53 protein-coding genes and 1 tRNA gene (2 of these 54 only partly in view) are annotated in these 56232 nt (G+C 63.0%); 25 read left to right on the forward strand and 29 right to left on the reverse strand.

The window, feature by feature from the left end:
• On the forward strand, positions 1–257 hold the 3' end of the coding sequence (locus tag RH950_RS02555; RefSeq protein ID WP_350053390.1) for a hypothetical protein. The gene continues 577 nt to the left of window position 1, outside the view; the window shows 257 of its 834 coding nt (coding positions 578–834); its start codon lies beyond the left edge, outside the window; its stop codon occupies positions 255–257.
• Positions 258–286: 29 nt separating this feature from the next.
• A complete protein-coding gene (locus RH950_RS02560; RefSeq protein ID WP_350053392.1) occupies positions 287–1078 on the forward strand; it encodes a hypothetical protein in 792 nt (263 codons plus the stop codon).
• Positions 1079–1305: 227 nt separating this feature from the next.
• Here the strand turns inward: RH950_RS02560 and RH950_RS02565 are convergent, their stop codons facing one another.
• The 4 genes from RH950_RS02565 to RH950_RS02580 form a co-directional block, all read right to left on the reverse strand.
• A complete protein-coding gene (locus RH950_RS02565) occupies positions 1306–2586 on the reverse strand; it encodes an aspartate aminotransferase family protein (protein ID WP_350053394.1) in 1281 nt (426 codons plus the stop codon).
• Between the two features lie 82 nt (positions 2587–2668).
• Positions 2669–3250 (reverse strand): c-type cytochrome, encoded by a 582-nt coding sequence (locus RH950_RS02570; RefSeq protein WP_350053395.1) that lies wholly within the window; start codon positions 3248–3250, stop codon positions 2669–2671.
• Positions 3247–4503 carry a PQQ-dependent sugar dehydrogenase gene (locus RH950_RS02575; protein WP_350053397.1) on the reverse strand — a complete coding sequence of 419 codons (1257 nt, stop codon included), beginning with the start codon at positions 4501–4503 and terminating at the stop codon, positions 3247–3249. Before RH950_RS02575 ends, RH950_RS02570 begins: the two co-directional genes overlap by 4 nt.
• A gap of 174 nt (positions 4504–4677) precedes the next feature.
• Complete coding sequence (locus RH950_RS02580) at positions 4678–5916, reverse strand: MFS transporter (RefSeq protein ID WP_350053399.1); 1239 nt, start codon at positions 5914–5916, stop codon at positions 4678–4680.
• A gap of 219 nt (positions 5917–6135) precedes the next feature.
• Between RH950_RS02580 and RH950_RS02585 the strand changes: the two genes are divergently transcribed.
• Genes RH950_RS02585 through RH950_RS02595 form a run of 3 tightly spaced genes read left to right on the forward strand, consistent with a single transcriptional unit; the run spans position 6136 to position 8592 of the window.
• Positions 6136–7413 (forward strand): flavin-containing monooxygenase, encoded by a 1278-nt coding sequence (locus tag RH950_RS02585; RefSeq protein ID WP_350053401.1) that lies wholly within the window; start codon positions 6136–6138, stop codon positions 7411–7413.
• A gap of 58 nt (positions 7414–7471) precedes the next feature.
• A complete protein-coding gene (locus tag RH950_RS02590; RefSeq protein WP_350053403.1) occupies positions 7472–7891 on the forward strand; it encodes a RidA family protein in 420 nt (139 codons plus the stop codon).
• Positions 7892–7917: 26 nt separating this feature from the next.
• Positions 7918–8592, forward strand: a complete 675-nt coding sequence (locus RH950_RS02595) for a DUF1028 domain-containing protein (RefSeq protein ID WP_350053405.1) — start codon at positions 7918–7920, stop codon at positions 8590–8592.
• Between the two features lie 3 nt (positions 8593–8595).
• On the opposite strand, the gene RH950_RS02600 is transcribed toward RH950_RS02595, so the two are convergent.
• The 3 genes from RH950_RS02600 to RH950_RS02610 form a co-directional block, all read right to left on the reverse strand.
• On the reverse strand, positions 8596–10194 hold the full coding sequence (locus RH950_RS02600) for a Rieske (2Fe-2S) protein (protein WP_350053407.1): 1599 nt from the start codon (positions 10192–10194) through the stop codon (positions 8596–8598).
• A gap of 27 nt (positions 10195–10221) precedes the next feature.
• Positions 10222–10713: a VOC family protein gene (locus RH950_RS02605; protein ID WP_350053409.1), complete on the reverse strand. Its 492-nt coding sequence runs from the start codon at positions 10711–10713 to the stop codon at positions 10222–10224.
• Positions 10714–10808: 95 nt separating this feature from the next.
• A complete protein-coding gene (locus RH950_RS02610; protein ID WP_350053411.1) occupies positions 10809–11126 on the reverse strand; it encodes a hypothetical protein in 318 nt (105 codons plus the stop codon).
• Between the two features lie 227 nt (positions 11127–11353).
• On the opposite strand from RH950_RS02610, the gene RH950_RS02615 reads away from it, so the two are divergent.
• Both RH950_RS02615 and RH950_RS02620 read left to right on the forward strand, forming a co-directional pair.
• Positions 11354–11443, forward strand: a tRNA-Ser gene (locus RH950_RS02615).
• Between the two features lie 268 nt (positions 11444–11711).
• A complete protein-coding gene (locus RH950_RS02620; RefSeq protein WP_350053413.1) occupies positions 11712–13427 on the forward strand; it encodes a pre-peptidase C-terminal domain-containing protein in 1716 nt (571 codons plus the stop codon).
• Between the two features lie 7 nt (positions 13428–13434).
• Here the strand turns inward: RH950_RS02620 and RH950_RS02625 are convergent, their stop codons facing one another.
• The gene (locus RH950_RS02625; protein ID WP_350053415.1) at positions 13435–15162 is read right to left on the reverse strand and encodes an N-acyl-D-amino-acid deacylase family protein; all 1728 of its coding nucleotides are present in this window, start codon (positions 15160–15162) and stop codon (positions 13435–13437) included.
• 363 nt (positions 15163–15525) lie between these two features.
• Here RH950_RS02625 and RH950_RS02630 point away from each other — a divergent pair, with 363 nt between their 5' ends.
• Positions 15526–16839, forward strand: coding sequence for a glycosyltransferase (locus tag RH950_RS02630; RefSeq protein ID WP_350053417.1), 1314 nt, complete (start codon positions 15526–15528; stop codon positions 16837–16839).
• Between the two features lie 5 nt (positions 16840–16844).
• Here RH950_RS02630 and RH950_RS02635 read toward each other — a convergent pair whose 3' ends face one another.
• The 4 genes from RH950_RS02635 to RH950_RS02650 all read right to left on the reverse strand — a co-directional run bounded on the left by RH950_RS02635 (position 16845) and on the right by RH950_RS02650 (position 21015).
• Positions 16845–17951 (reverse strand): glycoside hydrolase family 99-like domain-containing protein, encoded by a 1107-nt coding sequence (locus RH950_RS02635; RefSeq protein WP_350053419.1) that lies wholly within the window; start codon positions 17949–17951, stop codon positions 16845–16847.
• Positions 17948–18781 (reverse strand): phytanoyl-CoA dioxygenase family protein, encoded by an 834-nt coding sequence (locus RH950_RS02640; protein ID WP_350053421.1) that lies wholly within the window; start codon positions 18779–18781, stop codon positions 17948–17950. Before RH950_RS02640 ends, RH950_RS02635 begins: the two co-directional genes overlap by 4 nt.
• Positions 18782–18959: 178 nt before the next feature.
• The gene (locus RH950_RS02645) at positions 18960–19607 is read right to left on the reverse strand and encodes a hypothetical protein (protein WP_350053423.1); all 648 of its coding nucleotides are present in this window, start codon (positions 19605–19607) and stop codon (positions 18960–18962) included.
• A 7-nt stretch (positions 19608–19614) separates the two neighbouring features.
• Positions 19615–21015 (reverse strand): selenium-binding protein SBP56-related protein, encoded by a 1401-nt coding sequence (locus RH950_RS02650; RefSeq protein ID WP_350053425.1) that lies wholly within the window; start codon positions 21013–21015, stop codon positions 19615–19617.
• 315 nt (positions 21016–21330) lie between these two features.
• Here RH950_RS02650 and RH950_RS02655 point away from each other — a divergent pair, with 315 nt between their 5' ends.
• The 3 genes from RH950_RS02655 (at position 21331) to RH950_RS02665 (ending at position 25471) form a co-directional block, all read left to right on the forward strand.
• A complete protein-coding gene (locus tag RH950_RS02655; protein WP_350053427.1) occupies positions 21331–22299 on the forward strand; it encodes a 3-hydroxyacyl-CoA dehydrogenase family protein in 969 nt (322 codons plus the stop codon).
• 148 nt (positions 22300–22447) lie between these two features.
• The gene (locus RH950_RS02660; protein WP_350053429.1) at positions 22448–23797 is read left to right on the forward strand and encodes an aspartate aminotransferase family protein; all 1350 of its coding nucleotides are present in this window, start codon (positions 22448–22450) and stop codon (positions 23795–23797) included.
• A gap of 75 nt (positions 23798–23872) precedes the next feature.
• Positions 23873–25471, forward strand: coding sequence for a GMC family oxidoreductase (locus RH950_RS02665; protein ID WP_350053431.1), 1599 nt, complete (start codon positions 23873–23875; stop codon positions 25469–25471).
• 48 nt (positions 25472–25519) lie between these two features.
• Here the strand turns inward: RH950_RS02665 and RH950_RS02670 are convergent, their stop codons facing one another.
• The 7 genes from RH950_RS02670 to RH950_RS02700 all read right to left on the reverse strand — a co-directional run bounded on the left by RH950_RS02670 (position 25520) and on the right by RH950_RS02700 (position 30861).
• The gene (locus RH950_RS02670; protein ID WP_350053433.1) at positions 25520–26056 is read right to left on the reverse strand and encodes a hypothetical protein; all 537 of its coding nucleotides are present in this window, start codon (positions 26054–26056) and stop codon (positions 25520–25522) included.
• 609 nt (positions 26057–26665) lie between these two features.
• Positions 26666–27160, reverse strand: coding sequence for a CinA family protein (locus RH950_RS02675; protein WP_350053435.1), 495 nt, complete (start codon positions 27158–27160; stop codon positions 26666–26668).
• A 121-nt stretch (positions 27161–27281) separates the two neighbouring features.
• Positions 27282–27653 carry a YchJ family protein gene (locus tag RH950_RS02680; protein ID WP_350053437.1) on the reverse strand — a complete coding sequence of 124 codons (372 nt, stop codon included), beginning with the start codon at positions 27651–27653 and terminating at the stop codon, positions 27282–27284.
• A 27-nt stretch (positions 27654–27680) separates the two neighbouring features.
• Positions 27681–28037, reverse strand: coding sequence for a YigZ family protein (locus tag RH950_RS02685; protein WP_350053439.1), 357 nt, complete (start codon positions 28035–28037; stop codon positions 27681–27683).
• Positions 28038–28087: 50 nt separating this feature from the next.
• Positions 28088–29422 carry a DUF2254 domain-containing protein gene (locus RH950_RS02690; RefSeq protein WP_350053441.1) on the reverse strand — a complete coding sequence of 445 codons (1335 nt, stop codon included), beginning with the start codon at positions 29420–29422 and terminating at the stop codon, positions 28088–28090.
• Positions 29423–29727: 305 nt separating this feature from the next.
• Positions 29728–30168, reverse strand: a complete 441-nt coding sequence (locus RH950_RS02695; RefSeq protein ID WP_350053442.1) for a hypothetical protein — start codon at positions 30166–30168, stop codon at positions 29728–29730.
• Positions 30169–30183: 15 nt separating this feature from the next.
• Positions 30184–30861, reverse strand: a complete 678-nt coding sequence (locus tag RH950_RS02700) for a DUF2306 domain-containing protein (protein ID WP_350053444.1) — start codon at positions 30859–30861, stop codon at positions 30184–30186.
• A gap of 77 nt (positions 30862–30938) precedes the next feature.
• On the opposite strand from RH950_RS02700, the gene RH950_RS02705 reads away from it, so the two are divergent.
• The 7 genes from RH950_RS02705 (at position 30939) to RH950_RS02735 (ending at position 39272) form a co-directional block, all read left to right on the forward strand.
• Positions 30939–31979, forward strand: coding sequence for a LysR family transcriptional regulator (locus RH950_RS02705; RefSeq protein WP_350053446.1), 1041 nt, complete (start codon positions 30939–30941; stop codon positions 31977–31979).
• A gap of 214 nt (positions 31980–32193) precedes the next feature.
• Complete coding sequence (locus RH950_RS02710; protein ID WP_350053448.1) at positions 32194–33516, forward strand: ferredoxin reductase family protein; 1323 nt, start codon at positions 32194–32196, stop codon at positions 33514–33516.
• Positions 33517–33774: 258 nt separating this feature from the next.
• Positions 33775–34164, forward strand: a complete 390-nt coding sequence (locus tag RH950_RS02715; RefSeq protein ID WP_350053450.1) for a hypothetical protein — start codon at positions 33775–33777, stop codon at positions 34162–34164.
• A gap of 58 nt (positions 34165–34222) precedes the next feature.
• A complete protein-coding gene (locus RH950_RS02720) occupies positions 34223–34942 on the forward strand; it encodes a HupE/UreJ family protein (protein ID WP_350053452.1) in 720 nt (239 codons plus the stop codon).
• Between the two features lie 16 nt (positions 34943–34958).
• Positions 34959–35576 (forward strand): transmembrane anchor protein, encoded by a 618-nt coding sequence (locus RH950_RS02725; protein WP_350053454.1) that lies wholly within the window; start codon positions 34959–34961, stop codon positions 35574–35576.
• Between the two features lie 420 nt (positions 35577–35996).
• Entirely contained in the window at positions 35997–37241 is a 1245-nt protein-coding gene (locus tag RH950_RS02730) for an ATP-grasp domain-containing protein (protein WP_350053456.1), read from the forward strand.
• A gap of 36 nt (positions 37242–37277) precedes the next feature.
• Positions 37278–39272 (forward strand): hypothetical protein, encoded by a 1995-nt coding sequence (locus RH950_RS02735; RefSeq protein ID WP_350053458.1) that lies wholly within the window; start codon positions 37278–37280, stop codon positions 39270–39272.
• Between the two features lie 9 nt (positions 39273–39281).
• On the opposite strand, the gene glxR is transcribed toward RH950_RS02735, so the two are convergent.
• The 3 genes from glxR to RH950_RS02750 form a co-directional block, all read right to left on the reverse strand.
• A complete protein-coding gene (gene glxR, locus RH950_RS02740) occupies positions 39282–40163 on the reverse strand; it encodes a 2-hydroxy-3-oxopropionate reductase (RefSeq protein ID WP_350053460.1) in 882 nt (293 codons plus the stop codon).
• 62 nt (positions 40164–40225) lie between these two features.
• Positions 40226–41236: an LLM class flavin-dependent oxidoreductase gene (locus RH950_RS02745; RefSeq protein WP_350053462.1), complete on the reverse strand. Its 1011-nt coding sequence runs from the start codon at positions 41234–41236 to the stop codon at positions 40226–40228.
• 325 nt (positions 41237–41561) lie between these two features.
• A complete protein-coding gene (locus RH950_RS02750; RefSeq protein WP_350053464.1) occupies positions 41562–42629 on the reverse strand; it encodes a putative sugar O-methyltransferase in 1068 nt (355 codons plus the stop codon).
• A gap of 590 nt (positions 42630–43219) precedes the next feature.
• Here RH950_RS02750 and RH950_RS02755 point away from each other — a divergent pair.
• Positions 43220–44344: an HlyD family secretion protein gene (locus RH950_RS02755; RefSeq protein WP_350053466.1), complete on the forward strand. Its 1125-nt coding sequence runs from the start codon at positions 43220–43222 to the stop codon at positions 44342–44344.
• On the opposite strand, the gene RH950_RS02760 is transcribed toward RH950_RS02755, so the two are convergent.
• Both RH950_RS02760 and RH950_RS02765 read right to left on the reverse strand, forming a co-directional pair.
• Positions 44341–45858 carry a DHA2 family efflux MFS transporter permease subunit gene (locus RH950_RS02760; RefSeq protein ID WP_350053468.1) on the reverse strand — a complete coding sequence of 506 codons (1518 nt, stop codon included), beginning with the start codon at positions 45856–45858 and terminating at the stop codon, positions 44341–44343. The genes RH950_RS02755 and RH950_RS02760 overlap by 4 nt on opposite strands.
• Before the next feature lie 228 nt (positions 45859–46086).
• Positions 46087–46941, reverse strand: a complete 855-nt coding sequence (locus RH950_RS02765) for a D-amino-acid transaminase (RefSeq protein WP_350053470.1) — start codon at positions 46939–46941, stop codon at positions 46087–46089.
• A 476-nt stretch (positions 46942–47417) separates the two neighbouring features.
• Here RH950_RS02765 and RH950_RS02770 point away from each other — a divergent pair, with 476 nt between their 5' ends.
• A complete protein-coding gene (locus RH950_RS02770) occupies positions 47418–50024 on the forward strand; it encodes a hybrid sensor histidine kinase/response regulator (RefSeq protein ID WP_350053472.1) in 2607 nt (868 codons plus the stop codon).
• Here the strand turns inward: RH950_RS02770 and RH950_RS02775 are convergent.
• Together RH950_RS02775 and RH950_RS02780 are read right to left on the reverse strand one after the other, a co-directional pair.
• Positions 50013–50399 (reverse strand): response regulator, encoded by a 387-nt coding sequence (locus tag RH950_RS02775; RefSeq protein ID WP_350053474.1) that lies wholly within the window; start codon positions 50397–50399, stop codon positions 50013–50015. The two genes, RH950_RS02770 and RH950_RS02775, sit on opposite strands and share 12 nt — an antisense overlap.
• A gap of 312 nt (positions 50400–50711) precedes the next feature.
• Entirely contained in the window at positions 50712–51134 is a 423-nt protein-coding gene (locus RH950_RS02780; RefSeq protein ID WP_350053476.1) for a hypothetical protein, read from the reverse strand.
• Between the two features lie 267 nt (positions 51135–51401).
• Between RH950_RS02780 and RH950_RS02785 the strand changes: the two genes are divergently transcribed.
• Together RH950_RS02785 and RH950_RS02790 are read left to right on the forward strand one after the other, a co-directional pair.
• On the forward strand, positions 51402–51587 hold the full coding sequence (locus tag RH950_RS02785) for a hypothetical protein (RefSeq protein WP_350053477.1): 186 nt from the start codon (positions 51402–51404) through the stop codon (positions 51585–51587).
• 156 nt (positions 51588–51743) lie between these two features.
• On the forward strand, positions 51744–52700 hold the full coding sequence (locus RH950_RS02790) for an OmpA family protein (protein ID WP_350053479.1): 957 nt from the start codon (positions 51744–51746) through the stop codon (positions 52698–52700).
• 158 nt (positions 52701–52858) lie between these two features.
• Here RH950_RS02790 and RH950_RS02795 read toward each other — a convergent pair whose 3' ends face one another.
• The 3 genes from RH950_RS02795 to RH950_RS02805 all read right to left on the reverse strand — a co-directional run bounded on the left by RH950_RS02795 (position 52859) and on the right by RH950_RS02805 (position 54228).
• A complete protein-coding gene (locus RH950_RS02795) occupies positions 52859–53356 on the reverse strand; it encodes a diacylglycerol/lipid kinase family protein (protein WP_350053480.1) in 498 nt (165 codons plus the stop codon).
• A gap of 141 nt (positions 53357–53497) precedes the next feature.
• On the reverse strand, positions 53498–54076 hold the full coding sequence (locus tag RH950_RS02800) for an RNA polymerase sigma factor (RefSeq protein WP_350053482.1): 579 nt from the start codon (positions 54074–54076) through the stop codon (positions 53498–53500).
• Positions 54073–54228 carry a NepR family anti-sigma factor gene (locus RH950_RS02805; RefSeq protein ID WP_350053484.1) on the reverse strand — a complete coding sequence of 52 codons (156 nt, stop codon included), beginning with the start codon at positions 54226–54228 and terminating at the stop codon, positions 54073–54075. Before RH950_RS02805 ends, RH950_RS02800 begins: the two co-directional genes overlap by 4 nt.
• 189 nt (positions 54229–54417) lie before the next feature.
• Here RH950_RS02805 and RH950_RS02810 point away from each other — a divergent pair, with 189 nt between their 5' ends.
• The 3 genes from RH950_RS02810 to RH950_RS02820 form a co-directional block, all read left to right on the forward strand.
• Positions 54418–55215 (forward strand): response regulator, encoded by a 798-nt coding sequence (locus tag RH950_RS02810; RefSeq protein WP_350053486.1) that lies wholly within the window; start codon positions 54418–54420, stop codon positions 55213–55215.
• A 78-nt stretch (positions 55216–55293) separates the two neighbouring features.
• Positions 55294–55458, forward strand: coding sequence for a DUF1328 domain-containing protein (locus tag RH950_RS02815; RefSeq protein WP_350053488.1), 165 nt, complete (start codon positions 55294–55296; stop codon positions 55456–55458).
• Between the two features lie 90 nt (positions 55459–55548).
• Positions 55549–56232 carry the 5' portion of a sensor histidine kinase gene (locus tag RH950_RS02820; protein WP_350053490.1) on the forward strand. Its footprint extends 327 nt past the window's final position, so the window shows 684 of its 1011 coding nt (coding positions 1–684); the start codon lies at positions 55549–55551; its stop codon lies beyond the right edge, outside the window.

Here is a 56232-nt window from a genome sequence, read left to right on the forward strand (position 1 = left end):
TCTCGACTTACCCGTTGCTGCCGCAGCCGCTGGAGGTCTTCAAGACACGTCGTTTCGTCCTCGAAGACTATGGCGACCAGGAAGCAATTCAACGCTCGGTACAGCGCAAGCAGATCACGGCTGAAATCAATGCACCCGCGCCCCCGGTGCCGGGCACGCTGAATGGCAAGAGCCGGTCGGAGCTTCAGCGCCTCTATCTCGACGGCGCTCTCTCCGCAAGCCAGTACGAGTCCGCGCTGAAAGCGGCAAATCAGTAGCACTGCGAAAAACACGACAAGGAAGCCTAATGCAACGGACCATTCTGATGACTGCCCTCGGGCTGCTTGTTTCCGCCTGCCAGACGACCTACACACCGCCGCCGCCGATCCAGATCGCCCCGGGCAAGGGCTTGGCCGCGCTCAATCTCTGCGTTGAGCCGACGGTCAAGGACTATTCCTTCTCCGTTTCGCTCGCGCCCTTGGCGGCGGACGGACGACATATCGCCGACGCACCTGCCTCCGGGAGACAAACAGAGACGATCAGTTTCGAGAGCGAGTTCCGCCGCCAGTCAAAGCAGCGCTTCGAACGGGTCTGCCGACTCTGGGATGTAGAACTCGAGCCAGGACGCTACACGGTGTCGGAATTCAGCGGTCAGTACGCCGTTTCCGGTACCGACGTCGCTGTCGATCCGCTGTTCATGCTGATCATAAAGCTCGGCGCGGCCGCCGTCTCCGGGGCGAATAAGACCGTCGTCACCTTCACCGGAAGCGACGGCGCTCTCGCGCCCGATGCCCCGGTTTTCGAGGTGAGCGAGTCCGGCGTTGCCTATCTCGGCGAGATGGTCTTCAAGGCCAATACGCGTGTGCGGGACGTCCCCGTGCGAGAGGCGAACGGTTATTGGGACGGCCAGTCAACGGACAGGATCACCGAGCTTCAGATCGTCGCGGACTATGCCGAACCGGGCAGCGAGATCAAGCAGCACGCGGAGCGGCTCAGCCTCGGAACCTACAGCAGCGATCCGATTGCACTCTCCGGAATGACCGGAAAGACCTTCCTGCTGGAGGACTTTCCCGAGATCAAGCCGGAGGACCAGCAGTAGCCGACCGGCGCTCGACTGAGCGGGCCGAAAAGACCTGATAGGAGAAGAGCACTTCGGTGCTCTTTTTCCCGTTCTATGTCAGAGGGCTTATTTTCCGTCCGTAGCCTTCAATGGCCCGGCCATTTTCCGCCACAATATCACTATCCACCGCCCGAGCCGTTGCCAGCGCCTGACTTCACCACCGAGTAACATAGTGCCTCCCAGAGCCAGCTGGACTGGCCTCCTGTTTATTGTGCCGCCACCGCCTTCGCAGCTGCCGCGATGGCCTCTTCCGTCTTCACCAGATCCGCCTCCGTCAGGGCCAGCGAGATATAGAACTTGCTGTCCGGCTTCAGGATACCGTGCGCCCGCATCGCGGCATTGAAGGCGCGGGACCGGTCCGCGTTGTTCTCCAGTGTGTCGCGGTAGTTCTTCACCGGCTTGCCTGTAAAGATCACATCGAACAGTACTGGATCGCCGACGATCTGGTGCGGGATATTGTGCCTGCCGAGTTCGGTCGCGAGGGAGGTCATCACCCGCTCGCCGCTGGCGCGCAGCCTGTCATAGGTGCCCGGCCGTTTCAGGATTTCCATGGTCTTGAGACCGGCGACGCTGGCCACCGGATTGCCGCTGAGGGTGCCGATCTGGAAGGTGAAGCCGTCGGCGCCGACCTTTGCCTTGTCGAAATGCGCCATGATCTCTTCCTTGCCGGCGATCGCCGCCAGCGGGAAGCCGCCGCCGATGACCTTGCCGAGGGTGCAGAGATCCGGGGTGACGCCGTATTTCTCCTGCCCGCCGCCATAGGCGAGACGGAAGCCGGTCACCACCTCGTCGAAGATCAGCACGATGCCGCGCTTCTCCGTCTCCGCACGCAGCATCTCCAGAAAGCCGGGCTCCGGCGGGATCAGCCGCTGCAGCGGCTCGACGATCACCGCGGCGATCTCGTCCCCGTGCTCGTCCAGCAGACCGCGGACGAAATCCGGGTCGTTGAACGGGGCGATCAGCATGGAATCGCGCACGCCTTGCGGAATGCCAGCGGAGTCCGGAACGGCGACCGGGAAATTCACACGCTTGGTCGGTGCCAGACTCATCAGCGCCTCACCGGACATGCCGTGATAGCCGCCCTCGAATTTCAGGATCTTCTCCCGGCCGGTATGGGCCCGGGCGAGGCGCATGGCATACATGTCCGCCTCGCTGCCGGTGGAGACGAAGCGGACCTGGCCGGCACAGGCCATGGCGCCGGCGATGTCCTCGGCCAGCCGGATACCGTGCGCGTTGTTGGCAAAGAAGGTGAAACCGTGCGCCACCTGCTCCTGCACCGCCTCCAGAACCTCGGGATGGCCATGGCCGACCAGCATCGGGCCGGAGCCGATCAGGTAATCGACATATTCGGTGCCGTCCTCGTCCCAGACCCGCGCGCCCTCGCCGCGGGCGATCACCACGCTCGGGTCGAAATTGCCGAAGCCGGCGGCGGGAAGCACCTTGCCGGCACGGTCCCGCCAGTCCTGAAGGGTCGGATTGCTGCTCATTCTGTCGCTCCCACGGCTTGCGTCTGACGCCATTCAGACACAGGGTCGCGGGGCGATGCAACGCGCACCGTGCGCGCGACATTCATTCCGGGGCGGCGTCGACCTCCAGTTCCACCGCCGCATACCAGTCGGCAGCCGCGCGGATCTCCGCGTCCGACATCGCTTCTGCGATACCGTTCATGATCTCGTGCGTCCGCTTGCCCCGCTTGAAGGCCTTCAGCTGGGTGTCGATATAGATGTTCGTCTCTCCCGCAAGGTTGGGAGCATCTTCATGAACCGCAATGCCGTCAATGCCATGGCAGGCCGTGCAGGCTTCCGGTGCACCGGCCGGATCGGCCCCGGCCGGCAGGCGCGCCGTCGCGGTGTGGGCCGCATACCAGGCCGAGACATCCTCGATCTGCCGCTCGCTCAACCCGGATGCCACGACCGACATCATCTCGTGACGGCGGGCGCCGGACTTGAAGGCCCGCAATTGCCGCTGGAGATAGTTGCTCGGCTCACCCCCGATATGCGGGGCGATCGGGATTTTCGCAAACCCGTCGAGCCCGTGACAGGTCCGGCACATGTTCGCAATCTTGCGGCCCGCCTCGGGATCGCCGGAAACTGCCGGCGCGGTCCCGGCGAGCATCAGCCCGCCGAGACCGAGCAGGATCGCACGCCTCATCTGGCGTAGCTGATCCGGTACAGCGCCCCGGCCAGATCGTCGGAAACCAGAAGCGACCCGTCCGGAAGCTGTGCCACATCGACCGGGCGCCCGAGATATTCGCCGGTCGGCTCATCTAGCCAGCCTTCGGCGAAGGGCTCCATTGCGGCGTTGCCCTGATCGTCGATGAAGGTGACCATGACCCGGGCGCCGACCGGGGTGGTCCGGTTCCAGGACCCGTGCTGGGCCGAGAAGATGGCGTTCCTGTATTTTTCCGGGAACATCCGGCCGGTATAGAAATGCATCCCGAGATCCGCCGCATGCGCGACGGTCGCGACCACCGGCATGACCGTGTCCGCCGGCGGCTCCTCGTCCGTGTACTCGTTGGTGCGGGTATCGCCGCCGCCATACCAGGGATGGCCGAAATTCTGGCCCGCTGCCGTCTGCCGGTTCAGCTCGCCCGGCGGGATATCGTCACCCATGCCGTCGACCTGATTGTCGGTGAACCAGAGCTCTCCGGTCACCGGATGGAAGTCGTGCCCGACCGAATTGCGGATGCCGTAGGTATAGACTTCCCGGCCGGTGCCATCGAGGTTCATCCGGATCATCCCGCCGATCCCCCACTTCTTGTAGAGATCCAGCTTGTCCTTCGGCGCCACATTGAAGGGCTGGCCGAGCGAGATGTAGATCTTGCCGTCCGGGCCGATCCGGCAGACCCGCGCCGTGTGGTTGAAGCTTTCCTCGTCCGGCGGGATCAGGTCGCCCTTGGCGACTAGATTGAAGGCGGCGACATCCGGGCTCTCGTAGAAGAACTCGGCAGCCGGGAACAGCAGCACACGGTTCTGCTCGGCGATATAAAGGAAGCCGTCCTTCGAGAAGCAGGGACCATTGGGGATGCTGAAGGTCAGCGACGGCGCGAAATCCTTCACCTCGTCGGCAACACGATCCTTGTTCCGGTCCGTGACCGACCAGACCTTGTCCTTGCGGGTACCGACGAAAGTGACGATGCCCTGCGGGCCGACCGCCATGTGCCGTGCGTCCGGAACGACGGCATAAAGCTCGATCTTGAAGCCGTCCGGCAGTTTGATGCGTTCCAGCGTCCTCTCGATGCCGGCGGCGTAATCCCCGCCCTGCTCGATAAAGGTGAACTCGGTGACACCGGTGGTCTTGAAGCCCGACAGCTTTTCGAGATTGTCCGGGACCTGTCCGGACTGCGCGAAAGCGTCGCCTGCGAAGAACGACGCAGCCACGGCCAATGCGATTATCTGTTTCATCAGATTTCCTCCCTGTTGGCTCGCTTATGCAACCATGATTTGCGTCGCCAAGGGGTAGGTCAACCGGATTTGCACCAGATTAAGGCGCAAAAAAAATGTACCGTCGACTGCCGGGGCGCTACAGGGCAAACGCCATTCTCGATCAATGCTTGTGGAACAACCGGTTACCGGAGGTCAGGCCGGCGTGGCGACCAGCATGCGCAGCCGGCGCGCGACCAGCACGAAGACGGCCGACAGACCGAAGCACCAGAGCATCATGACGATGCCCTGCCGCTCCAGCGTGATCCCGGCATCGATCAGCAGCCCCGTGATCGCCGGACCGATGGCCGAGGAGAACACCATGACCGAGACCGCCAGGGCCCGGACCGCGCCGAGATGCCGGGTGCCGTAGATCTCCGCCCAGACCGCGCCGTTCAGGGCACTGGAAAACCCGGATCCGAAGCCGATGCAGCCGAGCACGACACCCCAGATCCAGACAGCGTCGCTGGTGCCGAGCAGGGCGATGCCGAGGCCGGTCGGCAGCAGAAAAAGCGGCAACAGGGTCAGTGCGCCGAACCCGTCGGTTATCCGGCCGGCAATGAAGACCGCAATCATGGCGCAGGCCGCATAGACCGGATAGCCGGCAGCCATCTCGATCAGGCTCCAGCCCTTCTCGCCGGAGACATGGGCCTGGTGGAAGAAGATCACGGTGCCGATGAAGGACGGCGTCAGAATACCGGGGAACAGGGCCCAGTAGGACCAGTGCCGGAGCGCTTCCGGCCGGGTCCAGTGCCGGCCGAGCGCGCCGGTCGCCGGGCCGCTGGTCTCGCCGCCCTGGGGCTCCCGGTCCCTGGCAAGCAACACCCAGAGCGCGCCGCCGAAAACCAGGATCAGTATGCCGGCTGCGAGCAGCCAGGTGCCGCGCCAGCCGACCAGCGCCATGGCCAGCACCGCCAGCGCCGGCAGGACCGCCTCGCCGATACCGTAGCCGAGGCTGGTGATGGCGATCGCCCGCCCGCGCCGCGCCTGGAACCAGCGGGCCGTCGCCGTCATGCCGACATGGCCGATCATGCCCTGCCCGAAGAAGCGCAATCCGAGCACCATGAGGAAAAGCATGACGATGGACTCGTGCAGGGCCATGCCGACGCAGATCAGGGCGAAGCCGGCAATGACCAGTATCGCCAGCTTGCGCAGGGACATCGTGTCGGCGAGCGGACCCGCCTTTATGAGGAGGGCGGCAGAGGTCAGGGTCGCCCCGGCATAGAGCGTCCCCCAGTCGCCGTCGCTGAGACCGTGCAGTGCCATGAACTGGCTGGCGAAGAGCGCGATGAAATAGGTTTGCCCGAAGGAGGAGCCAAACGTGCACAGCAGACCGGCCCCGAGCCAGCGGGCATTTGCGAGATAGAAATTTTTCCGATGGCGGGTTGGATCCATTCATCTGCTTGGCGTGGAAAACCACATCCTGTCAAGCAGATGAATGGTAGAGCACTGCGGCTGAAAAGGCGGGGATCGACGATTTGCTTCTTGAAGCAGGAACCGGCCACGCTTCACACTGTGGACTTCCGGTACAGCTGTCCCGCGCCGGCATGCCGCTCCGGCAAAACACGCTCAAGACGCCGCCGAAGGGGCCATGCCCTGAAAGAGGACCTTCATATGCCCACCGAGAAAACAGACACGCTGGTCGTCGGCGCCGGTCAGGCCGGGATCGCCATGAGCGAGCATCTCGGCAGGGCCGGCGTGCCCCATCTCATCCTGGAACGGGACCGGATCGCCGAGCGCTGGCGGTCCTGCCGCTGGGATTCCCTGGTCGCCAACGGACCCGCCTGGCATGACCGGTTCCCGGGGATGGAGTTCAGGGGCGAGAGCCCCGACGCCTTCGTCGGGAAAGAGAAGGTCGCCGATTATTTCGTCGATTACGCCGAGATGATCGAGGCGCCGGTCCGCTGCGGGGTCGATGTGATGTCCGTGACCCGCAACGAGGGCCACCCGGGCTTTCGCGTCGAGACGTCGGAAGGCGTCATCGACGCCAACAGCGTCGTCGCCGCCACCGGGCCGTTCCAGACCGCGACGATCCCGCCGGTGGTGCCCGACAGCCTCGGGATCGCCCAGCTCCATTCCAGCACCTACCGGAATCCGGAACAGCTTCCGGACGGCGGCGTTCTGGTGATCGGCGCGGGCTCGTCCGGCGTGCAGATCGCGGACGAGCTGAACCGGGCGGGACGCAACGTCACGCTCGCGGTCGGCCCGCACGACCGGCCGCCGCGCACCTATCGCGGGCGGGACAATTGCTGGTGGCTCGGTGTGCTGGGTAAATGGGAGGCGGCGACTCCGCCGGCCGGGGCCGAGCATGTGACCATCGCCGTCAGCGGCGCGCGCGGCGGGGAGACCATCGATTTTCGCAGGCTCGCGGAGCAGGGCCTCACCCTTGTCGGCCGCGCGGAAGGCTGCAAAGACGGCGTCATGTCTTTCGCCGGCGACCTGCGCCGCAATATCGAGAATGGCGACCGGAATTACCTCTCCGTCCTGCAGGAAGCGGACGCCTATCTCGCCCGGACCGGACTAGACCTGCCGGAGGAACCCGAGGCGCATGTCATCGGCCCCGATCCGGACTGCGTGACCAATCCGATCCGGGAGCTGGACCTAAAGGCAGCCGGGATCTCGACGATCATCTGGGCCATCGGCTTCGGGCATGATTACAGCTGGCTGAAGGTCGATACCTTCGACGAGACCGGCAAGCCCCTGCACCAACGCGGCGTCTCGCGCGAGCCGGGGATCTATTTCCTCGGCCTGCCCTGGCAGTCGCGGCGCGGATCGAGCTTCATCTGGGGCGTCTGGCACGATGCCCGATATGTCGCGGACCAGATCGCCATCCAGCGCTCCTATCTGGAGGTCGATGCCGCCGCCCGTGCGCGGGGTGCAACGAAGCTCTGAATCGACAACCACCCGGCGGCGAAACGGCCCGCCTTATCTTATCTTCACGGAGGCCAGCATGGCGCATGAACGGCTGCGAAAGTTCAACACGAAGGACACCTATCCGGAGCAGAAGCTGGACAACGATCTGGCCCAGGCTGTGATCACGCGCGGCGGCCGCACGGTCTGGCTGCGCGGCCAGTGCCCGCAGGATCTGGACACGGCCAAGAACATCGAGAGCCACGATCCCGTCGAGCAGACACACAAGGTGATGCAGAACATCCGCCAGCTTCTCGAAGAGGCCGGGGGCGACATGCATCATTTGGTAAAACTTGTCGTCTATATAACGGACGTCCGGTACCGGGAGGCCGTCTACCGGACCATGGGCGCGTACATCAAAGGCGTCCATCCGGTCTGCACCGGCCTTGTCGTCCAGGCGCTCGCCCGGCCGGACTGGCTGGTCGAGATCGATGGTACCGCCGTTATCCCGGACGAATGATCCGGACGCGTTATCAGGAGTTCCGCATGACCTTCTCCCTTGTTGCCCGCTGCGCCGAGACCGGCATGGTCGGCATCGCCATCTCCTCCTCCTCGCCCGCCGTGGCGGCCCGCTGCGCCTATACCCGTGCTGGTGTCGGCGCCGTAGCCAGCCAGAACATCACCGACCCGCGCCTCGGCCCGCTGGTGCTGGACCGCATGGAGATCGGCCTGTCCGCCGGGGACGCCATCGCGGCCATGCGCAAGGAGTGCGAATTCCTCGACTACCGCCAGGTGCTCGCCGTCGACCGCCACGGCGGCAGCGCCATCCATTCCGGCGGCAACGCGCTCGGTATCTGGTCGGAAGCGAAAGCCGAGAATGTCGCCTCGGGCGGCAACCTGCTCGCCAACGCGGAAGTGCCCGCCGCCATCGTCGCCGCCTTCACCGCGTCCACCGGCCATCTGGGCGACCGTCTGATCGCCGCCATGAAAGCGGGCCTCGCGGCTGGCGGCGAAGCGGGTCCCGTGCATTCCGCCGGCATGCAGATCGCCGACAAACTCGTCTGGCCGGTCGCGGACCTGCGCTGCGACTGGACCGAGGACTGCCCGATCGAGGCGATCGCCACGGCATGGGAGATCTACAAGCCCCAGCTCGACGCCTACGTCACCCGCGCGCTTGATCCGCGCGCGGCGCCGTCCTACGGCGTGCCGGGGGACGAATGACCCTCACCCCTCCGCCGCGACGAACGCGACCGACTGCCGCGCCGTCCGCATGACGTGCTTGCGCTTGATCTTCGACTGGAAGAACCGGTTCACCGCCGCCGCCAGCACCGGGACCCAGGGAGCGTCCGGGCGGGCGCGGATTTCCTCGCGGGTGGCGACCGGCAGCTTCACCATGTGGGCCGAGACGATATATTCCGGCTCCGCATGGTCGAACAGGCCGGGCAGCAGCCCTTCCAGAAACGCCTCCGGATCGTCCACCGCATAGGGCGCCGTGTCCTGCTGGGCCGCGACATAGGCGGCATTGCGGCCGGTGAAGCAGGCCATCTGCAACAGCGCGTCGGGCCACAGGTCTTCATGCCGTCCGCATTGCGCCCGGACCGCGTTGGCGAAGGTGATGCCGTGGGTGAAATCGAGCCAGTTCACATTGTCCGGCACCGGCCGGTCGTGCCGGGTTCCCCAGCGCGTATCGAAATGCAGCATCTGCCAGGCCGCCGCTCCCATCAGCGCATCGAACAGGGCAGTGCGGTCGCCGCTTGAGCGGTTCGCCCGGTCGAGCGCGCGGGGCACGTTGAGACTATGGAAATCCTCAGGCGCGACCGGCGCATCGCCCGCTCCGTCCCATGCCCCACGGGCCGGGCGATAGGCCTTGAATTCCAGGATCAGATCCTCCCGGCTGGCATTCACCAGCGCCCGGACCAGCGTCAGATAGAGCGGCTCAGCCAGCGCGTCGCCCAGACGCTCCACCAGCTGCCTTGTCTTGTAGCAATAGATCAGGGAATGGCCGAAATCCTGATAATGGGCCAGCGCGGCCCGGGTCGTCGGCGCATCAAGCACCTGCCAGCCGGGACCGCGACAGGCGCCCCGCACCAGGGCCACCGCTTCCGCCTCGTCCTCCGCCTCGATGGCCTCTACCAGCCGGTCCGCATCGAAGGCGGTCTCGCCGTCGGGAAACGGGAAGCGCTCCCAGCGCAAGCTGTCCCAGGCCAGATGGGCGACGATCTCGACATACGGGATGATCGCGGAGGCAGCATCCCCACTGCCATAATCCTCGCCGAGCTCCAGCCAGTCCGGCGCCGCCGCAATGGCATGGGTGGTGCCCCATTCGAAACGCTCATGCGTCCAGAGTACCGCCTGCCGCACGGCCTCCAGCGGATCGCCCCCGGCCGCCTTCAGCCGGGCGATCTCCCGGGCCATCCGGGTGTAATTGTGGTCCCGAAAGCTCTCTTTCAGATTGCCGAGCGCGGTCTCGATCCGCGCGCCCGCCGGGGCATCGGCGATATCGACAAGGATGGCGCCGTCGCGAATCCGGGTGGGGTAGATCCGCAAGCGGTCGCCGCCGACCTGGTTGGCCCCGCTCGCCAGATCGAATTTCCAGTTGTGCCAGTTGCAGGTCAGCCGGCAGGCACCCGCCGCCTGATCAACCGTGCCCTCGATCAGCGGATAGCCTTCATGCGGGCAGCGGTTGTTGCAGGCATGCACCTGGCCGTTCTCATGGAACAACGCGATCTGCTTGCCGCCCGCCTTGAAGATCTTCCGGCCGGCCTGCTCCAGAACGGTGAGCGGCATCGCCTCGACCCAGACGGGTTCCGGTTTCTGTGTCATCGCAACCTCCCTCTCTTTCCTGTCGGGTCAGTCCGGCCGCATACCCTTGGCGGTCAGCTCGTCGATAGCCGCGTCCGTCTTCCGCAGATGACCGAAGCCCATGCCGCGCAGCACATGGTCCGCCTTGGTGAACTGGATATTCTCGTAACCGATGATTTCAATCCGGTTGCCCCAGGGATCGAGAAAATCGAGAAACCGGTCTGGCAGGGGCAGGATCTCCACCCCGTTCGCCACCAGCACCGCGCGGACGGCCTCCTTGTCGGCCACCACAAGGCCGACATGCCGCTTTACATCGGCCGGCTGGGTCCGGCCCCGGACCAGCGCGATGAACTGGTCGCCGAGATCGATTTCGGCCTGGGTCTCGCTCCGGCCGCGTTGCGCGAATTTGAACAGCCTGCCGTAAAAGGCCAGGGCCTCGTCGAGATCGCCGACCTCAAGCGCGATGTGATTGATCCCGAGCACGGGAACCGGCGGCGGAATTTCGGCCAGGGGTTGGATTTCAGCGGAATTTTGCGGCATGACAGCCTCCTCGCAACGACGGGTTCGCTGCACGGTATTCTGCGCCGGGAATTTATTAAATCAAGATTATTCTTTTTTAATTAAACGACAGGCACTCAATCCCGCATGAACAGATCCCGGGACGCCGGCCGGCCGCGCAGCCGGGTCAGTAACCAGAGGATAATCCCGAGCCCGCCGAACACCAGCCAGGCGGGGAACAGCAGGATGGTCACCATCACCGGATGCCAGAGGAAAGGGTGCAGATGCCGGGCGATGGCCGGCTCGGCGAGCTGCAGACTCTCCTGATGCAATCCGGCCCAGAGCGTCCCCGCATCCATGATGCGCAGGGCGCCCGCCTGGTAGCTCGCATATCCGTCCCGCGCGGCCAGTGCCAGCGCGATCAGGATCAACAGCAGCGCAATAAACCGGAACAACCGCCTCATACATCCCCCGGCGCGCCCCAACCGGTTCTCCGGCGGACCTGCGCGCAACCAACTGGTGAGCCCCCTAACAGACTGGAAAGCCTACACCAATCCGGCGGCGCAACCAATCGTACAGCGCATATCCGCGGAGCAACACCGCAACTGTCTTTTTTTCTTCAATTTCAGGCTTCAAATCGTTGCAAAGCCCGGACGGCTTTTGTATGGTCCGCGCCTCTTCAGGAGGGATGGCCGAGTGGTTTAAGGCGCACGCCTGGAAAGCGTGTTGGGGTGTAAGCCCCTCCGGGGTTCGAATCCCCGTCCCTCCGCCATCGCTTCACAGCATCCGCCGCCCGCATTCCGTGACCCGGCATCCTCTTCCGGCGGCGCTTTCCGGACACTCATGAGTATTAGCCGGCCATTTTTCGAAATGGCGGAACCGGCTGATTTCTGCCTGACGGCTCCGACCAGAGCACCGCTCCTGTGCCCGCGAAACCGGCCCCGCACCAGAAGGTTTTATGACCCCGCGTATTCCGGTTGACTCAATACACCTCGATTTTATGCTCAATTTTTACGTGCCGCACGGCGTTGGGGGATATAATGGGGGTTTGGTCTGTTGGCATTGTCGATTCGGGGGTTACCAACGAGACCGAAGCCGTCTACGGCCCCAACCTGTATGAGTACGATTTTTACTACAGACACAGCGACACTGACGGAGGACGCACGACGTCCCATGGGTCCGTGGTCGCGCGGTCGGTCGAACAGACAAACAGCGCACTTGAGCGGGTAGACCTGCAGATCGGCAATAACAGCGAGACCTATATTTCGCCCTCGGCGGTCAACAGCGCCCTCAGTCAGATCGGCACCCTGCACGATTCCGGCTGGCATATCGGCGCCTACAATATGAGCTTCGGCAGTTCGTACTCTTCCTGGACCTCGCCGTTCCAGGGGCAGATCAATGCTCTTGCAGACCACGGCATATTCGGAGTCGCGGCTTCGGGCAACGGGGGAACGTCAAGCGTGCTTGAGAACCCGTCATATCCGGCCGGTCTCTCCAATGTGATCTCGGTCGGCAGCCATGACGGCAGCGGCAACCCAAGCTGGTTCTCGCAGAACAGCCCCTCCACGGTGCACGTGCTTGCCGACGGCGAAGACTTCCCGGGTGCCGGCTATTCCGGGACAAGCTTCGCGGCGCCGCAGGTGGCGGCGACGGTCACCACCGTCCAGGCGCTGGTTCAGGGCGTCACATCGGACCGTCTGTCCTTCGGCGAGACCATCGATGTGCTGCAACTGGGCGGCGCCGGGCCCCAGTCGGCGGTCGACCCGGCCAATGGCGTGACGACCTATTTCCTGCATACCCACACAGGATCCGTCGACTATGCCCTGTCGGCCTATGTCGACCCGCATTTCAGCGGACTCGAATATATTGCCTCCTTCAGCGACCTGGAGGCAGCCTTTGGCCGGGACGCCGGCGCTGCGCGGTCTCATTTTATTGATGCCGGTGTTTACGAAGGCCGTACCGTCGAGTTCGACGGGCTGGAATATGTCGCCAGCCACGCCGACCTGATCGGAGTCTTCGGCCTCGACCGGGCGGGGGCGGCCGCCCACTACCTGGATGCCGGCCGGGCAGAGGGGCGTACTACAACCTTCGACGCCGACAACTACATGGGCGCCAACCCCGACCTCGCTGTCGCCTTTGGCGGGGATGACGATCTGGCGACGCAACATTACATCATGAACGGATATTACGAGGGCCGCTCAACGGGCACGACGACCACTCCCGTCACCACATCACCGGTCGAGCAAGCCGTTTCCGAAGGCTCGTCAGATCTGCCGCAGAACACGAGCACATCCGGCTATGTCGGCGTGGGACAATCGGCAACCGGCACGATCAGTCTGTACGACCGCGACTGGTTTCGCACGGAGTTCACCGCCGGAGAGAGTGTCATCATCCAGGCACGCGGCAGCGCCACCGGCGGCGGAACCCTGTTCGACCCGGTGTTGCGGCTATATGATTCCAACGGAAACTACCTGAGCGGCAACGACGATTCAGGCGTTGGCCGAGACTCCTATCTGTCCTACACGCCAACCACCAGTGGCACTTACTACCTCGATGTTGACGGATGGAGTTCCTATACCGGTACCTACACGGTTGAGGTCGCGACAGCATCCAACGCGACGCTTGCCGCAGTGACGGACGACCCCATACCGGGGGACGATCCCACACAGCCCGATACCAGTAATGATCCGTCTTCCAACGACGTCCAGCTGACCACACTCGGCCCCGAGCCGTCCTACACCGACTGGATCGTCTGAGCCGCTCCTATCGCTGCCCCCGCACCACGGTCCCCGGCAATTCCCCCGTCGCCTCACCGCCCCGGTAGGTCACCTTGCCGGAGACGATGGTGGCGTCGTAGCCGGTCGATTTCTGCATCAGCCGCTTGCCGTTCGCCGGCAGGTCGTAGGTGACGTAGGGGTCGGAGAAGCCGACATTGTCCCAGTCGATGATATTGACGTCGGCCTTCTTGCCAGGCGCCAGCACGCCCCGGTCGGACAGGCCGGCCGCACCGGCCGTGTCCGAGGTCAGGCGGCGGATCACGTCACTCATCGGGAAGCGGGCCCGGTCGCGGCCCCAGTAGCTCATCAGCCAGGTCGGATAGCCGGCATCGAGGATGAAGCCGACATGGGCGCCGCCGTCTCCGAGCCCCATGATCGCGTTCCTGTCCGCCAGCATCGCTTCCGGCGCGCTCATGTCGTAGCTCGCGTAGTTCACAAGCGGCGTGTAGATGAACCCGCGCCCCTCCCGCTCCAGCAGGATGTCGTAGGCGACCTCGGGCGCCGTGCGGCCTTCCCGCTCGGCAATCGCCGCGATGGACTCGCTCTTCGCCGGCTCGTAATTGGCGGGCGAGCCGAGCCGGAACATCCTGGCGAAGGAGATCCGGTGGATCAGCGGGAAGGTGCTGTCCTTCACCGGGTCCTCGGCGAGGATCTTCCGGCGCACCTCCGGATCGCGCAGCGCCGCGACCCGCTGGTCGAGCGGCAGGTCGGCGATGGAGCGATATGTGGCCGTGCCGGAGAACGGGTTCTGGCTGCCTTCGAGGCCGAGCAGGATACCGATCGGGCGCGGCGCCACCACCGGACGGATCGACAGCCCGTCATTCGCTGCCTCGCCCGCCAGCCGCAGCAGGTCGCGCCAGAAATCCGGCCGGTTATGGCGCTGGTTCAGTGTAAAGACAGCGGTCCGGCCGCTGTTCTCGACGATGCGGCGGAGCATGGCGAACTCGGTTTCGGGGTCCGGCTCGTCCCAGTCCGAAACGATCTCAAGGAAGCCTGCGCCCGCGTCCTGCATGCCGCGTGCGATCCCGGTCAGCTCTTCCTCCTGGGCGCGCAAAGTTGGAGTGTAGTCGCCGGCGCGGCTCTTGTGGCTGATGGTGCGCGAGGTGGAAAACCCGAAGGCCCCGGCGCGCACCGCGTCCGCCGAGATCTGCCGCATCCGGGCGATGTCTTCCGGCGTCGCATGTTCGAGATTGATTGCCCGTTCGCCCATGACATAGACCCGGACCGCCGCATGGGGCAGCAGCACGCCGAGGTCCATGTCCCGCGGCAGTGTCTCCAGCACGTCGAGATATTCCGGAAAACTCTCCCACTGCCAGTTCAGCCCCTCATGCAGGACCGGGCCGGGAATGTCCTCCACCCCCTCCATCAACTCGACCAGCTTCTCCCGGTCCGCCGGCTTGCAGGGCGCGAAGCCGACCCCGCAATTGCCCATGATCGCCGTGGTGACGCCGTGCCAGGCCGAGGGCGCCATGTGGCTGTCCCAGACCGCCTGTCCGTCATAATGGGTGTGAATGTCGACGAACCCGGGCGTGACCAGCTTGCCGCGCGCATCGATTTCCTCGGCTGCGCTCCGTGCTCCGAAATCCCCGATCCCGACGATCTTGTCCCCGGCCAGAGCCAGATCCGCCTCGACCGGCTCCGCCCCGGTGCCGTCGACGATGGTGCCGTTCCGGATGATCAGTGTGGGCTCAGCAGACTTTGGCTCAGCAGACATGGCGAATCCTCCCGATGTTTATTCTCTTTTTCCGGGAGTGTGAGCCTGCGGGCCGGTCCCGTAAAGGTGCAGGCGGGCATCAGTGTGGTGACAGGGACAGAGGCTTTCCGACGATCCGGCGGGACGCCACCGCTGCAATCGCGTTTTTCCCGAAAGAAGCCGGAAAGCACCTATAGAACGGTCCTAGCGGACCGGCATGCCCGGTTCTGTTAGGTTTCGGCGACAAGGACGACGACACGCCGTCGCGTGACTTTGTTGCAGCCGGTAGCGCGCTGCACAGCCGCGCGGGATGGGAAATAGCGCTGGTCCGGCATCTGCGGGTTTGAATGACCCCCAAAGTCCGGAATGGACCAAGAGAAGAACATGCGCCTCACTGACAACGCCACGGCCTCCGGAACACTAGACGACCCAACGGTCCTGTCGGCGATTCTCAAAGGCACGGTCGTCGGCTATCTGAAGCGACGCGCACCGACGTCGGATCTCGGCCACGACGACTATGCCAGTCGCCGTTTTGCCTCCTATTTCGGGCGATTCGGAGCTTCGGTGCGGATCTTTGATCCTTCGCATCATTCAGGGCAAGAGCTGGTCAGCTTCCTGACAACTGAAAAGCCAGCCTTTGTATTTGCGTTCAACGGCGCCGGCATCGGAGCGAGGGCCGCCGGTGCGGACGCCAATACCTCAACCAGTACCTACGACGATTGCCGCGTGCCCTACATCTGCCGGATCAGCAATCCGGTGTTCTCCCGGAACTCTGCCCGCAGCTTCGGTCCCGGCCCCAAGCTCCGCACGATCCTGTTGCACGATGCTCATGAGCTGGGAGTGGCTCGCCGGCTCATGGGTGTCGGAGATATCGTCGGCGGATTGCGGGGCAACCCGCTGGACGTCACGGCGAACGGACCGGGGGCGTGGCAACCGGCTGACCAGCGGCAACACCGATTGTTGGTAGCGTGCGATTACGTGCCACCCGAAGAAATGCGCCGGCAATGGATGGATCATTACGGTCCGCTGGGTCATCTGCTCGATCATGTGCTGGAGGCAGCCTCGCCGTCCGGCACGCATTGCCTCGCCGAGACGGCGTTGCCGGTGCTGGAGAGCGCGGGATTGATGGACATCCGGTATATGCAGGTGGCTACGGCCGTGATCGAAGGGGCGAACCTGATGCTGAAGATGGCACGACGCCGCCAGGTGCTGCGGCAGACGCTGTCCACACCCTGCCACTACGTTTTTCACGGAACTCCACCGGCACTTCCATTCCATTCGGACAGCACATTTGAGAGACGTGTGCCGGCCGACCGGCTGGCGGACATGATCGGCAACACGCGCGCCTATCTCGCGTTCAACCCGCAGAACATGAGCGGAGCCTTCGGCGAGCGCATAACCGAGGCGGTGGCCCGCGGAACCATGGCAATCTGCATGGAGAACAGTGCCGCACGCGCGGTATTCGATGACGGCGAGGGGCCGGTTTTTTTCGATCCGGACAAGGATGACTTGTGCGACAGGCTCCGGATGATCCTCGAAGACCCGACGGTCACCGAGCGGACCCACGCGGCCTACACGAGCATGCAGCGGCGTCATGGCGTGAACCACTTTGTGGCATCCGTGCTGCGGACCATTGTCGCAAAGCACCCGTGGAGCCAGATCGGTCGCCGCGTCCTGGAGCTCGGGCTAACGAATTGATCCGGCTAGCTGCCGTGGCGCAAACCTGCCGCATGCGGCCGCTGTGCCGCGCCCCTGTCGGGAAGCCCGAGCGCATGCGCCGTGGCCTCCAGATAGGCAAGACCGTAGCGCTGGTCCGGCTCCAGATGCGCCCCCTCGGCCCACTCGTTCCAGGCATTCACGAAGACCAGAGGCGCGGTTGAGGATTCGGCAAATCCGTTTTGAGAAACGACGGCGCGCAGCCAGGAGCCGTACGCTTCGGGCGTGCTGTCGACAAATATCTTGGCGTCGCGCCCTCGACGCGCGGTGTTGTCCCAGCTCGTCATGAGACCGCGAAACAGCGGGTAGTCCGGAAGTGCCCGCTCGACGGCGCGCTCGGCGACCGACGGATAGTCGACAATGCGTCCGCTAAAATCAGCGGGCACCCCGGGAACCGAGCCGGTCACGTCTTTGCCCCGGGCGCCGTGAGGATAGAATTCGACAGCAGAATCGAAGCCGAGCGCCAATGGGTCACCAAGCCCGAAAGTTTCCATCGCCGATATATGCAGACGGCCAAGCCCCTCTTCTTCGCAGCGCCGGCGCCAGTGCGCCAGCGTTTCGCGAGGCTCCGACAACAGGGCAGCCCTGTAGACAAGCAGTATCGGGCCGCCGTCGGTGCGGATGTAGCGGCGGTCGCGCAGGACTGGCAGGGCGTCTTCGATGAACGCGCGATCTGCGGCCGGAGTATGAGTCTGCTGCAACAGGACCTCGTTGTCCCGCCCGTCCCAGCGCCGCGTCAGGGTTTCGTTCGCCCAGCAGATGCAAAAAGGGAGGTCAGGCTCGCTTGACTCCAGCACCTCGTTCAGAGGGCGTTCAAGGAACCGGCGCCCCTGAAACGAGTAGAAGTAGTAACAAAACCCATGGATCCCATACGCCCGGGCCAGATCTGCCTGCGCTTGACGAGTCTCTGACACGCGCAGGTCATAAAAACCGAGATCTGCCGGTAGGTGCGGCTGGTAATGCCCCGGAAACAAAGGTTGCGCGCGTGTGACATTCGTCCATTCGGTGAAGCCGCGCCCCCACCACGCATCGTTCTCCGGAACCGGATGGTACTGCGGCAGATAGAAGGCGATCAGCCTTGCCAAATCATTCATGGGAGCAATGCGGTGCTATTGATTGCGGCGATCCTGGTCCCGTATTGGCTCACCGGCACGTCTGATGCGAGATACACGGCCCGGTACAGACAGCTCTCCGGTGCGTAATGCGCCGCAATGCGCGGCAGCCGGCCGGATCTGCCGGCTTGCGCCCCGTGAATCGTGGCAGAGTCGAAGAACACGACATCGCCACGGTGCGTGCTGACGCAGATCTTGCGGCCTTGGTAGGTTGAATTCATGGCATGCGCGACGTCCGCTATGTAGCGGTTGTCAGCAACGCGTTCGGAATCGGCCTCCACCACAGTTCGATGCGAACCGGGGACGACGAATAAACGGTTGTTGTCGTCATCGGCAGAGTCCCACAGGGGGATCCAGACGCCGACAACATGGCCGCTGGGAACAGTGTCGGTATAGGCGCAGTCCTGATGCGGACCGTTGCAGCTCTCATCCAGCCAAAGTGACTGCACCACGCGAAACGGACCGGCAGAAAGACCATCAAGCAAACCAGCAATGGATGGGTGGGCCATGATCTCTGTGACGGCTTCACGGAAGGGCTGAAAACCCGAATCCTTCTCCAGATGTATGTTCATCAGCGGGTTCAGGAGTCCTCCTTTGCCGAAACGGTGGTATTCTCGCTTTGTACTTTGTCGGAGATAGGCGGCACCGGACTGAAGAACGTCACGCTCGAAGCATTCAAGCGCCTGATCAAGCATGGGCAACGGCAAGATCCCACGCCCGATGGCAAAGCCATCCGCTGAAAGTTCCTGCAAAAATTTCTGCCGATTCGATATATCGCCGTCCGACACTGGCTCCCCCTCGCGAATGTTCATGCAGTTCTTCAGCAACGCAAATCGCGGCGCGGATGACGTTGTCTGAGCCAAGATCCGTGTAGGCTCAGCAGACATGGTGAATCCTCCCGATGTTTATTCTCTTTTTCCGGGAGTGTGGGCCTGCGGACTGGCCCCGTAAAGCCGCGGGCGGGCACGAGTGTGGTGATCGCCCGGATCGCTAGGCGAAGCGCCAGAGGCTCACGGCGCCGACCAGGATCAGGCTGGTGGCCCAGACGAGATCGAAATTCACCCAGGCCCGGGCCAGCACCTTGAGGCCGAACCAATAATACAGGGCCGCGGCAAGGCCGCCTCCCGCAAGGACCATCGCGGCGCTGTGGACCAGAGCGACGAGCACCGCCATGGCGGAGTTTCCGCCGATCAGCCGGAACGCCGCCCCGTCCTGCGCGCCGGCGGCGCAAATCCCGAGATAGATCGGCACCAGCATGAGGCCGGCCCCGTGCGCGATCGCGACCAGGAAGGACCAGAGGCCGAGCCTGGCCGGCGAGATCCGGGCAAGGAATCGCGGATGGTCGCGTTTTATCAGGAGATAAAGGCCGGTTCCGATCAGCAGCAGCGCGGCGCCGATACTGATTTCGTCCGCCCATTGCACCATGACCGTCAGCAGCGCGAAGGGCAGCAGCACGGCGAGCATCGAAAGGAAATGCCCGGCCCCGAGGGCGAGCATTGCCTGCGGCAGGGCGCCGGCACGCCTCTCCATCAGTGCCGTCGACAGCGCCAGCGGCCAGCCCATGCCCGGATTGAGACCGTGATAGAGCCCGAGCCCGGCGACGGCGCCCCAGAGCGCTGTCGCCGATGTTATGTCCATGCCGGTCTCAGACGGAGGGATAGCAGAAACTGTCCGTGGAACAGTCGCCGCCCTCGAGCCGGATCTGATGGCTGCGGTAGCCCTCGGGGAACTCGACCCAGAAATCCTCGTCCAGCGTCAGGCCACCATCCGGGCCGACATCGGCGCGAACCATCGCGGCGCCGCGCTCGCCCGGATAGAACTGGTCGTCCCAGGTCGAGTAGAGCGAGTTCGTCCAGTAAACCCGCTTGCCGTCGCGGCTGATCTCGACCATCTGCGGGCCATAGCCAAAGGCCTTGCCGTTGGGGTGCGCGGTCCGCCTGACGATCCCGCCGATCTCGACCTTGCCGGCCAGTTTCGGTGCCATCGGGTCCGAGACGTCGTACTGGTGCATCTCGCCGGTGCCCCAGCAGGAGACGTAGAGGAAGCGGTCATCGAGGCTGAGATCGATGTCGGTGACCAGCGGCGGCACTGCGCCGAACCCCTTCAGCAGTTCGGGCAGGTCGTCCGCTTCCGCCGGCTGCGGGTCGATGGTGATCGTCTTCCTCGCCTCGAAGCTGCCGTCCGGATTGCGCCACCAGGTGAAGATCGCACCCTGCAGGTTCGTGGTATCGACGACGACGCCGACGAAGCCGTGCTGCGCCACCGGATCGTGCGCGGGACGGATTTCGAGCGCCATTTGATGGTTGGCGCCGAGATCTATGGTCTGGATATTCACCCGCTCGCGGAGTTTCCAAAAATGAATGCTATGGCCATACTTGTTGGCCAGCAGGTCTTCGGGCACGACGCCGTTCTCGAATTGCGGCGGCAACGCCCATTCCGAGCTCACCATGTAGTCCCGGGGCAGGTTCCACCAGAAATCGTAATGCTTGTCCTGCACGCCGCGCTCGATCTCGTAGCGCCCGACGATGTCGAAGGTCCGGCAATCCATGATGAAGATTCCGGGCGCCCCCTCGGTGCCGTCCGGCCCGCCGCCGCCCAGGGTCGAGACATAGATCCCCTCCGGTCCGCAATGGATCGTGTGCGGGCGGGAATAGCCGGTCTTGGCGAACAGCTCCTCCGGCTCGATGATCTTGTGGATCTGCGGGTCCAGCGGGTCCTTGACGTCGATCACATAGATCCGCGAGGAGCGGATGCCGGGAATGATCAGGTAGCGGCGCTCGAGGAAGGCATGGCCCGTCAGCGGCGAGAGGGCCGAGGAGCAGGCGTTCCAGCCGAAATGGTGAAACTCGTCGCCCTTGTTCGGCATGAACAGCGTCTTCAGGATCTTGCCCCGGTCCTTCGATTTCGGATCGACGTCGATCACCGCGAGCCCGTCGGGCTGGGAGCCGTCGGGACTGAGCAACAGCGTGAAGGCGACCGTCTCGACCGGGGCCTCCATGGCGATTTTCGGGGATGCGTAGAATGACGGATCTGGCATCAGATTCATGATTTCCTCCCGCTCGGCGAAGATGTGCCTTCGCTCTTTATGCAGGTCTCCCGTCCGCTTCCTGGCGGGGCGACAGAACTGCCGGGGAAATCAGGAATATACCCAGCACGACGCCGAACGACCTGACGGAAGGGACCGAACCCTAGAGCTCCATCTTTGCGGGATCTCGGACGCCATGCAATACACCTTTCGACGAAAGAACGTCACGGGGCGACACCCGCCCCGTGACTCGCGCGCCCTCCTGCCAAAATTCCATCAATCGGGACGGCCCGGTTTTGCTAGCCTCACGTCAAAACTTGCAGGGGAAACGCGAAGATGGACAAGAACAGCAAGATCGCCCTGATCGGGGCCGGGCTGATGGGACACGGGCTCGCCCTGGTGCATGCGATCGCCGGGCATCCGGTGAAGATGACCGATATCAGCGAGAGCCAGCTCAGGATCGGCATGGATCTCGCCGCCAGCGCGCTGGAGACCATGGTCTCGGCAGGCGCCATCGCCCGCGCCGACGTGGCGCCGATCCTGGCCCGGATCACGCCGGTGAAAACCCTCGCAGACGCGGTCGGCGACGCGGATTTCATCATCGAGGCGGTGGTGGAGAACCGGGAGGTGAAGACCGAGGTCTATGCCGAGATCGAGGCGGCGGCCCCGGCGGCGGCGCTGATCGCCAGCAACACCTCCTATCTCGACGTCTTCCCGCTGGTTCCGGCCGGGTTGCAGAGCCGTTTCATCATCACCCACTGGTACACGCCGCCCTACATCATCGACCTTGTCGATATCGCCGGCGGGCCGGAGACCGACCCGGCGCACCTCGTAGCCGTGCGGGACCATTACCGCGCCATCGGCAAGAAGCCGGTGCTGTTCGAGCGCTTCACGCCCGGCTATGTCGCCAACCGGCTGCAGGCGGCGATGACGCTGGAGATTACCCGCCTGCTCGACGAGGGCTTTGCCGACGCGGAAGCCATCGACACCTCGATCAAGTACGGCCTCGCGCTCCGCATGGCGACCATGGGCGCGCTGATGAAGGCGGACTTCACCGGCCTCGACATGACCCGCCGCTCCCTCTCCAACAAGATGTACACACCGCCGGAGGTGAAGGGCTATAGCGAGACGCTGGAGAAGCTGATCGCCGAGGGCAAACAGGGCGTGATGAATGGGTCCGGCTATTTCGACTATGGCGACATGAAGCCGGAGGAACTGTTCCGGAACCGGGATGTCGGTCTGCTGAAGCTGAAGGCGGCGGTGGAGACGGTGGAGGAGGACCTGCCGCTCAGGCCGAAGGGGTGAAGCAGGGAAAGCCTTTCGGATTGTCGATCGCGCCGAGACCGGGATCACCGGTCGCTCTTCGGCGCTTATCGACGGCACAGTCCGAAAATGATCGCATAATCCGGAAGACAGGAAGCCCGGCTCACAGACATCCCGAGGAGGAACGGAAATGACTCAGAGCTCATCGGCCGATCGATCGAACAGCGCCTTGGACTCCTCCCTCGCCGCCGCCGAAGACCGCTACAAGGCGGACAACCCGAAAAGCGCTGCAAGGGCGCAAGAAGCGGCTCGGGCCATGCCCGGCGGCAACACGCGAACCGTCACCCACTACACGCCCTATCCGCTGACCATCGCCTCGGGCGAGGGGGCGACGATCACGGATATCGACGGCCACCGCTATACGGACTTTCTCGGCGAGTACACTGCCGGCCTCTATGGCCACTCCGACCCGAGACTGGTGCGCGCCGTGACCGGTGCCGTCGAGGCAGGGGTCGGTCTCGGCGGCCCGAACCGGTACGATGCCGAGCTGGCGCAACTGATCTGCGCGCGCTTCCCCTCCGTCGACCTGCTGCGCTTCTGCAATTCCGGAACCGAGGCCAACCTGTTCGCCCTGTCCGCGGCGCGCGCCTTCACCGGCCGCGGCAAGGTCATGGCCTTCTCCGGCGGATATCATGGCGGCGTGTTCTATTTCGGCGAGACCGGCTCGCCGATCAATGCGCCGTTCCCCTTCGTCATGGCGTCCTACAACGACATCGACGGCACCGTCGCGCTGATCGAGGACCATGCCGATGACCTGGCGGCCATTATCGTCGAGCCGATGATGGGAAGCGCGGGCGCCATCCCGGTGGACCCGGACTTCCTCGAAGCGCTCCGCGACCGCGCCGCCGCCCACGGCACCATCCTGATCTTCGACGAGGTCATGACCTCCCGGCTTGGCCCGGGCGGTCTGCAGGAGAAACTCGGCGTCACGCCGGACATGACGACCTTCGGGAAATATCTCGGCGGCGGCATGACCTTCGGCGCGTTCGGCGGCCGGCGCGATGTCATGAGCATGTTCGACCCCTACGCGGCCAACGCGATCTCGCATCCGGGGACTTTCAACAACAATGTCCTGTCGATGGCGGCGGGGCTTGTCGGACTGCGCGACATCTTCACGCCCGACGCCGCCGAGGCCCTCAATGCAAGGGGCGACCGGTTCAGGGAGCAGATCGGCGCGGTGATCGCCAGGCACGATGCGCCGATGCAGGTCACGGGGATGGGCTCGATCCTCGGCCTTCATTTCCAGCGCGCACCGATCCACCGGCCGCAGGATACCTGGCCCGCGGACCGGAAGATCGCCGCCCACAGGGAAGGCCTGCGCAAACTGCTCCACCTCGATCTGCTCGCATCGGGCCTCTTCATGGCACGGCGCGGTTTCATCTCCCTGTCACTGCCGCTGGGCCAGCCGGACTTCGATGATTTCGCCGCGGCGCTCGACGAGTTTCTGACGGTCCGCGGCGAGCTTCTCGATGAAGGTTGACCACCCGATGCGTCCGGAGGCGGCGGCGGCGTGCGTGGAGGAGAAATTGTCAGTGGGGCCGAAAGGGTGATCCGCATGGATGCGATGGAAACGGACTATGTCGTGGTCGGCGCAGGCTCCGCCGGATGTGTCGTGGCGAGCCGCCTGAGCGAGACCGGGGCAAGGGTCCTGCTGCTGGAGGCCGGGCCGGAGGACCGCAATCCCCTGATCCACATTCCGGCCGGCGTGAAGAGCCTGCTCTATAACGCGAACGTCAACTGGAACTATGCGAGCGAGCCGGAAGAGGGCACGGCGGGACGGGCGATCCACTGGCCGCGCGGACGCGTCATGGGCGGGTCGCACTCGATCAACGGCATGCTCTATGTGCGCGGCAACCCGGCCGACTATGACGGCTGGGCGCAGCTCGGCTGCCGGGGCTGGAGCTTCGACGAGGTCCTGCCCCTGTTCCGGCGCTCCGAGCGCTACGGCAAGGGCGAGGAGGACATCCGGGGGCGCAACGGCCCGATGCCCGTCGAGGATTACCGGACCATTCTGCCCCTGACCCACGCCTTCGTGCGCGCGGCCCGGGAGGCCGGTTTCGCCTTCAACCCGGATTACAACGGCCCGGGCCAGGAGGGCGTCGCCTATTCGCAGATGACCCGGCGCGGGCGCTGGCGCGCCTCGACCGCACGCACCTTCCTGGCCGAGGCGCGCAAGCGCCCCAACCTGCGGGTCGAGACAGAGGCCCTGGTGCAGAAGCTGAGCTTCGAGGGACGCCGCTGCACCGGGCTGGTGTTCCGCCGCCACGGCGAGGATGTCCGCGTCCGCGCCGCCCGCGAGGTGATCCTGTGCGGCGGCGCCGTCAATTCGCCGCAACTCCTGCAGATCTCGGGGATCGGCCCGGCCGGCCATGTCGCGGGCCTCGGGCTGCCGGTGGTCCACGACCTGCCCGGCGTCGGCGCCAACCTGTCCGATCACTATGTCACGCGCATCACGCACCGGGTGCGGGACGCGATCTCGCTGAACGAGCTGTCGCGGGGCTGGCGGGTGCTGCGCGAGATCGGCCGCTTCGCGCTGTTCGGCACCGGCGCGCTGACCTTCGGCGTGACCAGCGCGATGGTGTTCTGCCGCAGCCGCGAGGGCCTGGAGAGCCCGGACCTGCAGCTCCTGTTCACGCCGGCCAGCTACGATCCGGACAAGCCGCTGGCCCTGGAGCGCGCGCCCGGCATGGCGACGGTGATCTGCCCGACGCGCCCCGCCAGCCGCGGCACGGTGATGGCCGCCAGCCCGGACCCGTCGGCGCCGCCGCGCATCAAGCCGAACTATCTGTCGGATCGCGACGATTTGCGCGTGATGCTGTCCGGCATGGCGCATGTGCGCCGGATCTTCGCCGCGCCGTCCCTGGCGCGCCACAGCGCATCGGAACTCTGGCCGGGACCGGACGCGGCGGGCGAGGCCGCGCTGACGCAATTCGCGCGGGAACGCGGCACCACGCTCTATCACCCGGTCGGCACCTGCAAGATGGGGATCGACCCGATGGCGGTCGTCGACCCGGAGCTCAAAGTCCGCGGCGTCGAGGGGCTCAGGGTCGCCGATGCCTCGGTGATGCCGTACCTCACCACCGGCAACACCAACGCGCCGACGATCATGATCGCCGAGAAGGCGGCGGAAATGATCAAGGCTGCGGCGGGGTGAGCGGCGGGCGGTGCTGATGGGGGCGGGAGTGAGGGTGCGCGTTGTCTCTCACGCGCAGAGCTTCTCTTCGTATTCCTTGGCACGTTGCCGCAGCATCGGCCCGATATGGACCTCGCCGCCCGCCACGGCGAGATTGGCCTGCCGGACCAGTTCCGCCTCGACCGCGACCGAGGGCGCGAGCTTGCCGTTACAGGCGAGCCAGCGGGCGACCGTCGCCCATTCCCAGAGCGGGCTGTCTGAGGTGACGCGCGCCACCGGCGCCGGAAAACCCTCGCCCCGGCAGCCCCGGTAATAATTGGAAATCGCCGCCCGCGTCATCTCCGCGCGTTTCGCGATGTCGGAGAGGCTGACCAGCGGGTCCGGCTCCAGCCGGTCGATCCGGGCGCCGGTCGCCGCGACATTCTCCAGCGCCGAGGCGACAGCATCCCCGAAGCTCTCCGCCTCGCGCGCGAAATCGACGATGACATGGCCCTTCTGGAACGAGACCAGCGCGTCGTCGCAGCCATGATCGTAGAACCGCGCCTCGAAATCCTCCGCCGCCGGGTCCAGCCCGGAGGCGATCACGCTGAACTCAAACGTCTCCATCGTCTGTCTCCCCGGCCCCGTGCGGACACCGGTTGATCGCCCGCAGGATCTGCCGGGCATGATTTCCCGCATTGCGCGGCGTCCCATTGACCCCGATCTGGCAGCCCTCGCGGTCATGCTTCGGACAATAGAGCCGCCCCCAATGCCCCTGCGGCCGCCAGGTCCAGCCCAGCGCCTCAGCCTACCGGACTGCCTCCTCGACCTCTTTGTCCGGATGGCGGGGACGGGTCACTACGTGCTCCGAATATGGATTTTGTGTTTACAAATGTCAACAATTTGACCCGCACGACTTTTACGTGCACGGCTCACATCAACAGCCAGCGGTCGGGCCGTCAACTCGGGCGCTTTATGCGACTGCCGATCGTGACGGTTTCGGCAGGCCGGAGCCAGACGCTGGCGGGGCTGATCGCGGACGGCACGATGGCGTGATAAACGGGTCCGGCTATTTCGACTAAGAGGATATGAAACCGGAGGAACTGTTCCGGGGAAATCCGGAGACAGAAATCCGGGGACATGGCCGGGATTCGGAGGCAAGCATTGGCTCATCTGGCCGATAATGAGCGATGTTTTTCCTTGTAAAGACTTTCAGTCGCAGATCAGCGCAGCCCCTCACCCCGTCACCGTCTCCCCAAGCGCCGCCACCAGAGCCTCCAGCGCCGCTTCCGTAAACCGCCACATATTCGCTTCCCGGTCGCCATCGCCGGTCTCCAGCGTGAACACCCGCGTCACCGGGCCCGAGAGCGCGATGCAGGTGTGGCCGGCGGCGTCGCCGTAGCGGTTGCCGCTGGGGCCGGAGGCGCCGGTTTCCGCCAGGCCCCAGGTGGTGTCCATGCGCCGGCGCATGGTCTCGGCCAGCAGGGCGGCGTAGGGCTCGGAGGCGGAGCGCATGCCCGGGTGCCGCTCGAAGTCGATCTCCGTCAGGATCTCGCGCGCCGTGTGGGTGTAGATCACCCCGCCGGCGACGAAATAGGCCGACGCCCCCGGGACCGCCAGGAGGGAGGCGGAGATCAGTCCGCCGGCGGAGGATTCGGCGACGGCGATGGTCTCGCCGCGCGCCTTCAGCAATTTTCCGGCGGCGTCGCCGCGCCCGCTCAATGCAGCCATCCCCGCACTCCTCCCGATGAAATCAAAGGCGAATCAACGGAACACGCTACCCAATGCGCGTGCTCCCGTCACGCCACCCCGTGCCCGCCCGCCCGAACCGGCCGGAAGGGTCGCCCCGAAATCACTCCGAGATGCCGTCGATATAGACCCAGCCCTCGCCGGCGCGGCGGAACCGGCTGGTTTCGGTCTGCCGGCCCGTCCGGGCGCCCGTGCGCCAGGTCGCGGTGAAGCGCACGGTGGCAGTGTCGGGGCCGGTGACCGTGTGCCGCTCGATCACGAGCCCGGTCCAGACCTGGGCCGGGTCCAGATCCAGGATCAGGGGCCGCGTCTCCGCTGCCCAGCTTTTCTGCAGGTAGGCCGCATTTCCCCGGCTGAAGGCGCAATAGCGGGAGCGCATCAGCTCCTCCGCATCCCGCGCCGGCGCCCCCGCATGCAACCGGCCACAGCAGCCCAGATAGCTCTTCCCGCTGCCGCACTCACATGGCTCAAACAAATCGCTCTCCAATCAGGTCGCGCGCCATCAACGCGCGCCGCGCGCGTCGAGATAGATCCGCACCGCATTCTGAACATGCCGGAAGCGGTCGCCGCCCAGATGCTTGCCGCCGAACCAGCGTGTCACCACGATGATATGGCCGTGCAACCCTTCCCGCTCCAGCATGCGCAGGATCACCATGCCGGCCCCAGCCTCGCCATCGTCGTTTTTCAACGCCGTATCGGCGGTCAGCAGGGCCCATGTATTATGCGTGGCCTTGGCGAATTTCTTTTTGGCGCACAGCGTCTTGATAAAACCCTTGGCCTCTTCCTCGGACGCGCACGGCCCGCCCGAGACCGCATATTTCGATCCGCGGTCGCTGATGATGTTCTCGAGAATACGCATAGCGCAGGCTTAGAGCGATCCAGTGCGGGCAGCAAGGGGGCTGCGGCGCGTCAGGGCTGCGTGCTGCCGGTGTTCTGGAAACCGGAAAGAATCTTGCGGTCGAACCCGGCAACCGGCTGGCTCCGGCTTGCGCTCAGCACCTGCTCCCGGAAGCCTCTGATCCCCTGACGGGCGGCGAGCGGGAAGGACGCTTCCAGCCCGGCAAGGGTCTCCGACAGCCGGCCGACGACATCCGCGTCGGTGATGCCGTACCGGGCAATCCCGGCGAAGGCCCGGCAGGCCACATCCTCCAGAACGACGGTTTCGATGAAGAGACGCACCTGGCCCTGCCCGTCAAACCGCATCGCCGAAGGGATGCCCCGTCCGTCCACGCGACCGAGGACTTCCCCCAGCCGGTCAATGCAGTAGAGAGCGGTTGTCGGGTCATTGAAGCCCGGCGACAGGGAGCGCTGGGCCAGCTCCACGATGCGGTGGATGGCGAACTCGAGATCCTGATAGGGCGTCCGGTCCCGGCCGATGACGACGGCACCGCGGAGCTCTTCGGCGATCCTGTCCGATACCCGGTCCTGCGGATAGGCGGTGATCACGCAGGCCCCCTTGGTGACGAACCGGCCGGGCGGCGCATCGACCCGCAGAACAAGATCATGCTCCGTGGCGATCCGCAGCAACGCGTCAATGCCGATAGTCTGGACATATCCGCCAAAGTCGGCCGCGATTGGCCCGCAACCCGCATCGAAGCCGCCCGGCATCTGCTGCGCGGCCCGTTCGTCCGCCTCATCCCCCGACCCCTGCTCGGGCCGTTCGTCGAACAGGCGGTCAACGGCGCAACAGCCTTCGTAAGCCAGTTTCGCCAGCAGGGTTTCGATCCGGATCGAGGTTGCGATGTGATGAATGAAATAGATCAGGACAGCGACGCTGGCCGCGGCCAGCACAATCCCGAACCCGACCGCCAGATGCGGGACGAAGCTGGACCCCTCCATGCCCCGCACCGCCCGCAGCACGAACAGGCAGTACAGAAAGGTCGCGATGAACGTGCCCAGCACGACCTGGTTGCTGCGGTCGCGCATGAAATTGTCCAGAACCCGCGGCCCGAACTGCGAGGAGGCGAGCTGCAGCGACAGCATGGTGATTGAAAAGATCAGGCTCGCCACCGTGATCATCGAGGTTGCGATCACCGACAGGATCGACCGGGCGCCCTCGGGCCCGAACGTATAGAACGCACTCGCCGCGTCCGTCCGGTCCACGCCGCGCAGGGTATCGACCTCGATGAGCAGAAACGAAAGCGCCACAGCCACGAGGGCCAGGAGAGCGGGCACGAACCAGAAGCTGGAATTCAGGCGGTCCCAGAACGCGACGACGCGGGTGACCGAAAATGTGGCAGCCATGACCAACTCTTTTCCTGTTGCGAGCTCGCCGAGCTGACGGCGAAGCCGCTTTCCTTCACAGCGAAGGGGTTCATCCAGGGCCGCGCGGCATGAGCCTCAATCCTAGTGCGATGTCACCCACCGCACCACCCGCTTGATTACGGCAGGCGGGCTAAGGCTTAGAGCGATCGGAGTGGAGAGGACGACGGCATATGGCGCGGTTGGGGGCCCGGATTTCTCTGCGGTCATTGGGAGGGGAAGCGCCAGCACCTTACCGGCCCAACGGCAAGAATCCGGTACTGTTTGAGCGTTGTGGCCGGGCTATGTCACGACACCTTCGGCCCAAAGAAGCTGCCATTCGTCACAACTGAGCGGGACTTCTGAATTTGACCCGAAGTGGTCATGGGTCGGTAGAGATTTTGTGATACTAAACTAGCCGCCAGATCATGTAGGTCGTTGCGGAGAGTTGTCTCCTCATCTTCCAAGAATTTTTCTCTTGAGACCAAGCTGCCCGTCATCGTCATCGCCAAGTCGGTCATCGCCACGACGTAAACGTCTTCCTGCGGCTTACAGGCTGAGACTACGAACTCAGTCGCTCTCTCGACAGCCAGTACCCCACCACCGTTACTCGCCGACAGGACCTCTACCTGCTTGAGGACACAGGCTGTGTATTGTTCATTTTCAGTCCCTGCCTTGATAAGGTTTTGTCCCAGGCCGCACCCAGTCACAAGAAATAGGGGCAGGGTAGCTGAGATTTTCCAAAACATGATGTGCTTTCCTTCCTACAAGGCGGAGGCCCTATTGGACATTTGGATTGAGGGGAGTGGTTTCGCGATAAAAAGATGGATCAACGCTTCCGCGACCAGAAGGTTCAGAACCCAACAAAGCACCATAAAGCAATCTCTTAAGAAACCTGTGGGCTCGGCGCCAAAGGTGACGATCCATGCAATTCCAAGCAAAGTCTGTGTCGAAGCGCCTTGGCCAATGGCATAGGCCCTAAGCATCGAAGCCCCGTGACTTTTGAAGGAACGTGCCCTGACGGCAATGATCGCCCAGGCGAGCAGTCCGGTCATTGCGAAACCAAGGATAATCCGGGCAGAAAACAAAAGGCTGCCTTGAATGGCCTCGGGGAAGGTAAAGTAGACGGTCATCCACAACCCGGTGCTTGCCGACAGAAACCCTGCAATCACCATCACGCGACCAATCATTCGGTGTATTGCCGGGCGGTGGCGCCTCAAACTTGGCAGAAATTGTATCGCCCCTGCGAGGCAGAATACGAAACTGCCCGAGACGTGGAAAATGACTGGCCAAGGATCCGCTATGGCCCGCGGATTTCCCGGAAGGACAGAAGGGCCACCGGCAAGTTCAACAAGTCTTATCAGACCACCGAATGCAGGAATTGACGAGAAAACAACAATCAAAATGAATGTTGTCCATTCACGTCCGGTTAAAACGTTCATCATACACTCACTAATTTGACCTTAGGTCGAGATCAGTCTTCGTTCATGGCGCCCATACCAACATTGGGCTGGCCGGTTTGTGTGGCACCCGTCTGGTTCCAAGTACCAATCCGGCACCGCGTATCCGGGTGCTTTTCAGTGGAGGTGCGGGTTTCTACATCTTCAAATTCGAATTAAAAATTGCCAAAATATGCAGAAATGATATTCATTATTGCATGAAAAATCGAAACTCCGCATTCGATTGGTCGCAGGCACAATCCTTTCTTGCTACCGCTGAAACAGGATCTTTTTCCGGCGCCGCCGAACTACTGGGATTGTCTCAACCGACCGTGGGGCGGCATGTCGCTGCTCTTGAGAGTGATCTTGGTCTGTTGCTATTCGATCGGATCGGAAAATCCTTGGCGATAAATGACAAGGGTCTAGCCTTGGTCGCTCACGCGAAAGCAATGAAGGAAGCGGCCGACCTGTTCAGTCTTTCGGCGCTGGGACAGGATCAAAGGATCGCAGGTCCTGTCAGCGTCACCGCAAGTGATGCTTTTTGCGCCTATATCTTGCCGCCAATCATCGAGCGCATCCGGCTTACCTATCCCGAAGTTCAGGTGGAGATCGTTTCATCCAACGACGTTCAAGACTTGGGGCGCCGTGAGGCGGATATTGCAATCCGCAACGTTCAGCCGAAACATCCCGATCTCTATGCCAAGCGCATACGGACCACAAAAGCCTATCTCTATGGAGCAAGCTCTTATCTCGACGTTATAGGACGCCCTGCAACGCTCAACGATATCAGCGAGCGCACGACCTTCCTCGGAGATTCATCCGGGCGCGTCTTGCAGATGTTGAGCGCAATGAACGGAGCCATTGCGGCCGAACAATTTCGCATCGTCGGCAACTCTGGGGTGGCGATATGGGAGTCGGTTAAGCGAGGCCTGGGCCTCGCCGTAATGTTTGAAGATCTCGCAAACATCACACCCGGGGTGGAGGCTGTCCTGCAAAAGGATGTCTCTGCCGAAGTTCCTGTCTGGCTTGTCACTCATGGTGAGCTCAAAACCAATGCCAGGATGCGCGCGATCTTCGATATCTTGTCCGAGGAGCTTGCAGCCAGAACGTCAACGGGCTAACTGCAACGAGCGCCCCACTTTGTCGGTTCGTGGCCGGAAGCTGACATATCGCGATGCCCATTTCTGGCTGCAATCCAGCCTAAGGGGACACGCTACCTGCCTAAGTGGACACGCTACCTAATTGCCGCCGAGCAACTCCACAAAACGTCCGCATATTATCATACCTAATGCGCTAACCTCTCCACGTCGAAAACAGCCCCCCGGAGAGAGCTCCATGCACCCCATACTCCTCTTCACCGGCTATCTCCTCATCACGGTCACACCGCTCCTCCTCAGCGCGCTGCAAAACCTCCCGCCGCGCCCCCTGCTGGATGAAATCGCCTCTGGCCTCGGCATGACGGCGTTTGCCATTTTGCTGGTCGAGTTCGTGCTGTCGGGGCGGTTCCGGGCGATTTCGGGGCGGATCGGGATGGATGTGACCATGCGGTTTCATCAGCTCGTGGCGCGCACGGCGCTGATTTTCGTGCTTGTTCACCCCTATCTCTACAGCGCGGAGTTTCTCGGCACGCCGCTGCCGTGGGACCCGACGGGGCAGTTCACGCTCGGCCTTGATACCGGCTCGCTGGTCACCGGGCTGATCGCCTGGGTGGCGTTGCCGTGCGTCGTGCTGATGGCGATTTTCCGGGACCAGCTGCCCTATCGCTACGAGGTCTGGCGGGCGATGCATGCTGTGGGCGCGGTGGTGATCGCGGCGGCGGTGACGCATCACGCGCTTGAGGCGGGGCGGTACAGTGCCGATCCATGGCTCGCCGGGTTCTGGCTTGTGCTGCTCGCCCTCGCCCTTGCCTCGCTGGTCTGGACCTACGCGATCGCGCCGCTCGCGGAAGCGCGCCGGCCTTATGAGGTCACCTCGGTCCGGAAGATCGCGCTCAGGACATGGGAGCTTGCCCTGCGGCCCCGGCGCGGCGCCGCGCTCGCCTTCGAGGCGGGGCAGTTCGCCTGGCTCACGCTCGGGCACAGCCCGTTCTCATTGCAGGAAAACCCGTTCTCGATCAGCTCGGCCCCGGCCGACCGCCCGGATGTCCGCTTCGTCATCAAGGAAGCCGGGGATTCCACCCGGCATATCGGAGACGTTGCGCCGGGCACCGTCGCGTATCTCGGCAATGCGCATGGCAATCTCACGCTCAAGGGGCGCACGGGAACGGGCATCGCGCTGATCGCCGGCGGGGTCGGCATCGCGCCGCTGCTCTCCATCGCCCGGCAGCTCCGGGCCGAAGACGACCCGCGCCCGATGATCCTGCTCTACGGCAACCGCACCGAAGAGCAGATCGTCTATGCGGATGAGCTGGAAGCGCTTTCCGGACACCCGAACAGGGGGGTCATCCATGTCCTGTCGGAGCCCGGGCCGGGCTGGACGGGGCGCACGGGGCTGATCGACCGGGAGACCATCGGGCAGGTCTTCACAGCGGACGACGCGCGCGACTGGCTCTATGTCCTGTGCGGGCCGCCCGCCATGCTGGAGGCTGTCGAGGACGCCCTGCTGGCGCACGGGGTTCCGGCGCGGCAGATTATCGCCGAGCAGTTCTATTATGATTAGGGGGCGGGGCTGATGAAGTTGCGACACAGGATCCAGGCCGGTGTCTGGGGGACCAGCGCCCTGATCCTCCTCGCCATTCTGGTCTTCGCCATGCGGTGATGCAGCGGCGGTAATGCAGGGGCGGCTGGCGAAACCCCGAGCATGACAGGCCTCAGTGCCCGTCAGACCTTTTCAGCCGGGGCACGCGTGCCGGGCAGCTTGCATCGGCACGCTCTTGCGTCACATCGCCTCTGTATCCCCCCGGCAGGATAGGGCAAGATGCCGGCGATCCAAGCTGAGGCCGATGACCGGACGATGAAACAGACGCGAACGACATGGCGGCGGATTATTCTCGTCCTCCTGTGCCTGGCTCTGACCGTCTGGTCGGTGCGGCCGGACCTCAAGCATCTGCCGAGATATCTTTCCGTGGCCCAGGAGCATGCCCGGACGGTGGCGGAACACGGCCATTCGCACGGGCTGGAAGAGGATCTTCTCTGGGCGATGCACGGCCACGCCCATGATCGTGCCGACCACGAACATGTCGCCGATCTGCTGTTGCCGCCCGCGCCGAGCCCGGTACCGCCGGCACACGGCATCAGCCGGCAGGTGCGGCCGGAGCGGAAAAGTCCCGTCCCGGTCTTTCTCTTCGAACGGCCTCCGCGCGCCTGAGCGGTCCGGCAACGGACAACGCCCCTCAGACACATCAATCCAACGCGGAGATCAATTCATGCACGCGCGCTTCCGGGCGCCGGGTGGACCATTGCAATGGTCGGCCTGCGCCCTCTTCTTCACGGCCCTTGTCCTGCATGCGACTGAGGCCACGGCCCACAACGTCACCGAGGGTGACGCGGGCTATATCCAGGAGATCTGGGGGGTGAACCTCATCCCCTTCATCTATCTCGGGGCCAAGCATATGGTCACGGGCTACGATCACATCCTGTTCCTGCTCGGCGTCGTCTTCTTCCTGTACCGGATGAAGCACGTCGCGCTCTATGTCAGCCTCTTCGCCTTCGGCCATTCGGTGACGATGCTGGCCGGCGTCTATTTCAGCTGGAACGTAAACCCCTACATGATCGACGCCATCATCGGCTTCTCGGTGGTCTACAAGGCGCTCGACAACCTCGGCGCCTATCAACGCTGGTTCGGCTTTCAGCCGAACACGAAAGCCGCGACCCTGATCTTCGGACTGCTCCACGGCCTCGGCCTCGCGGCCAAGATCCTCGACTACCGGATCGCCCCGGACGGCCTGCTGCCGAACCTGATCGCCTTCAATGTGGGGGTTGAACTGGGCCAGCTTCTGGCCCTGGCGGCCATCCTGATCGTCATGGGCTACTGGCGCAGGGCCGACAGCTTCTGGCGCCATGCCTACACCGCCAACGTCGTCATGATGTCCCTCGGCTTCATGCTGATGGGCCTGCAGATCACCGGCTATTTCGTAGCCGCCTGAAAGATTGGATAGAGACATGTACAATTCCCATAAACCCAACACGGACGACCTTCCGAGCTCGGCGCAGTTGCTGCGCTCCACGATCATCGCCCTCGTGGCTGCGATCGCGATCCTCGTCACCGTGATCCTGCCGGCCGAATATGCCATCGACCCGACCGGAATCGGCCGTGCCCTCGGCCTCGCCGAAATGGGCGAGATCAAGAAGGAACTCGCCGAAGAGGCGGAACAGGATCGCCGGATGCAGCAGGGGACCGGCCAGCAATCGAGCGCGCTCGATGCTCTGTTCGGCCTGATTGTTCCGTCCGCACAAGCGCAGGAGGCCTGGAAGGACGAGGTGCGTTTCACCCTGGCTCCCGGCGAGCCGATCGAGGTGAAGCTCACCATGGCAGAGGGCGATACCGCCGACTATCAGTGGGCCGCGAGCGGCGGACGGATCAATTTCGATCTGCACGGCCATGGCGGCGGCCAGTCCGTCACTTACGAGAAGGGCCGCGGCCAGACCTCCGGCGATGGCAGCTTCTCCACGCCCTTTTCCGGCAGCCACGGCTGGTTCTGGCGTAACCGCGACAAGGCCGACGTGACTGTCACGCTGCAGATCCGCGGGACCTACAGCGCGCTCACGCGCTCCAAGTAAGGGGCCGGCGCCCGCGATCGAGTGGTCACGGGCGCCGCCTTGTCAGATCTGCACGGCGGCAAGATGCGGGAGCCGTCAGGATTTTCCCGTCCCGGTCCGGAAAGGCGCCCACCTGAATGCCTCTTAGAAGTCGGGCGTCTATAGCATTAAATTAGACTTACAAAACATTATGCGTGGCGCCCTATCGATTTTACAAACAAGAAACAGAACAGAATTTCATTTATAAAATCTCTTTCATCATCAAAACACCGGTTTGCGATTTTATCACTCTTCTTTTTCAATCAGTTCACCGAAACAATTCCCCCAGAAAACTTGATATTCCACAAAATGTCACCATTCTATTAATCCCGTCGTCGGTTTTGGCGACACTTAATCATCCTGATTCTTTATTCATTTTTCGGGGAAGGAGTTTGCCGACCGATGGCCGATAAGGACCGAAGTGCCGAGAGAGACCTGAGCAAGGGTTACGTCGCGATCCTGGGGTGGAGCGTCAATGCGATCGACGCCATCGACCGGTTCGATCGCCGCTACATCGTTGTGGCGCCGTCCTGGGCTCGGGACTATGCCGAGGAGAATAACATCCCGTTCCTGAGCTGGGACTTCGAGCGGCTGAACGAACGCTCCTTCGAGCTCGGCGAGACGCTGAAGGAGATGGACGTCGACGTGGCCATCCCGCTCTTCGAGGAGACCGTGGAATGGGCCGGCGCCGTGAATGCCGTGCTGATGGACAATCCGCGCCTGATGAACCAGGCAATGCTGTTCCGCAACAAGGCGATGATGAAGCGGCGCGCGCAGCTGGGCGGGATTCGCGTCGGGATTTTCGAGGAAGCCCAGGACAAGACCGACGTCATCAACTTCCTGAAGCGCGTGAACGAGGCGCTGCTGAAGCTCGACGGCGACCCGAACGACCCGATCCACGTCAAGGCCTTCGACAAGGCCGGCTGCCTCGGCCACCGCGTCGTGCGCACGGCCGAGGATGTCGACAATATTCCCGATTCGGAATTTCCGTCCCTGATGGAAAGTCACCTGGACGGCTGGGAATTCGCCGTCGAGGCCTTCATCAAGGACCGCAAGATCCAGTTCCTGAACATTTCCGAGTATGTGCATCTCGGATATTCGGTTTTCGTGCCGGCGACCCCTGAGCTCGAGAAATGGCGCGAGCGCGTCACCGAGGAGATCGAGAAGCTGATCGAGACCTTCAACATCGATTTCGGCTTCATCCACCCGGAATATTTCGTCACCAGCGACGGCAAGATGTATTTCGGCGAAGTCGCCTACCGCCCGCCGGGATTCAACGCCTTCGAGCTGATCGAACGGGCCTACGGCTTCAACTGCTATCAGGGCCTCGTGCTGATGTTCGACCCGCACACCACGCAGGAAGAGATTGACGCCTTCTTCCCGGAGGCGGTCGTCGATGCCAAGGGCCATGCCGGCTGCTTCGGCGTCTATCCGCGCCGCCGTGTCGTGAATGAGCTGCAGATACCCGAGGAAACCGAGAAGGATCCGTTCTTCGAGTTCCACGAACTGATGCCGCCGATGCAGAACAAGGTGACGAAACGTACGGCTTTCGGCACGCACTGGGGCCTCGTATACTTCTTTGGCGATGATCCCTATCGAATGCGCGAGCTCCTGCTGCAGCAGGAAGAGCTGGATTTCTACCTCTGATCACCTGCGCTTCGGCTTCTTGATGAGGAGACCTTCATGACGGACACTGCGGCTGCGGGTGCCGGACCGGAGTCCGGCACCTACGATCCAGCGCTCGCCGCCAAATTGGACGACGCGTGCGCACGGCTCGCCGAGGCCGGGGCGATCGGAAAGCCGCGACACCGCGCGGCCGTTCTCGACATCACCCGGCGCATGAGCGCCGATCAAACCGGCCTGGGCGAGGTCTATCGCCGCATCGAGCAGCTCGACGCCGCCGGCATCTTCGCGGGGACGGACTGGGATCATCCCGATGTTCTGCAGGCCGCGCTTGCCGGCCGGACGCTGAAATTCGCGGACACGCCGACGGCCATGCTCGAGGTGCTGAACCACCTGCGCATGCTGGCCGTCGCGAAGCGGGCGTATTTCCACCCGGGTATCGCCTCCGAGCACGCCCAGAACTTCCTCTCGCAGGTCGTCGGCCTGAATCTCGATCTGGTATTCGACAATACCGGCGAGGCCGCGCGCGTGCGCGGCGGCGGCATGGACCGGGTGTGCCGGATACTCTATGCCCACCTGGTCGAGAATGTGGGACACGACCACATCCTCGACACCCTGATCGCGGAGATCTGGCGGCTGCTGTCGCAGCGTCCGGTCGTGGTCGACGACATCAAGGCGATGATCGCGCAGATCTCGGTCTGGCTGGTCAACGGCAAGTCCGACACTTATGCGGGCGGCTGGGGCGCGGACCGGCTGGTCAGCGCTGTATTCGGTCCGACGGCGATGAGCCGCGAGGATCCCGGACTGCCGGTCTATGGCGAGCGCATCCGGGCGATGGATGCCGCCGGACTGGCGAAGGAGGCCACCGCGTTCGCCCGCGCCATGCACGATACGGGTCTCGTATCCGCCTATCATGCCCAGTTTCTCCGGCATGTCGCGGCGGCGGCGCCGGACCTCATTCCCGATACACTCGGCCTCTCGGGCACGGGCGTGGACGCCCTGAAATGCTACGGCGACCTGGTCCGCGCCCTGATTGACAAGGCGGTCCACCCCGAGACATCGCAAAGCGTTTACGGCCTCGCGCTGATGCTGGAGCGCGGCGTGCTCTATACGCCGCCTGTGGCACCGGCCCTGTGGCGGCAACTGGGCCTCAAGCTCTCGCCCGCCACGCAGCAGGCGATCGCTGCCGGATTCGGCGAAGCCCATGCGCCGGACGTCTTTCTCACCGCTGGCGTGCTCAACATGCTCGGCCAGCCGTTCGGCGTCGGACAGGGCAACAACCCGACCTGCCAGGCTGCGCGGGCGCTCTGCATGTGGTCGCACACGGACCCCGACTACCTGTTGCAGCTGATCAGCTGGGCGGCGCGCGACGACGAAGTCGTGATCACGTTCGAGGGGACGCCAATCTCATCCCGCATCGAGCCCGGGGCCGGCTCCCGGATACTGCATGACGTGGACGCCGTTTCGACCGTCGTCGTGCCGCATCTCGATCGCATCTATGCCCAGATGGGCAGGCTGTGCGCGGCGCGGGGCGACGACATGCACAAATGGGTCAATCGCGAGATGCACGGATGGTGGGTCGGTCGCGGCGTCGAGATCGCCGTCGACGTACCGACCGGCAAGCTGAAGGATTTTGACGGTTTCATCCGCCGTTTCTATGCCGCCTATCACCCGGCCTATAACGGCAACCAGCCGGTTATCCACCCGCAACCGGCGGGCGTCGCCGTGACCGACGGCCTGGCGCGGTATGTGGGCTGGCACGCTATCAGCATCTGTAGGGTCGCCCTCGACCAGACAAGCGACATGCGAGTCTATTTCTACAACCCAAACAATGACAGCGGACAGGACTGGGGCGCGGGCGTCATCGTCGCCACCGACGGTCACGGCGAGCAGCACGGAGAAAGCTCCCTGCCGATCGCCGATTTCGCCGCGCGCCTTTATCTCTTCCATTTCGACCCGCTGGAACAGGGCCTCCCCGACGCCGTACCCGAGCACGAGATCACGCGGGTCCGCGAGATGGCCGTAACCAGTTGGGCGGCAGGACGCGAAGCCTAGGGTTGCCCCTCACGCCACCTCGTGATCCGCCATCAGTTCCAGCGCCTTCACCATGGCCGAATGGTCCCACGCCTTGCCGCCATGGGCGGAACAGGCATTGAACAGTTCCTGCGCCGTCGCCGTGTTCGGCAGGCTGAGACCCATTTCGCGGGCGTTGGAAAGGGCCAGGTTCAGGTCCTTCTGGTGCAGCTCGATCCGGAAGCCGGGATCGAAATTGCGCTTCACCATGCGGTCGCCATGCAGCTCCAGGATCTTCGACGAGGCGAAGCCGCCCATCAGGGCCTCGCGCACCTTGGCCGGGTCGGCGCCCGCCTTGGAGGCGAACAGCAGGGCCTCGCCGACCGCCTCGATGGTCAGGGCGACGATGATCTGGTTGGCCACCTTGCAGGTCTGCCCGTCGCCATTGCCGCCGACCAGCGTGATGTTCTTGCCCATCAGCTCGAACAGCGGCTTCACCCGCTTGAAGGCCTTCTCGGAGCCGCCGCACATGATGGTCAGGCTGGCCGCCTTGGCGCCGACCTCACCGCCGGAGACCGGGGCGTCGATATATTCGCAGCCGAGCTCGTTGATCTTGGTCGCGAACTCCTTGGTCGCGAGCGGCGAGATCGAGCTCATGTCGACCACGGTCTTGCCGTCCGAGAGCGCCTCGGCGACGCCATCATCGCCGAACAGCACGTCCTCGACCTGCGGCGTGTCCGGCACCATGATGAAGATGATGTCGGCCGCCTTGGCGACCGCGGCGGCGCTCGGGCAGGCCGTGCCGCCGGCGTCGACCAGGCTGCGCGACACCTGATTGAGGGTGTTCAGGAAAACCTCGTGACCGGCCGCGATCAGGTGTCCCGCCATGGGCACGCCCATGATGCCGAGGCCGATAAAACCAAGCTTGCTCATCTGTATGTCTCCTCCGTTGCGTTCATTCTTTGCGCGCTCGCGTCACTGTGCCGTGCCGCGGCTCACGCCGTCATCCCGAATTCCGCCGCCAGCAGCTCGTAGCTGCGCCGCCGCGCGCCCTCGTCATGGGCCCAGGTCACCACCGCTATTTCCTCGATATCCAGCCGTTTGGCAAGGTCGCGGACACGCTCGGCCACCCTCTCCGGGGTGCCGACCATGGCCGTCCGGCGCTGCGCGTCCATGCGGGCCGTCTCGTCTTCCGAGTAGGCGGCATTGTTCGCCGTCTCCGCGCTTTCCAGAGCCGTGTAGCGGCCCCGGTCGCGATACAGCTGCCAGCGGGCCCGGGAGGCGAAATGATAGTGCGCCTCCTCTTCGGTCTCGGCGGCCAGGGCCCAGACGCAGATGCCGGGGCGCGGCTCCGGAAAGCGGGCGCTCGGCTGGTAGCGCTCGCGGTAGATCTGGATCGCCTCCGGGCCGCCCTGGCCCTGGGTGAAGAACCAGGCAAAGCTGTAGGGCAGCCCAAAATGGGCCGCCACCTGGGCGCCGTAGAGCGAGCTGCCGAGCATCCAGATTTCCGGCGATGTCTCGCCCTGCGGATTGGCCCGGACAGTGGCGAAGGGATGGCCGTCCGGCAGGTCCGCGCCGCTGACCCAGGCCATCAGGTCCTGCACGTCGTTCGGAAACTGGGCCGGGCGTTCGGCCGCGGCGGGATTGAGGGCGAGCGAGGTCAGGCCGTCCGAGCCGGGGGCGCGGCCAAGGCCGAGATCAATCCGGCCCGGCGCCAGCGCCTCCAGCACCCGGAACTGCTCGGCCACCTTCAGCGGCGCATAATGCGGCAGCATGACCCCGGCGGAGCCAAGCCGGATGCGCTCCGTCTTCATGGCGATCCCGGCCAGCAGGACCTCCGGCGCGGTGCCGATGATGGTCGGGTGGGAATGGTGCTCGGACACCCAGAAGCGCTTGTAGCCGAGGTCCTCGCACAGCTCGGCCATGGCAATCGTGTCGCGGATGGTCTGGCCGTGCGGCTTGCCGACGCCGGCGACGGACTGGTCGAGAACGGAAAGGTGCAGCATGGGCGGGCTCCTTCTGGCGCGCGCTTCGGAAAACACGGAGGGCAAGCATAGAGGGTTTCGCGCGCCGGCACCTTGCCGATCCACCACGAGACCCTTCCCCGCCCGTATCCTTGCCCCCGTCCCGCCGCGCCGCGGAACGGCACCCCAAAACAGCACTTTCCGGGAAACCGTAAAACGGCCCTGGACGCGGGCCCGCGGCTGCTCACGCGGGCGCCCGTCGGAAAACAGACAATGCTCTTGGGCAGATCCGGGAGGGAGTAGCCCCGTTTGGGGGAGCGAAAGAAGGCTCGTCGGCTATCGGCATTAAAAGACGTGGTCCGGATAGTTACTTGCGTTCCCAAGTCATAATTCTGTAGTCGCGCGTTGAAGATTTCGACACCGGTCGGTCGGCCTTCTGTACGAAAGAGGGAGAGAAAAGGGACTCGTAGAAATCTCTGCCGACGGCGGATTCAAGATCGTGCTTGGCGATTTTTTGGGGTTCGAGGCCGTTAGCAAGGTTGCGCAAATGAAGCCAATCACTCCACTTCATGAAGGCGTCGGCATAGCGGCTGACCACTGGCTGGCTCATTTCCTGGAAACTCTTGGCGTTCCAAAGAAGCGTCGGCCCCGGCGGGTCGATCGCATCGATTTGCCAGTTGCCGAGGAAATACAGTCCGCCAGGTTCGAAAGCCGGAACGCCTGTCCGCGTTTCACGATAGGAAACACTGCATTCGGGGAAGACTGTCCGCAGGTACTGGTGCGATACGTAGAGCTGTGGAGGGATATCGATGACGATGATCGTGAGATGCGGGTGCAGTTTCTTGAGGCATTCCACCTGCTGACCAATGCCGGCCCCTATCTCGACCACCGTCGAAACTTGTTCCAGGTCGATGTCCACCATGCATTCAATATAGGCATCGAACGCTAGGAGCATATTTTGAGTATAAATCTTGTCCCTGAACTCGAAATAGCTTTTCGGTCCACCGACGATAGAACAGTCCATCTCGTATATGGAACGCGCCCGACTGCAACGCTCCCGCGCCTTGCTGTCCAATAGAGCCAGCCGCGCCCGGAAAACATCTTCAATCGAGAGACCGAGCGGAAGGATAGGTTTTTTTGGAGAATTGGCGGCGACACGTAAAAAGGCTTCGACGGTGTCTATTTCTTCGCTGGAAAACCCGATATGCGACAATCCATCTCGTGTCGGATGTAGCGGAGATTCGTAACACCCGAAAGAGGTAACCGCGCCATCCCGCCGTCCGCGAATGGACTCCAAACCGTTGATTTTGAGATATAACAGCGTGGCATCTTGATAATCACGCCAGTATTTGGTCGGCTGGAAAATGGGTTCCGCTGCTTGAAGGTCGGCCATCATCAAGTTCAGGAGATCGGGATCGTCAGGAATTTGAGCCATGCTTGGTCGAGTTCTCTCTTAGGTATACAAAATTCAACGTGACAACAGCCAGAGCAATACACGTTCTTGAGATGCGATTTTGGCAGGCAACTTTACCACCCAGAAATCCCTAAACTGTATTCGTTTTTATGATCTTGTTGCTGACAAAAGCAAGGATCGACCCAACGCTGAACCCTCTAGCCTCTTGGCACGAACCGTGCCGACTGCAGATCGCACACCGAACGTCATTCTGCGCCGAGATGAGCGCCATTCTGGCGAACATTGGGCGCACTGTTCCGACCTCCAGCACTGCGTGCCTCGGATCGGACGGTAGCCCCAGCCATCAGGAAGCCGTTCTGGCCGGCACATGCAGCTAGAGCAGGGCGGCGTGAGCCGGTAGGGCTATCGCGGCAGCCGCTTCCACTTCAGCGCGCACGGCGCCTAACCGATGATGTTTTGAAACACTACGTGCCCTCATGCGATCAGCCGACCCGCAATGCGGAATTCATCTGCAAGCCGCTGGCATCCGGCAACGCCCCTGCCTAATCTTGCCGAATCAATCTTTCCGGCAGGGCCGCGCCGGGGGCGTTTCACTTCTGGCAAGGTTGGTCATGAGCGACAGCAAAGATACTCTCCCCCTCCCCCACAAGCCGCGTCGGCGCTGGGCCCGTTCCCTGCTCCGGCTCGTCCTGCTGGGCGGCATCGCGGTCATCGCCTTCATGATCGGTGCCTGGTGGTATGCCGAGACCGGCCGGTATGTAACCACCGAGAACGCCTATGTGAAGGCGCCGGTGATTGCCGTCAGCCCGAATATCGACGGCCGCGCGGTCGAGGTTCGGGTCGGCGACAACCAGCCGGTGGCCGAGGGCGACCTGCTGTTCCGGATCGATCCGGCGCCCTACCAGGTCCAGCTCAGGATGGCGGAGGCACGGCGTGCGGCGGTGCGCAACGAGCTGCTGGCAACACAGGCCGAGCTCGGCCAGATCGCCGCCGATATCGCCGAGGCCGGACGCCGGGTCACTTACTACGCCAAGGAAGTCGAACGGCAGCGCCGGCTGGTGACACGGGCCGCCGGCACCGAGGCGAAACTCGACGAGATGCAGTTGGAGCGGGACATCTCCGAGCAGCGCCTGCTGTCCCTCAGGGAGAAACGCCAGGTCGTGCTGGCCAAACTCGGCGGCACGCCCGACCGGCCGGTCGAGGACCACCCGATGGTGCGGGAGATGGATGCGGAGATCGAGCGGGTGAAGCTGGACCTCGCCTATACCGAGATCCGGGCGCCTGCAGGCGGCATCGTCACGAGAATGAAACTGCAGCCCGGCGAATGGGTCGAGGCCGACACGCCGACCTTCGGCATCATCGGCACCGGTGCTGTCTGGATCGAGGCGAACCTGAAGGAAACCCAGCTCGACGCCATCGCCATCGGTCAGCCAGTCGAGGTCCGCGTCGATGCCTATCCCGATGCTGTATGGTCCGGTCAGATCGAGAGTCTGAGCCCGGCCACCGGCGCCGAATTCTCCGCTCTGCCGCCGCAGAATGCGTCAGGCAACTGGGTCAAGGTGGTGCAGCGCCTGCCGGTGCGCATAACGGTCGAGCCGAACCCCGATTTGCCGCAGCTCCGGGCCGGCATGAGCGCTAAAATCTCCGTCGATACCGGACGCCAGCGCAATCTCGTCGACAATCTCGCCGCGCTGACCGACACATGGCTGGCCAGGGCGGCCGAAAGTACCCGCTAGTCGTCCCGCCGGATCTTCACGAAAACCAGCACCGGCAAGGTGGCGAAACAGGTCAGTGCATAGAGCAGGAAACAGTTGTTGAAGCCGATCAGGGCGGACTGGCGCCAAGCCTCTCCGGCAAGCAGGCCGAGACTGTCCGTCCATTGCACGGCACCGCCGCCAATCACGTCCGGGAATTTCAGCCGCTCCTCGAACGGGCCGATCCCCTCGACCATCTCGGCGTAACGCACCTTGCTGGTGCGGACCAAGACGAAGACGCTGGCGGCGACATAGAGGCTGGTCCCCATGTTGCGGATCAGGTGGAACAGCGAGGTTGCATCCGGCAGCAGCGCGCGGTCCAGCGTCGAGAAGCTGACCATCGACAGCGGCACCCACATCAGCCCGCAACCGATGCCCTGCAGGATGCTCGGCCAGACCAGCGCCCAGAATCCGACATTGAGATCATACAGGCTCATCATCCAGCCGCTCGTCCCAATCGCCAGCGTGCCGAGCACCAACCCGATACGCGGATCCATCTTCCCCATCCTTGCCGCCGCGTAAAACCCGGCGATCATGCCGACACCACGCATTGCCAGCACCAGTCCGATCAGCGTGTCCGGATAGCCGCGATAGCTCTGGAGAAGCTGCGGCAACAGCACCAGCGGGGTAAAGTTCACCGCGCCATAGACGAAGACCAGAAAGAGCCCGACCACGAAATTTTGATTCTTGAGCAGCACGGGACGGACGAAGGGCCGGTCGACGCAGGCGCTGTTGGCGATGAACATTGCGAAGGCGGCGCTCATCACAATCAACAGCGTGATGATGGTCCCGGATTGCAGCCAGTCCTCCCGCTCGCCCCGGTCGAGCACCAGCTGCAGCGCGACGATGGCGACGGAGAACAGCAGGAAGCCCAGATAGTCGAAACGCGGCAGCGCCGTCTTGCCGCCCTCGCGGATCCAGCGCATCACACCGGCGAGCGCAAGCAGGCTGAACGGCACGATCATCAGGAAGACGAAGCGCCAGTTGTATTCCTCCGCCAGCCAGCCGCCGATCGACGGCCCGATGGCCGGACCGATGACGACCGACATGCCGAGATAGCCGTTCGCCTTGCCGTATTCCTCCTTCGGCCAGACCTGCAGCACGATGGCCTGGCTCAGCGGCACCACCGGCGCGCCGAAGGCGCCCTGAATAATGCGGAAAAACAGCACCGCCTCGAGCGAGGTCGCCATGGCGCAGGCGAGCGAGGCGAAGGTGAAACCGGAAAGGCAGAGGATCAGCAGTCGGCGCTGCCCGACCCAGGCAACCAGAGAGCCGGTCAGCGGCGTCACCACCGCCGTCGCCACCACATTCAGCGTCACCACCCAGGAAATCTCCTCGGTAGTCGCCGAAAAGGCACCCTGCATCTGCGGCAGGGCAACGTTCACGATCGTTAGCGTAAGCGCGTAGAGCATGCAGGCGCAGGCCATGGTGACGAGCACCAGCACCTTGTAGCGAGCACCCTCCTCTGCCGTCGCCGCTGCCGTCACAGCCGCCATGAACATCTCCCCCTTGGTCCCCCGTTGATCCGGGGGCTCTCATTGGTCCTGTCAGTTTAGGAGAGGAAATCGCGGGAGGGCGAGGGGTTTAGGCGGAAAGAGTGTCGTGTGGCAGGGCCGTCATCCGGATTGAACGAACCATTCCTGTATCTGCTGCCCGAAAAGCTGAAGGGGAGCCCCGATTCAGCGGACTCCCCTCCAGCAGTACGTCGACGTTTGGGCCAGCGATCAGATACCGGCGGCCTTGCTGCTCTCGATATAGACCTGGCGCAAACGCTTGGCGATCGGGCCCGGTTTGCCTTCGCCGATGCTGGCGCCATCGATCTCGATCACCGGGTTCACGAAGCTGGTGGCCGAGGTGGAGAAGGCTTCTTTCGCCGCCTTGGCTTCCGCCACGGTGAAGGGGCGTTCCTCGACCTTCAGCTGCAGCTCGGCCGCACATTGCAGCACCGACTTGCGAGTGATGCCGTGCAGGATGTCCGTCGACAGGTCACGGGTGACGATGGTGCCGTCCTCGGTGACGATATAGGCGTTGTTGGAGGAGCCTTCGGTGATCTCTCCGTCCAGCACCATCCAGGCATCGTCCGCACCGGCGTCGTGCGCCTGGTTCTTGACGATGGAGGCATAGAGCAGCTGCACGGTCTTGATGTCGCAGCGGCGCCAGCGCAGGTCGTCGACCAGGATGATCTTCTGACCGCGCGCGGCCAGCGCGCTGTTGATCAGGGATTTCTTCTGCGGGAACATCAGCAGGGTCGGCTTCACGTCCGGGCCCGGGAACAGGAAATCCCGGTCGGCGGCACCGCGGGAGATCTGCAGATAGATCAGCCCTTCGGTAAGATCGTTCCGCTTCACCAGCTCGCGATGAATCTCCAGCAGCTCGTCGTCGGTGGCCGGAGACGGCAGCTTCAGCTCGGCCAGGGACCGGCGCAGGCGCGTCATGTGGCCGTCATATTCGACCAGTTTCCCGTCGAGTACCGATGTCACCTCATAGACGGCATCGCCGAACAGGGAACCGCGATCGAAGATCGAGATCTGGGCCTCGTTCTCCGGGACATAGCTGCCGTTCACAAAGACAGTACGCATTCTGTAAACCTCAAGAACCGGGTGGCGGATCGGGGGCCGATCCCTGGATGATGGATCGGGCAGGGGATCTGCGCCTTCGCGCGGCCATCCTGCCTTCCGGCGAGGCCATCCCTGCCCACGTGGACGTCCCGGAGACCCCGAAAAGTCAGCGAGATCCCGACCATACACCGCAGGCGGTTCCGGAAACCAGCCCTGTTTGCACTGCAGCAGGCACCTCGATGGCGCACACGTGTCGGACGACACACAGTAAGAAATCATGGCCGCCGGGCAGCCGAGTTCGATTCCGCCAACGTCATGTCCAGAAGTTGACAGTTCCTGCCGGTCCCGCCGGTGCGGACGGACGAACAGGTGATTTCCTTAATCTCTTAACTGAAAGTTTATTTCAGTGTGTAAAATACCTGCAATGGAAAGGCGTACCGTGAACGCCTTCTGCACCTTCTCCGCAGGAGGGAAACCGGTCACCGGGGAGCGTATTGATGGTCAGCAAAAGTCTCGTACAGAGACACGCGGGAATTGCCACGGTTGTCGTTCTCGCAGCCGCCAGCATCGCCGCAATGCTGTTTCTCGGCATACAGGCCGCAAACCGGTTTAACGCCACGGAAACTTCCTGGCGCCAGTACAATGACCAGACACGGAACATTTCCAAGAGCCTGAACGCGCTTCAAAACCATCTCGGCTATGGCGGTTTCATTCACAACTTCAAGAACTTCATCCTTCGGCATGATCCGGCGTATCTGGAGCATGTGGAAAGGAACGCCACCGATGCCTTCACCGAGATCGCCGTACTGCAGGCCGTCCTCCCGTCCCCTGAAGAACAGGCCCTGCTGAATGATGTTCGGCTGACAATTGAAAACTATCTCGAAAAAAAGGGCGAAGCCCTTGATTTTTTGGACACGCTGAGCGTCAGAGAGCTGGACGACCTGGTTCGCGTCGACGACACCGCCGCGCTGCGTGCCCTGGAAACACTCCAGAAGCTTAACGAGAACCGTAGTCTTCAGCAGGAAATCAACGCGCAGGCCTCTTTCGACAAGGCAATGAGCACCTTGAAACAGGGATCCTTCGTCGTCCTTCTTATTTTGGCTGGCGCTTCCGGCATGATCGTCCTGCTGATCCGGGCGGCGCGTATCAACACGCGCCTGAACGCATCCCTCGGCTATATCGAGCAGCTTTATAACGACTCTCCGAACGCGCTGGTCAGCGTCGATGGCAAGGGGAGGATTTTCCAGATCAACCGGCAGGCGGAACGGCTGCTCGGCCGCTCTATAATCGAGCTGTCCGGCCGCGCCTTACATTCCCTGATTCCTGAGGGATTTGACGAGCAACGTCGTTCCCTGAGCGAACGGTTGATCGTCGGTGCAGCGGACGGTCAGGCGGAAGGCAGCGGGCTGCAGATGGCTGTCCGGCGCAATGATGGCCTGGATATCCCGGTTCACTTGAGGATAAGGGTCGTCGGCGGCGTCGACGGAACATTTTTCCTGGTCGCCCTGGTCGACATCACGGAAATCGCCACCCTGCACGAGGAACTCCGCATTGCGCGGCAGAATGCCGAAGCCGCCAGCGACGCCAAATCACGGTTTCTCACCTCCATGTCGCACGAGATCAGGACGCCGCTGAACGGCGTTCTAGGATTGCTGCAGCTCATCGACAAGAACGAGGTCAGACCGGACATTGCCCAGAAGCTCGCGATCGCCAAGGAATCGGGGCTGTTTTTGCTGACCCTGATCAACCAGGTGCTGGACTTCGCCCGGATCGAGGCCGGCCAGATCACCCTGTCCAAGGAACGGTTCTCGCTCCCGGTGATGATGGATGCAATGGAATCCATGTTCCGGATCAGGGCGGAAATGAAAGGACTGGAATTCAGCTGCACCGTAACCGACGACGGCGAGATGTTCCTCTATGGCGATTTCGATCACATCCGCCAGATCCTGTTCAACCTGATCGGCAATGCAATCAAGTTCACGGAGACCGGGCGCGTCGACTTGCGCGCCCGCAGCCAGATGCAGGCCGATGGAACGCCTTGCCGGATTACCTTCGAAGTCTCGGATACCGGACCGGGCATCGCGGAAGACGAGATCGGCCCGATCTTCGAGGAGTTCAAACAGACCGAGGTCGGCATCCGCCAGGGCGGCGGGACGGGGCTTGGCCTGAATATTTCAAAGCGTATCGCCGATGCCATCGGCGCCAAGCTCAATGTGGAAAGCACGGTCGGCGCCGGCACCACGTTCCGCCTGGAGGTAGAGGCGGAGGTCGCGCACAATCAGGAGGTCATCGACGAAACCGTCGAAGGCACGACCTTGCCGTCGCTGCGGATCCTGGTCGCGGAAGACAACGACATCAACCAGATGATCACCCGGGCGATGCTGGAGCGGGACGGCCACACAGTGACGATCGCCAATGACGGTGAAATTGCGGTGAATCTGGTCCGCCAGAACCCGGATGCCTTTGATCTTATCCTGATGGATATACAGATGCCGAACATGGACGGCGTGCAGGCCACGGTCTCGATCCGTCAGTTTGCCAGGGACGGAGAGAACCTGCCGATTATCGGGCTGACGGCGAATGCCTTCCAGGACCAGAAAGAGGAATATCTTGGGGCGGGCATGCAATTCGTCCTGACGAAACCGCTGGAGATTCCGGATCTCAGATCCGCGCTGGGCCGATATATGCCGGAACGGTTCCGGATAGCTGTCTCTTCCCACCCGGGAGGAACAGACCGTGCCCAGCATCCTGATCTGCCCGCGGCAGGCGGCCATTTTGACCAGAAAATACTGACGGAGCTCAAGGGCTCCATACCGCCGGGGAAACTCAAGATATTGCGGGACAACGCGCGCACACGATCAGAAGAGCTCATCAAGGCGCTCTCTGTTTCCGGCATCGACGCCGAGGAAACCTGCCGTATCGCGCATGAACTATCCGGCATGCTTGGCAATTTCGGGCTCAAATCGGCGGTGCTGAAGGCGCAGGAGATTGGGCGTTGCGCCCTTCAGGGAGCGGAAACATCCGGAACCGTTCGCGAACTGGAGGATATCCTGCAAACCAGCTGGCGCATTCTGGAGCAGGAACCGGAAGACTCAGATATCTGAGCGCTTCATGCCTTCCATCACGCCGACGGCCTCGCGCACCTTCTCCAGGGTCACCGGCTTGTCATACCCTTTCAGCGCTCCGAGACTTTCCGCCATGCTCGAAAAATCCACGTCAAACCGGGCTTTCGCCTCTGTGAACACGACCGTCGGCAGAACCTGATCCGCTTTCATCATCCAGCTCAGAACTTCGAATCCATCGCTTTCCGGCATAATGATATCAAGGAACATGCCATCGAAGGTGCCCTTTTCAATCATATCCATCGCCTCACGCCCGTTTTTCGCTTCCTGGAAACTCAGTCCGAGGGACGTCAGAATCTCACCGATTAGTGCCCTACTCGGCTGATTGTCTTCTACGATCAGGAAGAGGCCGTTCATAGCACACCCTCAAAAATGCTTTTCCATTCAGATTATTACACCAAAGGAACCAACGCGTACGAGACATAAAATTCACCGGGCGGCCAAAGCCGCGCGTCGCTCATAAAAGTCTATTCTCACCCGGAATACGATCTTATGGCGCGCCATCTTCAGCGTCCGGACCATCAGCGACGACGGGTGTAGATCATATGCATGCATCCTCCGGATTGCATCCGGTCATCGGGGACCTGCCCGACAGGCTGGCGATACAAAAAGCGCGCTGCAGGAGGCAGCGCGCTTTCTTTTCATCCAGTGTTTCGAGCCGGCTTGGTCTTAACTGTCGTCGCCAAGATTGTCCCAGCTACGCTCCAGCGTTTGCATGGCGGAATTGAAGCGCTTTTTCGCCGCGTCATAACTGTCGGCGGAAGCCCGTTCGACGTCCGACCATGCAGCTCTTGCATTGGCCCAGGCGATCTCCAGGTTTTCGGCCGCGACGTCTGCGGTGTCGTCTGCCACGTCACTGACCTTTTCCGCCTTGCGTTCCGTCCAGTCGGATATCTGATGACCCCATTTCTCGACAGCTTGCGCCATTTCGGCGCGCTGTGCGTCCAGCTCCTCAAGGGTCATGGTCGGTTCGGATTGCGCGCCCGAACCGGTCTGCGTAGCGGTTCCGGCCCAAGCCGCCGGTGTCGCCAGCGCCAAAGCGGCCACAAGGCTCGTCGTTGTCAGAAGTTCGCGGAATGTCATGCGTTTCATAATGTCCTCCATTTCAACAATTTCGCGGCGCGCCGCCGCCCGGTGCTCTTGGTGTCAAGTGCGTGGCGGGTGCGGCCCGTCTGTCAGGAGAACGTGCGCTTTGGGAAAAGGTTCCAATTGCGTCCGGTCCGGCGCTCCCCCTGCAAGCGCCATGGAACCAATTTGATCCGGCGCCGTTTTCAGAGGGTCCATCGTAGCGACGCCGACCTTGACCGGACCCGGCCCGCAGCACTGACGAATGAATACCGATCGCAAAGGAGAACTAGAATGTCTGCTGATACCCGCACCACGACCACCCGCCCGCACCTCGCAGCCCTGTTCGCGCTCACCATGCTCGCCGCCGTCGGCCTCACTGCCTGCGATTCCGAAGGCCCGGCCGAGCAGCTTGGCGAGAAAATTGACAATACCGTTGAAGAAACCGGTGACGCCATCGAGAACGCGACAGATAAATAATCACTCTCCTATAAAAAAATGGAACCAACTGCCCAGTGCCGCGTTGTTTGTCCAGGACACAGAGATGATCAATACGCCTTTCTAATGGATCGTCAGTATCAACAGACTTTTCGCGCGCTCTTTTTACTAAGAGCGACACAATAAAAAGAGGTCATTATGAAAAAATATCTGCTGAGCACTCTTCCCGTCGCCCTGCTGGCCATTACACCCGTCAAGGTCGACGCCGCCGTCTTTTTCGACAACGTCGCACAGATCCGGACCCTGGCGCCGACCGGCACCGATTTCAATTCCGGTCTGGTGCGCGAATACAAACAGCTGTCCATCTTCGAAGCCGACGAAATGTACGACTGGATCGATGCCGAGAACCACGCCGTCAAGGGTGTGATGGCGTCAAAGGGAACGACCCCGATGCCGTCCGAACCGGGCGACTGGTCGATCGACGATCCGGCCAAGATGGGTGAGCTGAAGCAGGCCCGCGCCGGCATGATGGCGGTGTTCAACAAGGGCGCCCGAACCATTGCACCGCTTGAGGCTGCCCACGCCCAGGCCAAATTCGACTGTTGGGTCGAGCAGCAGGAAGAGGGTCACCAGCCGGACCATATTGCTGCCTGCAAGCAGGAATTCGAAACCGCGATGGCCGGGCTTCACCAGGCAATGGAACCGCCGAAAAAGGTCGAAATCACGCCGAAGAAGGACTCCGAGATGGAGGTCGTGACCGTGGTTGAGGAAGTTGCCCGGGAGACCGTCTACTTCCCGTTCGACAAGGCCTCGATCGATGCGACAGAGCGGGCCAAGCTTGACCTGTTCGTCAAGGACATGAAGGCCATCCAGCCGGTCGTCACGCTCTATATCGTCGGTCATACGGATACTTCCGGGCCGGCGGACTATAACCTCGCGCTGTCTTCTAGCCGCGCCAACGCGGTCCGTACCGAACTGACGCGCCAGGGCATGACCATCGGTGACTACCAGGAGCTGCAGGTCGAGTCGGAAGGCGAAACCGGTCTGGCCGTCGCCACCGCCGACGGCGTCCGCGAGCGCCTGAACCGCCGCGTCGTCGTTGTCGCCCGCGGCCAGGTGACCAAGACCAAGAAGGTTTCTATCACGACGCAGTAAACGTCACGCACGACAGTCACTGACGATACTCACCGCCCCCGGTCCATGGACCGGGGGCGGTTTCTTTTGCGCGCATCCCTGCGCGCGCAAAAGAAAAGCCGGCACAACGCCGGCACACACATCTGGGAATACCCGGCCGTTTAGCCGGACATGTCGATCTACGGTTTGAGAACCCGGAGCGCGCCCGGTTGGATCTTCAGCTCGACCGTCTGCTTCAGAGGGACCAGCTCACCATCGAGCGTCGCGTGCGCAGTATGTTTCAGGCGGGGGAAATGCAGAGTCACCGCGCGCGCCGGATGCATGTCGTAATCCTCGTTCCCGCGCCAGTCTCCCGCTGCAAGGTCGGCGATCAGCTTCAGATTGGCCGAGGGAGGAAGGACAGGCGCGCGCCCGATACCGAGCACGCCTGCTTCCAGTGTGTCCGGGTAGGGCATGTGGCTGTCGCCATAGAGATTGTTCGCCACGACGACAAGGCTGTAGCGGCCTTCCTCTTCATGCTCGTCGGCAACGATCCGGACGGCAAAGGACGGCGGGCGGCGGAACATCGCCGCGATTGCACGCAGGCTCGCCAGCATCTTGCCGGCGCGCGAATAATAATCCGCCGCCTCACGGTCACGAACGACACGCGGCTGCATGCTGACGGAGAACTGATGCACAAAAACCTCGCTATTTGCGGTGGCGAGGTCACTACGGCCGATGGACGCGCTGGCCAGGGCTGCGGCCGCGGTCTCGAGATCAAGTGGGATGCCCAGCGCGCATGGCGGTTTTGTCCGGCCGATTTTAGCACTTGGAACAGATTAGCTGGCAAAAGCCGACGCCGTCAGGGTGCCGTCTTTCGAGTCCGGACCGTAGTCGGCGGCGCCGCTCACGGAGAGATCCTCCTGCAGCCGCTGACGCGCCCGGTTGACCCGGCTCTTGATCGTGCCGGTCTTGCAGCCGCAAATCTCCGCCGCTTCCTCATAGGCAAAGCCCGACGCACCGACGAGAATCAGGGCTTCACGCTGATCGTCGGGCAGCTTGTCCAGGGCCTTGCGGAAGTCGAGCAGGTCAAGCGCGCCGTACTGGGCGGGATGCACGGCCAGTTTCTCCGTGAAGATGCCATCGCTGTCCTGCACTTCACGGCCCTTCTTGCGCATCTGGCTGTAGAACTCGTTACGCAGGATGGTGAACAGCCAGGCCTTCATGTTTGTGCCCGGTGTATAGCTTTCCTGCTTGGCCCACGCCTTCATGATGGCGTCCTGCACCAGATCGTCCGCCCGGTCGGGGCTGCCGATCAGGGAGACGGCGAAGGCGCGCAGGTTCGGCAGATGCGAGATCATCTCCCGCTTGAAATGCACGGCTTCGCCCGACCGGTCCGGTCCCGGTGCGGCACTCATTCGGACGCTGCCCGGCCAGAGGCCTTTTCCGCAGCATCCAGTTTTTCAAGGAGATCCAGGAACCGGTCCGGGATCTCTTCCTCGCGCACGGAATTGTAAAGCTGGTGCAACTTGCTTGATATCCGCGCATTCACATCATCGGCTTTCTGCACGGGTGGTTTCGTCGAGCCGGAGCTTTTTTGCGGCGGAGTCGATGGCATGAGTTACACCCTCTGTAATGGCGGTTTTGCAATACTAACGGTGGCGGCGAAAAAAAGTTCCCGGATGAGGGAACTTTTTTTTTCGTGGTGCGTTTTACCCCCATCTTGCGCCTGCATCAGGCAACTAAGGAGTTTCACGCTATGTCTCTGTCGATCCGTGTCGCGCCGCACCTTCCGTCCCTGCGCCGCTATGGCCGGGCCGTGACGGGCTCTCAAACATCCGGTGACGCGTACGTGGCCGCAACCCTCGAAGCACTGATCGCAGATGTTTCCTGTTTTCCGGAGACATCCAGCGACCGGGTCTCCCTGTTCAAACTTTTCTCGACGTTGTTTGGTTCCATATCAATCGACATTCCGCCGGTCGAGTCACCCTATGCCTGGGAGCAGCGGGCGGCTGAAAACCTGGCTTCGGTTCCCCCGACGGCCCGGCAGGCTTTCCTTTTGCTCGTGGTCGAAAGCTTTACGGAGACCGACATCGCGGAAATCCTGTCCGTCGACAAGGCGACCGTGGGCGCGCTGCTCGAACAGGCGTCTGTCGAAATCTCCCGCCATGTTGCGACAGACATCATGATCATCGAGGACGAACCGCTGATCGCGATGGATATCGAGCAAATGGTCGAATCCCTCGGCCACCGGGTCACCGGCATTGCCCGGACCCACAAGGAAGCGGTGAAACTGTTCGCAGACACCAAACCGAAAATGATCCTGGCCGACATCCAGCTCGCGGATGGCAGCTCCGGGATCGACGCGGTGAACGAGATCCTGGAATCGAACAGCGATGTTCCCGTGATCTTCATCACCGCCTTCCCGGAACGCTTCCTGACCGGAGAGCGACCGGAACCGGCATTCCTTGTTACCAAGCCGTTCAATCCGGATATGGTGAAGGCCCTGATCAGCCAGGCGCTGTTCTTCATGGAGAAGGTTGCGGAACCAGCATGATGCTCCGCATCTGATGCTTGCGATGGAACGAATGGCACGGCCGGACGTTGTTCTCCCCGGATCACACGGGAGACACTCATGCTTGGCTATGCGCTTCTATTTTTCATCGTCGCCATCATCGCCGGCGTTCTCGGTTTCACCGGGATTGCCGGCGCCAGCGCCGGTATCGCGAAGATCCTGTTCGTCATATTCCTGGTTCTGTTCGCGATATCCCTGGTCTTCCGCCTTTTCCGCAGAGCCTAGCGGAACCACATCGCATCTTTCAGGCAGCCCGGACGGCGCATACAGCCATCGGGCTGCCGACGTGAAACACCTGATCCGGAGGGCATTATCGTGACATTGCCGGTCGAACAGCTGACCTGGCAAAAAGGCGGGCAGAATGACGCGGATTTGCGCGACCACCTCGTCCGTGCCCTTATCCGGTCAGGGGTCTGCGTGACCCTCCAGGACGCCTCTCTCGATTACATCTTCATCGCGAACCTTCCCGATTGCTGGTCCGTCCTTCCCGCGCATGCGCCGCGCGATCAGGAGATGTTCGGCGCCGAAATCGGTGCTGCACTGACAAGCCTGAAAACAGACGCCATCGCGCATCTGGAAAACCAGAAGCAGGAAATGGCATTCGGCCAGGACCAGTTTTTCGAATTCAATGTCGAGCTGCTGGTTCCCACGCATAACCCGGCCTTGATCATGACGACGATCATCGACATGACCGAGGAGCGCCGCCGGGAAAGAACCTTGAAGGCATTGCTGCGCGAGCTCAGCCACCGCAGCAAGAACCTGCTCGCCATCATCCAGAGCATCGCCACCCAGACGGCGCGGCACTCAGGCACGCTGGACAGTTTCCTGAGAAAATTCCGTGGCCGGCTCTATTCCCTGTCCCAGTCACAGGATCTGATCACGGATTCGAGCTGGACCGGCGCGCGTTTCCGCGATCTGGCGACGCAGCAGATCGAGAAATATGCTGCCGAGGATCTTTCCGGCATCACTGTCGAGGGCGACAATCCCTGGCTCTCTCCG

It is taken from the genome of Nisaea sp. (assembly GCF_040217065.1).
Lineage (GTDB): Bacteria > Pseudomonadota > Alphaproteobacteria > Thalassobaculales > Thalassobaculaceae > Nisaea.

What these genes read in the sequence shown, in the direction of transcription:
- RH950_RS02560 (WP_350053392.1), top strand. Translation starts at nt 287, where the DNA reads ATGCAACGGACCATTCTGATGACTGCCCTCGGGCTGCTTGTTTCCGCC.
- RH950_RS02565 (WP_350053394.1), bottom strand. Translation starts at nt 2,586, where the DNA reads ATGAGCAGCAATCCGACCCTTCAGGACTGGCGGGACCGTGCCGGCAAG.
- RH950_RS02570 (WP_350053395.1), bottom strand. Translation starts at nt 3,250, where the DNA reads ATGAGGCGTGCGATCCTGCTCGGTCTCGGCGGGCTGATGCTCGCCGGG.
- RH950_RS02575 (WP_350053397.1), bottom strand. Translation starts at nt 4,503, where the DNA reads ATGAAACAGATAATCGCATTGGCCGTGGCTGCGTCGTTCTTCGCAGGC.
- RH950_RS02580 (WP_350053399.1), bottom strand. Translation starts at nt 5,916, where the DNA reads ATGGATCCAACCCGCCATCGGAAAAATTTCTATCTCGCAAATGCCCGC.
- RH950_RS02585 (WP_350053401.1), top strand. Translation starts at nt 6,136, where the DNA reads ATGCCCACCGAGAAAACAGACACGCTGGTCGTCGGCGCCGGTCAGGCC.
- RH950_RS02590 (WP_350053403.1), top strand. Translation starts at nt 7,472, where the DNA reads ATGGCGCATGAACGGCTGCGAAAGTTCAACACGAAGGACACCTATCCG.
- RH950_RS02595 (WP_350053405.1), top strand. Translation starts at nt 7,918, where the DNA reads ATGACCTTCTCCCTTGTTGCCCGCTGCGCCGAGACCGGCATGGTCGGC.
- RH950_RS02600 (WP_350053407.1), bottom strand. Translation starts at nt 10,194, where the DNA reads ATGACACAGAAACCGGAACCCGTCTGGGTCGAGGCGATGCCGCTCACC.
- RH950_RS02605 (WP_350053409.1), bottom strand. Translation starts at nt 10,713, where the DNA reads ATGCCGCAAAATTCCGCTGAAATCCAACCCCTGGCCGAAATTCCGCCG.
- RH950_RS02620 (WP_350053413.1), top strand. Translation starts at nt 11,712, where the DNA reads ATGGGGGTTTGGTCTGTTGGCATTGTCGATTCGGGGGTTACCAACGAG.
- RH950_RS02625 (WP_350053415.1), bottom strand. Translation starts at nt 15,162, where the DNA reads ATGTCTGCTGAGCCAAAGTCTGCTGAGCCCACACTGATCATCCGGAAC.
- RH950_RS02630 (WP_350053417.1), top strand. Translation starts at nt 15,526, where the DNA reads ATGCGCCTCACTGACAACGCCACGGCCTCCGGAACACTAGACGACCCA.
- RH950_RS02635 (WP_350053419.1), bottom strand. Translation starts at nt 17,951, where the DNA reads ATGAATGATTTGGCAAGGCTGATCGCCTTCTATCTGCCGCAGTACCAT.
- RH950_RS02640 (WP_350053421.1), bottom strand. Translation starts at nt 18,781, where the DNA reads ATGAACATTCGCGAGGGGGAGCCAGTGTCGGACGGCGATATATCGAAT.
- RH950_RS02645 (WP_350053423.1), bottom strand. Translation starts at nt 19,607, where the DNA reads ATGGACATAACATCGGCGACAGCGCTCTGGGGCGCCGTCGCCGGGCTC.
- RH950_RS02650 (WP_350053425.1), bottom strand. Translation starts at nt 21,015, where the DNA reads ATGAATCTGATGCCAGATCCGTCATTCTACGCATCCCCGAAAATCGCC.
- RH950_RS02655 (WP_350053427.1), top strand. Translation starts at nt 21,331, where the DNA reads ATGGACAAGAACAGCAAGATCGCCCTGATCGGGGCCGGGCTGATGGGA.
- RH950_RS02660 (WP_350053429.1), top strand. Translation starts at nt 22,448, where the DNA reads ATGACTCAGAGCTCATCGGCCGATCGATCGAACAGCGCCTTGGACTCC.
- RH950_RS02665 (WP_350053431.1), top strand. Translation starts at nt 23,873, where the DNA reads ATGGATGCGATGGAAACGGACTATGTCGTGGTCGGCGCAGGCTCCGCC.
- RH950_RS02670 (WP_350053433.1), bottom strand. Translation starts at nt 26,056, where the DNA reads ATGGAGACGTTTGAGTTCAGCGTGATCGCCTCCGGGCTGGACCCGGCG.
- RH950_RS02675 (WP_350053435.1), bottom strand. Translation starts at nt 27,160, where the DNA reads ATGGCTGCATTGAGCGGGCGCGGCGACGCCGCCGGAAAATTGCTGAAG.
- RH950_RS02685 (WP_350053439.1), bottom strand. Translation starts at nt 28,037, where the DNA reads ATGCGTATTCTCGAGAACATCATCAGCGACCGCGGATCGAAATATGCG.
- RH950_RS02690 (WP_350053441.1), bottom strand. Translation starts at nt 29,422, where the DNA reads ATGGCTGCCACATTTTCGGTCACCCGCGTCGTCGCGTTCTGGGACCGC.
- RH950_RS02695 (WP_350053442.1), bottom strand. Translation starts at nt 30,168, where the DNA reads ATGTTTTGGAAAATCTCAGCTACCCTGCCCCTATTTCTTGTGACTGGG.
- RH950_RS02700 (WP_350053444.1), bottom strand. Translation starts at nt 30,861, where the DNA reads ATGAACGTTTTAACCGGACGTGAATGGACAACATTCATTTTGATTGTT.
- RH950_RS02710 (WP_350053448.1), top strand. Translation starts at nt 32,194, where the DNA reads ATGCACCCCATACTCCTCTTCACCGGCTATCTCCTCATCACGGTCACA.
- RH950_RS02715 (WP_350053450.1), top strand. Translation starts at nt 33,775, where the DNA reads ATGCCGGCGATCCAAGCTGAGGCCGATGACCGGACGATGAAACAGACG.
- RH950_RS02720 (WP_350053452.1), top strand. Translation starts at nt 34,223, where the DNA reads ATGCACGCGCGCTTCCGGGCGCCGGGTGGACCATTGCAATGGTCGGCC.
- RH950_RS02725 (WP_350053454.1), top strand. Translation starts at nt 34,959, where the DNA reads ATGTACAATTCCCATAAACCCAACACGGACGACCTTCCGAGCTCGGCG.
- RH950_RS02730 (WP_350053456.1), top strand. Translation starts at nt 35,997, where the DNA reads ATGGCCGATAAGGACCGAAGTGCCGAGAGAGACCTGAGCAAGGGTTAC.
- RH950_RS02735 (WP_350053458.1), top strand. Translation starts at nt 37,278, where the DNA reads ATGACGGACACTGCGGCTGCGGGTGCCGGACCGGAGTCCGGCACCTAC.
- glxR (WP_350053460.1), bottom strand. Translation starts at nt 40,163, where the DNA reads ATGAGCAAGCTTGGTTTTATCGGCCTCGGCATCATGGGCGTGCCCATG.
- RH950_RS02745 (WP_350053462.1), bottom strand. Translation starts at nt 41,236, where the DNA reads ATGCTGCACCTTTCCGTTCTCGACCAGTCCGTCGCCGGCGTCGGCAAG.
- RH950_RS02750 (WP_350053464.1), bottom strand. Translation starts at nt 42,629, where the DNA reads ATGGCTCAAATTCCTGACGATCCCGATCTCCTGAACTTGATGATGGCC.
- RH950_RS02755 (WP_350053466.1), top strand. Translation starts at nt 43,220, where the DNA reads ATGAGCGACAGCAAAGATACTCTCCCCCTCCCCCACAAGCCGCGTCGG.
- RH950_RS02760 (WP_350053468.1), bottom strand. Translation starts at nt 45,858, where the DNA reads ATGGCGGCTGTGACGGCAGCGGCGACGGCAGAGGAGGGTGCTCGCTAC.
- RH950_RS02765 (WP_350053470.1), bottom strand. Translation starts at nt 46,941, where the DNA reads ATGCGTACTGTCTTTGTGAACGGCAGCTATGTCCCGGAGAACGAGGCC.
- RH950_RS02770 (WP_350053472.1), top strand. Translation starts at nt 47,418, where the DNA reads ATGGTCAGCAAAAGTCTCGTACAGAGACACGCGGGAATTGCCACGGTT.
- RH950_RS02775 (WP_350053474.1), bottom strand. Translation starts at nt 50,399, where the DNA reads ATGAACGGCCTCTTCCTGATCGTAGAAGACAATCAGCCGAGTAGGGCA.
- RH950_RS02780 (WP_350053476.1), bottom strand. Translation starts at nt 51,134, where the DNA reads ATGAAACGCATGACATTCCGCGAACTTCTGACAACGACGAGCCTTGTG.
- RH950_RS02785 (WP_350053477.1), top strand. Translation starts at nt 51,402, where the DNA reads ATGTCTGCTGATACCCGCACCACGACCACCCGCCCGCACCTCGCAGCC.
- RH950_RS02790 (WP_350053479.1), top strand. Translation starts at nt 51,744, where the DNA reads ATGAAAAAATATCTGCTGAGCACTCTTCCCGTCGCCCTGCTGGCCATT.
- RH950_RS02800 (WP_350053482.1), bottom strand. Translation starts at nt 54,076, where the DNA reads ATGAGTGCCGCACCGGGACCGGACCGGTCGGGCGAAGCCGTGCATTTC.
- RH950_RS02810 (WP_350053486.1), top strand. Translation starts at nt 54,418, where the DNA reads ATGTCTCTGTCGATCCGTGTCGCGCCGCACCTTCCGTCCCTGCGCCGC.
- RH950_RS02815 (WP_350053488.1), top strand. Translation starts at nt 55,294, where the DNA reads ATGCTTGGCTATGCGCTTCTATTTTTCATCGTCGCCATCATCGCCGGC.